This window comes from Sphingomonas phyllosphaerae (assembly GCF_036946485.1).
In the GTDB taxonomy this organism is placed as follows: domain Bacteria; phylum Pseudomonadota; class Alphaproteobacteria; order Sphingomonadales; family Sphingomonadaceae; genus Sphingomonas; species Sphingomonas phyllosphaerae_E.
Window position 1 is genome coordinate 57,187 of the sequence record NZ_JAQIJA010000006.1, and the last position, 57,671, is coordinate 114,857.

General features: G+C 64.8%; 47 protein-coding genes and 4 pseudogenes (2 of these 51 only partly in view). 28 read left to right on the plus strand and 23 right to left on the minus strand.

Annotated features, from left to right (window positions below; genetic code table 11):
• From PGN16_RS16150 to PGN16_RS16190, 9 genes are all read left to right on the plus strand, one after another.
• Positions 1–247 carry the 3' end of a thiamine pyrophosphate-binding protein gene (locus PGN16_RS16150; RefSeq protein WP_335310402.1) on the plus strand. 1,478 nt of this gene lie to the left of the window's left edge, so only the last 247 of its 1,725 coding nucleotides appear in the window; the start codon falls outside the window, past its left edge; the stop codon is at positions 245–247.
• Positions 244–1,296, plus strand: a complete 1,053-nt coding sequence (locus PGN16_RS16155; RefSeq protein WP_058756346.1) for a zinc-binding dehydrogenase — start codon at positions 244–246, stop codon at positions 1,294–1,296. The genes PGN16_RS16150 and PGN16_RS16155 overlap by 4 nt, the downstream gene beginning before the upstream one ends.
• Positions 1,297–1,320: 24 nt before the next feature.
• A complete protein-coding gene (locus PGN16_RS16160) occupies positions 1,321–2,751 on the plus strand; it encodes an aldehyde dehydrogenase family protein (protein WP_335310403.1) in 1,431 nt (476 codons plus the stop codon).
• 1 nt (position 2,752) lies between these two features.
• Positions 2,753–4,231 carry a class I adenylate-forming enzyme family protein gene (locus PGN16_RS16165; protein ID WP_335310404.1) on the plus strand — a complete coding sequence of 493 codons (1,479 nt, stop codon included), beginning with the start codon at positions 2,753–2,755 and terminating at the stop codon, positions 4,229–4,231.
• Positions 4,232–4,355: 124 nt separating this feature from the next.
• The gene (locus PGN16_RS16170) at positions 4,356–6,647 is read left to right on the plus strand and encodes a TonB-dependent receptor (RefSeq protein ID WP_335310405.1); all 2,292 of its coding nucleotides are present in this window, start codon (positions 4,356–4,358) and stop codon (positions 6,645–6,647) included.
• A 272-nt stretch (positions 6,648–6,919) separates the two neighbouring features.
• On the plus strand, positions 6,920–7,879 hold the full coding sequence (locus PGN16_RS16175; protein WP_335310406.1) for an IS481 family transposase: 960 nt from the start codon (positions 6,920–6,922) through the stop codon (positions 7,877–7,879).
• 537 nt (positions 7,880–8,416) lie between these two features.
• Positions 8,417–9,796: a hypothetical protein gene (locus PGN16_RS16180; RefSeq protein WP_443019667.1), complete on the plus strand. Its 1,380-nt coding sequence runs from the start codon at positions 8,417–8,419 to the stop codon at positions 9,794–9,796.
• An 87-nt stretch (positions 9,797–9,883) separates the two neighbouring features.
• Positions 9,884–12,742: a TonB-dependent receptor domain-containing protein gene (locus PGN16_RS16185; protein ID WP_335310408.1), complete on the plus strand. Its 2,859-nt coding sequence runs from the start codon at positions 9,884–9,886 to the stop codon at positions 12,740–12,742.
• Between the two features lie 106 nt (positions 12,743–12,848).
• Positions 12,849–13,571, plus strand: a complete 723-nt coding sequence (locus tag PGN16_RS16190; RefSeq protein ID WP_335310409.1) for an IS6 family transposase — start codon at positions 12,849–12,851, stop codon at positions 13,569–13,571.
• A gap of 183 nt (positions 13,572–13,754) precedes the next feature.
• Here PGN16_RS16190 and PGN16_RS20280 read toward each other — a convergent pair.
• From PGN16_RS20280 to PGN16_RS16205, 3 genes and pseudogenes are all read right to left on the minus strand, one after another.
• Positions 13,755–13,865 (minus strand): annotated as a pseudogene (locus PGN16_RS20280) (PEPxxWA-CTERM sorting domain-containing protein); the annotation flags it as partial.
• Between the two features lie 482 nt (positions 13,866–14,347).
• Positions 14,348–16,168, minus strand: a complete 1,821-nt coding sequence (locus tag PGN16_RS16200) for a DUF6055 domain-containing protein (RefSeq protein ID WP_335310411.1) — start codon at positions 16,166–16,168, stop codon at positions 14,348–14,350.
• 103 nt (positions 16,169–16,271) lie between these two features.
• Positions 16,272–19,139 carry a TonB-dependent receptor gene (locus PGN16_RS16205; protein WP_335310412.1) on the minus strand — a complete coding sequence of 956 codons (2,868 nt, stop codon included), beginning with the start codon at positions 19,137–19,139 and terminating at the stop codon, positions 16,272–16,274.
• Positions 19,140–19,542: 403 nt separating this feature from the next.
• On the opposite strand from PGN16_RS16205, the gene PGN16_RS16210 reads away from it, so the two are divergent.
• A complete protein-coding gene (locus tag PGN16_RS16210) occupies positions 19,543–20,259 on the plus strand; it encodes an IS6 family transposase (RefSeq protein ID WP_335310413.1) in 717 nt (238 codons plus the stop codon).
• Here PGN16_RS16210 and PGN16_RS20285 read toward each other — a convergent pair.
• From PGN16_RS20285 to PGN16_RS16225, 4 genes are all read right to left on the minus strand, one after another.
• A complete protein-coding gene (locus PGN16_RS20285; protein ID WP_443019668.1) occupies positions 20,189–20,626 on the minus strand; it encodes an HNH endonuclease in 438 nt (145 codons plus the stop codon). The genes PGN16_RS16210 and PGN16_RS20285 overlap by 71 nt on opposite strands.
• A gap of 722 nt (positions 20,627–21,348) precedes the next feature.
• Complete coding sequence (locus tag PGN16_RS16215; RefSeq protein WP_335310414.1) at positions 21,349–23,841, minus strand: ABC transporter permease; 2,493 nt, start codon at positions 23,839–23,841, stop codon at positions 21,349–21,351.
• A 10-nt stretch (positions 23,842–23,851) separates the two neighbouring features.
• Positions 23,852–24,532 (minus strand): ABC transporter ATP-binding protein, encoded by a 681-nt coding sequence (locus tag PGN16_RS16220; protein ID WP_335310415.1) that lies wholly within the window; start codon positions 24,530–24,532, stop codon positions 23,852–23,854.
• A gap of 14 nt (positions 24,533–24,546) precedes the next feature.
• Complete coding sequence (locus PGN16_RS16225; protein ID WP_335310416.1) at positions 24,547–25,584, minus strand: efflux RND transporter periplasmic adaptor subunit; 1,038 nt, start codon at positions 25,582–25,584, stop codon at positions 24,547–24,549.
• A 1-nt stretch (position 25,585) separates the two neighbouring features.
• Here PGN16_RS16225 and PGN16_RS16230 point away from each other — a divergent pair, with 1 nt between their 5' ends.
• Positions 25,586–25,858: a hypothetical protein gene (locus PGN16_RS16230; RefSeq protein ID WP_335310417.1), complete on the plus strand. Its 273-nt coding sequence runs from the start codon at positions 25,586–25,588 to the stop codon at positions 25,856–25,858.
• A 119-nt stretch (positions 25,859–25,977) separates the two neighbouring features.
• Here PGN16_RS16230 and PGN16_RS16235 read toward each other — a convergent pair whose 3' ends face one another.
• Entirely contained in the window at positions 25,978–26,118 is a 141-nt protein-coding gene (locus PGN16_RS16235; RefSeq protein ID WP_335310418.1) for a hypothetical protein, read from the minus strand.
• Positions 26,119–26,350: 232 nt separating this feature from the next.
• Between PGN16_RS16235 and PGN16_RS16240 the strand changes: the two genes are divergently transcribed.
• From PGN16_RS16240 to PGN16_RS16250, 3 genes are read left to right on the plus strand one after another with little or no spacing between them, the layout of a single operon-like run.
• Positions 26,351–27,754 (plus strand): sigma-54-dependent transcriptional regulator, encoded by a 1,404-nt coding sequence (locus PGN16_RS16240; protein WP_335310419.1) that lies wholly within the window; start codon positions 26,351–26,353, stop codon positions 27,752–27,754.
• Positions 27,744–28,631 carry a hypothetical protein gene (locus tag PGN16_RS16245; protein ID WP_335310420.1) on the plus strand — a complete coding sequence of 296 codons (888 nt, stop codon included), beginning with the start codon at positions 27,744–27,746 and terminating at the stop codon, positions 28,629–28,631. The genes PGN16_RS16240 and PGN16_RS16245 overlap by 11 nt, the downstream gene beginning before the upstream one ends.
• Positions 28,603–29,052 (plus strand): sensor histidine kinase, encoded by a 450-nt coding sequence (locus PGN16_RS16250; protein WP_335310421.1) that lies wholly within the window; start codon positions 28,603–28,605, stop codon positions 29,050–29,052. The genes PGN16_RS16245 and PGN16_RS16250 overlap by 29 nt, the downstream gene beginning before the upstream one ends.
• 283 nt (positions 29,053–29,335) lie before the next feature.
• Here PGN16_RS16250 and PGN16_RS16255 read toward each other — a convergent pair whose 3' ends face one another.
• The 8 genes from PGN16_RS16255 to PGN16_RS16290 form a co-directional block, all read right to left on the minus strand.
• Positions 29,336–29,623 carry a DUF3325 domain-containing protein gene (locus tag PGN16_RS16255; RefSeq protein ID WP_335310422.1) on the minus strand — a complete coding sequence of 96 codons (288 nt, stop codon included), beginning with the start codon at positions 29,621–29,623 and terminating at the stop codon, positions 29,336–29,338.
• Entirely contained in the window at positions 29,620–31,221 is a 1,602-nt protein-coding gene (locus PGN16_RS16260) for a PepSY-associated TM helix domain-containing protein (protein ID WP_335310423.1), read from the minus strand. Before PGN16_RS16260 ends, PGN16_RS16255 begins: the two co-directional genes overlap by 4 nt.
• A complete protein-coding gene (locus PGN16_RS16265; RefSeq protein WP_335310424.1) occupies positions 31,218–31,532 on the minus strand; it encodes a hypothetical protein in 315 nt (104 codons plus the stop codon). Before PGN16_RS16265 ends, PGN16_RS16260 begins: the two co-directional genes overlap by 4 nt.
• On the minus strand, positions 31,529–33,898 hold the full coding sequence (locus PGN16_RS16270; RefSeq protein ID WP_335310425.1) for a TonB-dependent siderophore receptor: 2,370 nt from the start codon (positions 33,896–33,898) through the stop codon (positions 31,529–31,531). The genes PGN16_RS16265 and PGN16_RS16270 overlap by 4 nt, the downstream gene beginning before the upstream one ends.
• A gap of 341 nt (positions 33,899–34,239) precedes the next feature.
• On the minus strand, positions 34,240–35,139 hold the full coding sequence (locus tag PGN16_RS16275; protein WP_335310426.1) for an FAD:protein FMN transferase: 900 nt from the start codon (positions 35,137–35,139) through the stop codon (positions 34,240–34,242).
• Positions 35,140–35,210: 71 nt separating this feature from the next.
• Complete coding sequence (locus tag PGN16_RS16280; RefSeq protein WP_335310427.1) at positions 35,211–36,056, minus strand: DUF4198 domain-containing protein; 846 nt, start codon at positions 36,054–36,056, stop codon at positions 35,211–35,213.
• 22 nt (positions 36,057–36,078) lie between these two features.
• Positions 36,079–36,567, minus strand: coding sequence for a DUF2271 domain-containing protein (locus PGN16_RS16285; protein WP_335310428.1), 489 nt, complete (start codon positions 36,565–36,567; stop codon positions 36,079–36,081).
• A gap of 16 nt (positions 36,568–36,583) precedes the next feature.
• Positions 36,584–37,240 (minus strand): PepSY-associated TM helix domain-containing protein, encoded by a 657-nt coding sequence (locus PGN16_RS16290; RefSeq protein ID WP_335310429.1) that lies wholly within the window; start codon positions 37,238–37,240, stop codon positions 36,584–36,586.
• 247 nt (positions 37,241–37,487) lie between these two features.
• Here PGN16_RS16290 and PGN16_RS16295 point away from each other — a divergent pair, with 247 nt between their 5' ends.
• A complete protein-coding gene (locus PGN16_RS16295) occupies positions 37,488–39,623 on the plus strand; it encodes a TonB-dependent receptor domain-containing protein (RefSeq protein ID WP_443019669.1) in 2,136 nt (711 codons plus the stop codon).
• A 47-nt stretch (positions 39,624–39,670) separates the two neighbouring features.
• Here PGN16_RS16295 and PGN16_RS16300 read toward each other — a convergent pair whose 3' ends face one another.
• Positions 39,671–40,387, minus strand: coding sequence for a DUF4198 domain-containing protein (locus PGN16_RS16300; protein WP_335310430.1), 717 nt, complete (start codon positions 40,385–40,387; stop codon positions 39,671–39,673).
• 155 nt (positions 40,388–40,542) lie between these two features.
• Here PGN16_RS16300 and PGN16_RS16305 point away from each other — a divergent pair, with 155 nt between their 5' ends.
• The 8 genes and pseudogenes from PGN16_RS16305 to PGN16_RS16340 all read left to right on the plus strand — a co-directional run bounded on the left by PGN16_RS16305 (position 40,543) and on the right by PGN16_RS16340 (position 50,025).
• Positions 40,543–42,852, plus strand: coding sequence for a TonB-dependent hemoglobin/transferrin/lactoferrin family receptor (locus PGN16_RS16305; protein WP_335310431.1), 2,310 nt, complete (start codon positions 40,543–40,545; stop codon positions 42,850–42,852).
• Between the two features lie 11 nt (positions 42,853–42,863).
• Positions 42,864–43,841: a DUF6607 family protein gene (locus PGN16_RS16310; protein ID WP_335310432.1), complete on the plus strand. Its 978-nt coding sequence runs from the start codon at positions 42,864–42,866 to the stop codon at positions 43,839–43,841.
• A gap of 173 nt (positions 43,842–44,014) precedes the next feature.
• Positions 44,015–44,614 carry a hypothetical protein gene (locus PGN16_RS16315; RefSeq protein WP_335310433.1) on the plus strand — a complete coding sequence of 200 codons (600 nt, stop codon included), beginning with the start codon at positions 44,015–44,017 and terminating at the stop codon, positions 44,612–44,614.
• 692 nt (positions 44,615–45,306) lie between these two features.
• A pseudogene (locus tag PGN16_RS16320) lies at positions 45,307–46,128 on the plus strand (IS481 family transposase); the annotation flags it as partial.
• Between the two features lie 2 nt (positions 46,129–46,130).
• Positions 46,131–46,985: pseudogene (locus PGN16_RS16325) on the plus strand (IS3 family transposase); the annotation flags it as partial.
• An 18-nt stretch (positions 46,986–47,003) separates the two neighbouring features.
• Positions 47,004–47,908, plus strand: a pseudogene (locus PGN16_RS16330) (IS3 family transposase); the annotation flags it as partial.
• An 810-nt stretch (positions 47,909–48,718) separates the two neighbouring features.
• Positions 48,719–49,123 (plus strand): hypothetical protein, encoded by a 405-nt coding sequence (locus PGN16_RS16335; RefSeq protein ID WP_335310434.1) that lies wholly within the window; start codon positions 48,719–48,721, stop codon positions 49,121–49,123.
• A 752-nt stretch (positions 49,124–49,875) separates the two neighbouring features.
• The gene (locus tag PGN16_RS16340) at positions 49,876–50,025 is read left to right on the plus strand and encodes a hypothetical protein (protein ID WP_335310435.1); all 150 of its coding nucleotides are present in this window, start codon (positions 49,876–49,878) and stop codon (positions 50,023–50,025) included.
• Between the two features lie 59 nt (positions 50,026–50,084).
• Here PGN16_RS16340 and PGN16_RS16345 read toward each other — a convergent pair whose 3' ends face one another.
• A complete protein-coding gene (locus PGN16_RS16345; protein WP_335310436.1) occupies positions 50,085–50,396 on the minus strand; it encodes a hypothetical protein in 312 nt (103 codons plus the stop codon).
• 355 nt (positions 50,397–50,751) lie between these two features.
• On the opposite strand from PGN16_RS16345, the gene PGN16_RS16350 reads away from it, so the two are divergent.
• Both PGN16_RS16350 and PGN16_RS16355 read left to right on the plus strand, forming a co-directional pair.
• Positions 50,752–51,645 carry a hypothetical protein gene (locus tag PGN16_RS16350; protein WP_335310437.1) on the plus strand — a complete coding sequence of 298 codons (894 nt, stop codon included), beginning with the start codon at positions 50,752–50,754 and terminating at the stop codon, positions 51,643–51,645.
• Between the two features lie 295 nt (positions 51,646–51,940).
• Entirely contained in the window at positions 51,941–52,657 is a 717-nt protein-coding gene (locus PGN16_RS16355; RefSeq protein ID WP_335310438.1) for an IS6 family transposase, read from the plus strand.
• On the opposite strand, the gene PGN16_RS16360 is transcribed toward PGN16_RS16355, so the two are convergent.
• The 3 genes from PGN16_RS16360 to PGN16_RS16370 all read right to left on the minus strand — a co-directional run bounded on the left by PGN16_RS16360 (position 52,650) and on the right by PGN16_RS16370 (position 54,394).
• Complete coding sequence (locus PGN16_RS16360) at positions 52,650–52,997, minus strand: hypothetical protein (protein ID WP_335310439.1); 348 nt, start codon at positions 52,995–52,997, stop codon at positions 52,650–52,652. The two genes, PGN16_RS16355 and PGN16_RS16360, sit on opposite strands and share 8 nt — an antisense overlap.
• Positions 52,998–53,006: 9 nt before the next feature.
• On the minus strand, positions 53,007–53,270 hold the full coding sequence (locus tag PGN16_RS16365) for a hypothetical protein (protein ID WP_335310440.1): 264 nt from the start codon (positions 53,268–53,270) through the stop codon (positions 53,007–53,009).
• 155 nt (positions 53,271–53,425) lie between these two features.
• The gene (locus PGN16_RS16370) at positions 53,426–54,394 is read right to left on the minus strand and encodes a magnesium and cobalt transport protein CorA (RefSeq protein WP_335310441.1); all 969 of its coding nucleotides are present in this window, start codon (positions 54,392–54,394) and stop codon (positions 53,426–53,428) included.
• Positions 54,395–54,657: 263 nt separating this feature from the next.
• Between PGN16_RS16370 and PGN16_RS16375 the strand changes: the two genes are divergently transcribed.
• On the plus strand, positions 54,658–54,816 hold the full coding sequence (locus PGN16_RS16375; protein WP_335310442.1) for a hypothetical protein: 159 nt from the start codon (positions 54,658–54,660) through the stop codon (positions 54,814–54,816).
• Positions 54,817–54,829: 13 nt separating this feature from the next.
• Here PGN16_RS16375 and PGN16_RS16380 read toward each other — a convergent pair whose 3' ends face one another.
• On the minus strand, positions 54,830–55,372 hold the full coding sequence (locus tag PGN16_RS16380) for a hypothetical protein (protein ID WP_335310443.1): 543 nt from the start codon (positions 55,370–55,372) through the stop codon (positions 54,830–54,832).
• Positions 55,373–55,905: 533 nt separating this feature from the next.
• Between PGN16_RS16380 and PGN16_RS16385 the strand changes: the two genes are divergently transcribed.
• On the plus strand, positions 55,906–56,931 hold the full coding sequence (locus tag PGN16_RS16385; protein WP_335310444.1) for an SPL family radical SAM protein: 1,026 nt from the start codon (positions 55,906–55,908) through the stop codon (positions 56,929–56,931).
• Positions 56,928–57,413, plus strand: a complete 486-nt coding sequence (locus PGN16_RS16390) for a metallophosphoesterase family protein (protein WP_335310445.1) — start codon at positions 56,928–56,930, stop codon at positions 57,411–57,413. Before PGN16_RS16385 ends, PGN16_RS16390 begins: the two co-directional genes overlap by 4 nt.
• A 63-nt stretch (positions 57,414–57,476) precedes the next feature.
• Here PGN16_RS16390 and PGN16_RS16395 read toward each other — a convergent pair whose 3' ends face one another.
• Positions 57,477–57,671: the 3' portion of an aldo/keto reductase gene (locus PGN16_RS16395; RefSeq protein ID WP_335310973.1), read on the minus strand. The gene runs 9 nt beyond the window's last position; the window shows 195 of its 204 coding nt (coding positions 10–204); the start codon falls outside the window, past its right edge — the gene reads right to left on this strand; the stop codon is at positions 57,477–57,479.

The window sequence follows — 57,671 nt, forward strand, 5'->3', positions numbered from 1 at the left end:
CTGCATCTCGGTGCTGGGCGACATCAAGTATCACGAGATCGCACAGGGGTTCGGCTGTTACGGCGAGCGGGTGACGACGCTGGACGAGATCGGGCCGGCGATCGCGCGCGCGTTCGCCTCCGGCAAGCCGGGCTGCATCGACGTCACGGTCGACGCCGACCTCGTGCTGCCGATGACTGCCGCGATGCTGGGCGAGGCCGCGCCGGGCGAGGTGATGGTGCCCTATTACGAGAACTTCAAACTGTGAGGGCGGCGGTCCTGCATGGCGGGCGGATCACGCTGGAGGACGTCGCCGAACCGGTGCCTGCGCCCGGCCTGGTGCTTGCCGCGCCGCTGGCGTGCGGGGTGTGCGGGAGCGACCTGCACGCGCGCGATCACGCACCGCATTTGTGCGACCTGCTCCACCGTGCCGGCTTCCGCGGCTTCATGGACCCGGCGCAGCCGGTGGTGATGGGGCATGAATTCTGCGCCGAACTGCTCGAACCCGCAGCGGGGCTGCCGCGCGGGGCGCGGGTCGTGTCGCAGCCGTTTCTGGTCGATGCGCAGGGTGTCGCGCTGATCGGTTTCTCCAACCGCTACAATGGTGCGTTCGCGGAGCGGATGGTGTTGCAGGAGGATGCGCTGCTCGGCGTTCCCGACCACGTTCCGACCGATATCGCGGCGCTGACCGAGCCGCTGGCGGTCGCGGTCCATGCCGTGGCGGAGGCGGGCGTCGACGAACGGTGCGTGTTCGCGGTGCATGGCTGCGGCCCGGTCGGGCTGTTCGTGATCGCGCGGTTGCGGGCGCTGGGGCTGGGGCCGGTGCTGGCGGTCGATCTGGTCGCGTCGCGGCGCGCGATGGCGGAGCGGATGGGCGCGGACGCGGTGCTGTCGCCCGATGGCGATGCGGTGACGCGCTGGTGGGCGGCGCAGGGCCTCCACGCCGGATTGTCGGACAGCGTGGCGCGCGGCACGGGCGGGCGGCGCGCGGTGATCTTCGAGTGCGTCGGCAGGCCGGGAATGCTCGCCGCGCTGGCGGAAGGCGCGCCGATCGGCGCGACGATCGCAGTGGCGGGCGTGTGCATGCAGAGCGACGCCATCGAGCCGGCACTGCTGATCCAGAAGTCGATCCAGTTACGGTTCGTCTTTGCCTATTCCGCCGACGAGTTCCGCGCGGCGTTCGACATGATCGTCGCCGATCCCGCCGCGCTGGCGCCGATGGTGACCGGCGCGGTGACGATCGCCGCGGTCGATACCGCCTTCGCCGCGCTGACCGCGGGTGGCGAACAGATCAAGATGATGGTCCGCCCGGCCTGAGCCGGCGACCGCGAGGAGAGAGAGATGCGCGAAGCGTTGCAATTCTACATCGATGGCCGCTGGGTAGCGCCGCATGGGTCGACGGTGATCGACGTGATCGACCCCGCCGACGCCGGGGTGGCGGGGCGCGTCGCGATTGGTGATGCCGCCGACGTCGACGTGGCGGTCGCCGCCGCGCGGCGCGCGTTCGATGGCTTCTCGCGCACCAGCGTCACGGAGCGCGCCGAGCTGCTCGATGCGATCATCGCGGCCTATCAGAAGCGCGCGGGCGATTTCGCCGATGCGGTGACCGCGGAGATGGGCGCGCCCGCGTGGCTGGCGAGTGCGGCGCAGGTGCCGATCGGGCTGGCGCATCTTCAGGTCGCGCGGCAGCTGCTCGATGATTATGCTTTCTCCGAGCAGCGCGGTGCGACGCTGCTGGTCAAGGAACCGGTCGGCGTTTGCGGGTTCATCACGCCGTGGAACTGGCCGCTGAACCAGATCGCGTGCAAGGTCGCGCCGGCGCTGGCGGTCGGGTGCACGATGGTGCTGAAGCCATCGGAGGTCGCGCCGTTCACCGGGCATATCTTTGCCGAGGTGCTGGCGGAGGCAGGGGTGCCCGCCGGGGTCTTCAACCTCGTCCATGGCGACGGGCCGGGAGTCGGAGCGGCGCTGTCGTCGCATCCCGAGGTCGACATGGTGTCCTTCACCGGCTCGACCCGCGCCGGGGTGGAGGTGGCGCGCGCCGCCGCGCCGACCGTCAAGCGCGTGCATCAGGAGCTGGGCGGCAAGTCCGCCAATATCGTACTGCCCTCCGCCGATCTGGAACAGGCGGTGACCGGCGGGGTCGGTGCGATGATGGTCAATTCCGGCCAGTCGTGCAACGCGCCGTCGCGGATGCTGGTCCCAGCCGCCGCGATGCCGCGCGCGAAGGAGATCGCGGCGGAAGCGGCGGCGACGCACAACGTCGGCGCGCCGTCCAGCAATGCGAAACTCGGCCCGGTGGTCAGCGGCGTGCAATGGGACAAGATCCAGCGGCTGATCCAGGCGGGCATCGACGAGGGCGCAACATTGGTGGCGGGCGGCCCCGGCCGGCCCGAGGGGCTGGAGCAGGGCTTCTACGTCCGCCCGACCGTGTTCGCCGACGTCACCAACGACATGGAGATCGCCCGCGAGGAAATCTTCGGACCGGTGCTGACGATCCTCGGCTATGACGATGTGGAACAGGCGATCGGGATCGCCAACGACACGCCCTACGGCCTGGCGGCCTATGTGCAGGGGGAGCAGCAGGAGGCGCAGGCGGTCGCGGCGCGGCTGCGCGCGGGGCAGGTGTATCTCAACTATCCCGAGCTGGACATGACCGCGCCGTTCGGCGGCTACAAGCAATCGGGCAACGGCCGCGAATGGGGCGCGCATGCCTTTGGCGAGTTCCTGGAGGTGAAGGCGGTGATGGGCGTCGCGGCTGCGGATCGCTGAGATGACGGCGACGCTGCCCGGCCTGCTGGCGGCGGCGGTCGCCGTCGATCCGCAGGCGCCCGCGATCCTGTACCGCGACGAACGGCTGTCGTTTGCCGATCTCGACCGGCGCAGCGCCGCCTTCGCGGGTGCGTTGCAACGGGCGGGGGTGGGGGCGGGCGAGCGGATGTTCCTGTGCCTGCAGAACGTGCCCGAGTTCGTCGTCGCGCTGCTCGGCGCGGCGCGGGCGGGGGTGGTGACGGTGCCGCTTAACCCGATGTATCGGCGACCGGAGATCGAGAAGCTCGCCGCCGATTGCACCCCGCGCGCGATCGTCGCGGAGGTCGATCATGCGCGCGACGTGCTGGGCGATGCGCTGCCGGGGTTGCATCGCTTCACCGTCGGCGAGGGCGGGACGTTTCCCGCTGATGGCGAGGCGGGGGCGGATGTGCCGGCCGATCCGCTGATGCTGGTCTATACCTCCGGCACGACCGGGCGACCGAAGGGGGCGGTGATAGACCACGGCCACCTGCTTGCGGGGGCGTCCTTCTACCGCGAGGCCGCAGCGCTGCGCCCCGGTGAGCCGATCCTTGCCGCGGCGCCGCTGTTCCATGTCACCGGCCTCAGCGGCCATATCGGTGCAGCGCTCGCCGCGCGTGCGCCGCTGATCCTGTGCTACCGCTTTCAGCCCGAGAATGTGCTCGACGCGATCGAGCGGCATCGCCCGGTCTTCACCGTCGCGGCGATCACTGCGCTGGCCGCGCTGATCGACTCGCCCGCGTTCGCGCCGGCGCGGGCGGCGAGTTTGCGGACGATCTTCTCCGGTGGTGCGCCGGTCGCGCCCGCGCTGCGTGAGCGTGTTCGGGCGGCGACCGGGGTGATGCTGCGCAACGTCTATGGCCTGACCGAGACGGTCGCGCCGGTGGTCGCCGCGCCGGCCGATCCGCCGACGCCGGTCGATCGCGCGACCGGGGCGCTGTCGGTGGGCAAGGCGGTGGCGGGGGTAACACTGCGGGTGGTCGACGACGCCGGCGATGACGCGGCACCGGGCGAGGCGGGCGAGATCGTCGTGGCGGGGCCGAGCGTCGTCTCCCGATATTGGCGCGCGCCCGAAGCGACCGCCGAGGCGATGCGGCCCGACGGCTTCCGTACCGGCGATGTCGGGGTGCTGACGGACGGCTGGCTGTTCCTCGTCGATCGCAAGAAGGACATGATCGTCGCGTCGGGCTTCAAGGTGTGGCCGCGCGAGGTGGAGGATGTGCTGTACGCGCATCCGGCGATCCGCGAGGCGGCGGTCGTCGGCGTGCCCGATCCCTATCGCGGCGAGACGGTGAAGGCGGTGGTCAGCCTGCGCCCCGGCATGTCGCTGAACGAGGGCGAACTGGTCGCCTTCTGTCGCGAGCGGCTGGCGGCGTACAAGGTGCCGCGGCTGGTGGCATTCGTGGCGGCGCTGCCCAAGACCGCCACGGGCAAGATCCTGCGCCGCGAGCTGCGCGACTGACGCGGGCCACGACGCGGGCCACGACGCGGTTACGGATATCCGCTTATCGACGCCAACCGGGCCGCCCCATAGCCTCACCCCATCAGAGCCGAACGATCGGCCATATGCAGGAGAGGGCGGTATGATGTCGCGTTATTATCTGGGTGCGGCGGCGCTGGCGATACTGGCGCACGGCGGACACGCGCAGGCGCAGGTCGCCGCCACCACCGACACGCCCCCCGCCGACGCGGCGACTGGGCAGGCGCCCGACGACAGGGCCACGCAACAGGCCGGCGACATCATCGTCACCGCGCAACGTCGTTCGGAATCGCTGCTGAAGGTGCCGGTGGCGGTCACCGCGATCTCGCAGGACGATCTCGCCCGGCGCGGCATCGCCAACACCGCGCAGCTGACCGGCACCGTCCCGTCGCTTCAGGTCAACAGCCCGTATGGCGACTCGCAACCGAACTTCACGATCCGCGGGATCGGCGTCGCCAACGAACACAATCCCAATCAGGCTTCGCCGGTCGGCGTCTATTTCGACGACGCCTATATCGCGGCGCGCGCGGCGCACGGGCTGCAACTCTACGATCTTCAGCGGATCGAGGTGCTGCGCGGGCCGCAGGGGACGCTTTACGGGCGCAACACCACCGGCGGCGCGATCAACTTCATCTCGCGGCGTCCCGACCTCGAAGGATCGAGCGGCAATATTCAGGTCGGCTACGCCAATTACGACACCTTCACCGCGCAAGGGGCGGTGGAGACGACGCTGGCGAAGGACGTCGCCGGCCTGCGCCTGTCGTTCAACTATGCGAAGGGCGACGGCTATATCCGTAACATCGCGAGCGGCCAGCCCGACCTCAATTCGACGGACACGCTTGCGGGCCGCGCGATCCTGCGCGTGAAGCCGACCGAGCGGCTCGATATCGTCATCAAGGGCACTTACGGACGCACCAACCCGACGCAGGCGGCGGTGTTCAACCGCGGTACCGGGGCGGACGGGTTCAACCCGGTGCTGAACACCAGCCGCGCGGAGAAGGGGCTCGGCTTCTTCGAGGTCGACAGCCAGCGTGTAGGCCGCAGCTATATCAAGGCCTATGGCACCGAGGCGCTGATCAAATACACGCTGTCGGATGCGGTCGAGCTGACCTCGCTGACGTCATACGACCATCTGACGCAGAAGTTCACGCAGGAGGGCACCGGGCTGGAATCCCCGACGTTCCGCCAGCCGCTGGACACGCTGTACGGCAACGTCTTCGACATGTTCAATCAGGAGCTCCGCGTCGCCTATTCCAACGACCGCACGAACGTGCAGGCGGGGGTTTACTACGGTTACGACATGGACGCGTCGGACAGCTATTACTGGTTGCTCGACGGTGCCGCGATGATCCGTCAGCGCTACGACCAGATCCGGCGGTCCTATGCGGCGTTCGCGCAAGGCGACCAGAAGTTCGGCTCGCATGTGTCGGTGACGTTGGGGCTGCGCTACACCAAGGATCAGGGGCGGTATCAGGATTATGCGGCCTATGCGGTGCCGCAGCGCGCCTTTACCGGGACGCGCGACACCAGCGTGTTCGCGCCCGCGAGTGGCACGTTCTTCCTCGGCGGCTATGATACGGGGAGCGCGCGGATCACGTCGGGACCGACGCTGAAGCTGGACAGCGACGCGCTGACCGGGCGTGCGGCGATCAACTATAGCTTCGATAGCGGCCAGATCCTCTATGCCAGCTACAGCCGCGGTTACCGTGCGGCGGCGTTCTGCGGGCAGTGCTTCACCGGGCCGATCAACACGACCAAGCCGGAGCAGGTCGACGCGTACGAGATCGGCGCGAAGGGTCGGACGCTGAACGATCTGCTGTCGCTGTCCGTGTCCGCGTTCCTGATGAAATACCGCAACCAGCAGATCAACGAGCAGATCGGCGCGGAGACGATCCTGCGCAACGTCGACAAGAGCAAGATGCAGGGCGTCGAGATCGAGGCGAACCTGGCGCCGAGCAGCGACCTGCGGATCAATGCCTCCGCCTCGTTCCTCGACGCGCGTTATCAGGAACTGCGGCTGTCGGCGGGCGACCTGACGGGACGGCGGCTGCCGTATGCGCCCCGCTTCTCCGCAACCGGATCGGTCGACTGGACGCTGGCGCGCACGGGGGCGGGCCGGTTCCTGTTCACGCCGTCGTTTGTCTACACCGGGCTGGTATATTTTACGCCCTACAACCGCGTAGCCGGCAACGGGAACCTGCGGCAGGACGCCAATACGAAAGTCAACGCGCAGCTCAGCTACGAAACGGAGCGCTACACGGTGCGTGGCTGGGTGACGAACCTGACCAACGCGAAGACATTCGCCGACGGCCTCGACCTGCGCGCCTCGTTCGGCTTCGACTATCTGATCCAGAGCGCACCACGCACCTATGGAGCAAGTGTCGCCTTTCGTTTCTGAGGGGCGGCCTCGACAGACGCCACGTCCCTCGATTTCGCGACAGCCGATGATGTCGGGCGAAACATCAAAGCTCGACAATTGGGGATATGTGACATCGTCCGGTGCGGGGCCGGGCAACCGCCGTCCGGTTCTGACGCCGATCCGTTAACTACCGTTTCAAACGCGTTCACCAGTGTCAGAAGTTCGCGTCCGATCGTCTACGTGGCGGTAACTAGGTGTTTGATCCCACGGTTTGATGGTGCGATCCTTTCGTTCGAATGGAAGGATGCCGTATGGGACAGGTACGTCACGGGTGCGCCACGACTACGCACGCTGTCCGAGCAGCAATACAGCGATCGCAAGCTTCGCTCGCGACGCTGAGCCGTGAGCTGGGGATCAACCCCAAGACGGTGGCGAAGTGGCGTAAGAGGGCAACCGTCGAGGATCTGAAGACCGGGCCGAAGGCCCCTCATTCAACGACCCTGACCGAGGCGGAGGAGGCAATGGTGGTGGCGTTCCGTCGCCACACACTGCTGCCGCTCGACGACTGCCTCTACGCATTGCAGCCGTCGCTACCGCACCTGACCCGGTCAGCGCTGCACCGTTGCCTTCAGCGGCACGGCATCTCACGGCTACCGGATGTCGAGGGCGACAAGCCCAAGCGTCAGCGCTTCAAGCGTTATCCGATTGGTTTCTTCCACATTGATATCGCCGAGGTGCAGACTGCCGAAGGCAAGCTCTATCTGTTCGTTGGCATAGACCGCACCAGCAAGTTCGCGGTCACCCAGCTGGTCGACAAGGCCGATAGGCGTACAGCATGGGAGTTCCTCGAACACCTGCTGAAGACCGTGCCGTACCGGATACACACGATCCTGACCGATAATGGCATTCAGTTCGCCGAGCAGCCGCGCAACCGGAACACCGCCTGGTCGCGCCAGATGCGCTTCGACATGATCTGCGAGGCAAACGGCATCGAGCATCGCCTCACCAAGCCGAACCATCCTTGGACCAACGGACAAGTCGAGCGGATGAACCGCACCATCAAGGAGGCGACCGTCAAACGCTTCCACTACGAGAGCCACGACCAGCTCCGGACGCACCTCGCCGACTTCATGGCCGCCTACAACTTTGCCCGCCGGCTCAAGACGCTCAGCGGCCTCACACCCTACGAATATATCGCCAAGATCTGGACGTCAGAGCTAGACCGGTTCATCGTCGACCCGATCCACCAGATGCCGGGACTGAACACGTAGCAGGCAAACGACGTCTGACCTCGGGAAATACCAAGCAAGCTCGCGGTACTGACAGCGAAGCCCGTAAAACTCGAATGACCGGAAGTCCCAGCCCCGCGCCGCTCGGGAGCAAGCCGGTACATTGGTTTGTCGGCATCCAGCCCTGCATCCCGCGCCGGCGATCGCGCAACGAGCCGGTCAGATACGACAAGCACCGCTACCGGCGCCGCGAACCGGCTCATTGACAATTATTTGGTATACGATCAGCTTCGCTTGATGAGCAAAGCTATTCGCCGTACAATGACGATCGTGATCGCATTGGCTTTCGCTTTCGCTACGCCCGCGATCGCTCGACCGCGCACGCCTCTCGCCCGCGTCGTCGCTGAATGGCGCGCCATGATTGTGCGAATGACCGCCACGCGCGTTCCTGACTTTTCTCCCGCTGCGCAAAAAATTGGGGGACAACGGCTGGCGATCGTCCGCGCCAAGCTGGCGGCAATTGACCGGCGGAGTCTGACGCCTGCCGAACAAATCGATGAAGACCTGATCGAAGCCGAGATGAGCGGACTCGACTTCCAGCTGCGCGTGCTCCGCCCGTGGGCACGTGATCCAGGCTATTACGCGACCGTCTGGTCCGAACAGAGCGACGTACCGGCGCATGAGGGGCCGAACGCTCCGGTGATTGACTTGTGGCGATACGCGTATCCGCTGTCCGCGCACGACTCGACACGGCTGTCGAAGCAACTCGCGGCGATTCCCGCGCTTCTTGACGCGGCGCGCGTCAATCTCGCCGGCAGCCAGGCGCATGATCTGTTTGCGTATGGCGCGCGCGCTTTTCACGATCAGGCGGACGTACTAGCGCAGCTCGAAGCCGGGACACTCGAGCTGCGGTCGCTCGAAGGTCGCCGTCGCGCTGATCTGTCAGGGGAGCGCCAGCGTCTACGCCCGGTGATCCGCGCCGCGCGGGTGGCCACCGAGAGGTTCGCCGCCTGGATCGAGGCAGAAGCGCCGCGGCGCACTGGTCCGTCGGGGATCGGACGCGCCGATTACGACTGGGCCGCGCGCCACGTCTATCTCTCTCCCTATGACTGGGCAGCGCAAGAGATCTTGCTCAAGCGCGAATTGTCGCGTGCCTGGGCGGGGCTTGCGTTGGAGGAAGTGCGCAATCGGACGCTGCCGCCGCTGGCGATGCCGCAGAGCGCAAACGCGTTCAATCAGGCGTCACTAGCCAAAGCCGAACGCTTCACGCAATTCCTGATCGATCGTGGCATGGTACCCGATCGTCCCTGGTATCGCGCCGCCATACCGGCTCAACTGGTAAAATGGCGCCCTCCCACGGAGCGCGACTTCTTCGGCCATGTCGTCGCGCAGGACCCACTGCCGCTCTACAGCCATTTCTATCACTGGATCGAGCTGGCGCGGATGGCGCACGAACCGCATCCTGATCCGGTCCGTCAGGGACCGTTGCCCTTCAACATCTGGCAGGATCGCTCCGAAGGTGTCGCCACCGCGATGGAGGAACTGGCGATGCAGGCCGGGCTCTACGACGATCTTCCGCGCGGGCGCGAACTGGTGTGGATCATGCTCGCCAACCGAGCCGCGCGCGGCCTCGCCTCGCTCTACGTACAGGACAATCGCATGACGCTGGCGGAGGCGGGGCGTTTCCACGCGCGCTGGACGCCGCGCGGCTGGTCCGACCCCGATAGCCGCCTCGTCGGCTTCGAGCAGCTCCTTTACCTGCGGCAGCCGGGTTACGGTGCGAGCTACATCGTCGGCAAGATCCAGCTCGACGACCTGCTTGCCCGCCAGTCCGAACGCGCCAGCCGCGCCGGCCGCCCGTTCGACGCCGCCGCCACGCTCGCCGCCCTTGCGCAACCGGGCATCATGCCGTTGTCGCTGGTCGAACGCGCGTTGGATGCCGAGGAACACGCCAACTAAGATTCGGGAAAGGCGGCCCGTAAAGAGGTGCGCCCCCGATAACCGCAGCAGGAACAGGGAAAACGAACGACGAAGGGGACAGTCGACATGATCAGGAAAAGTCACAACGTGCGGCGGCACGCCATTATCGGCGTCGCGTGGTGCGCCATGCTGGCCGCGCTTCCGGCTGGTGCACAGACCGCCGCGGATCCGGCCAATGATCCGGGCGAGGGCGAGACGGTCGTCGTCACCGGTTCGCGCATCCGCCAGAACCCGCTCGCGCAAGCTGCGCCGATCACGTCGATCGAAGGCGCCGATATCGCGCGGACCGGGCTGTCGTCTATTGCCGATGTGTTGCAACGCCTGCCCGGCGCGGCGGGTGGCCTCAATTCGCGCTTCAATCGCTCGGGCAACAACGGAAACCCGCCCGATGGCGGTGGCGTGGGGGCTGGATCGTCGGAGATCGACCTGCGCTATCTCGGCAGCCGCCGGACGCTGGTGCTGGTCGATGGTTTGCGCTTCATCAATGGCAGCGCGGCCAGCGGCGTGCCCGGTGCGGTCGATCTCAATGCGATTCCCGACAGCATGATCGAGCGCGTCGAGGTGCTGCGCGACGGTGCATCGACCATCTACGGGTCCGATGCGATCGCCGGCGTCGTCAATATCATCACCAAGAAACGTCAGAACGGCTTCGTCGCCTCGGCTCAGGGCGGCGCCTATCCGCAGGGTGACGGCGTCACGCAGAATTATCAGCTCAGCTGGGGCCATCGCGACGAGGAAGCGGGCATCTCGTTCGTGGCCGGCGCGAATTACATCAAGCAGGGTTCGGTGTTCGCGGGCGACCGCAGTCACTACGCCTTTCCAGATCCCGGCGCGACCGCCTGCACGACCAGTTGCAGCTCAGGCACCCCCAATGGCCGCTTCCTTATCAACAATCCGGTCACCGGCGCGGGGATGAACCTCACGCTGAAGTCGAACCCGCTGACCCGCCCACGCTTCGATCCCGCCGATCCGACGGGCGCGAGTAGCGATTTCAAGGCGTTCACGGTCGCCGATCGTTTCAACTTCCGCCCCTATAATTATCTGCTCACCCCGCAGGAACGGTTCGGCGCCTTCGTTAACTTCCAAGGCGATCTCGGAGAGAACGTCCGGCTGACGACGCGGATGATCTACAATCGTCGCACGTCGGACAATCAGGCGGCCCCGCTGCCGCTGTTCGTCGGCCCCGACGCGGGCAACGGCAATCTGCTCGACACGATTTCGATCGATGCCACCAACCCGTACAATCCTTTTGGCGTGACACTGGCGACGGGTAATGCCGGATTGCCGCGCAATTACGACTTTATCGGACGGCGCTTTGTCGAGAATGGCCCGCGGCATTACAGCCAGAAGGTCGAGACAATGTACGTCGGATCGACCCTCGACGGGAAGGTCCAGGTCGGCAACGGGACATGGTATTGGGACGCCAACGTCATCTATGCGGCAAACACGGCCAAGCAGGTGGTGCAGGGCAACGTCAACGCCGCCAATCTTGCGCGCGCGCTCGGTCCGGTCGCCGACTGCACCGGGGCATGCGTGCCGTTCAACATCTTCGGCGGCGAAGGCTCGATCACGCAGGCGATGATCGATTACGTCACCTTCCGGCAGCGCGACCGCAGCGAGCAGTCGATGGTGGACGCCACCTTCAACGTCACCGGTACGCTCTTTGAATTGCCGGCGGGGCCGCTTGGGCTGGCGGCCGGTTACGAATATCGTCGCCAGTCCGGCTCGTTCACCCCCGATCCGATCGTTGCCGCAGGGCTCGGCTCTGACATTCCCGCGCAGGCGACGCAGGGCAGCTTGGACGTCAACGAAGTTTACGGCGAGCTGAGCATCCCCGTGCTCAAGGATGTGCCGTTCTTCCAGTTACTCGAAGGATCGTTCGCGGCGCGCTATTCGGATTATTCGACCAGCGGCAGCCGCACGACGATGAAGGCGGGCGTAAGCTGGAAGCCAATCGACGACCTGCGCCTGCGCGGCACATGGGCCCAAGGTTTCCGTGCCCCTTCCATTGGCGAGCTGTTCGGCACCCCGTCGCGCTTCGACGGCGGCGTGATCGATCCGTGTTCCGCAGACGCGAGCGGCACGTCGGCGACGGTGCGGCAGAATTGTACCGCACAGGGCGTTCCTGCCGGCTATGTGCAGACCAATCAGCAGTTGCCGATCCTCACCGGCGGTAATCGCGCGCTGAAGGCGGAAACCTCGGAAAGCTGGATCGTCGGCGGCGTTTACAGCCCGTCGTGGGCCAGCGGCGTCGGTCGCCTGTCGCTCGAAGTCGATTATTACACGATCAAGGTCGACAATGCGATCTCGTCGATCGGCGCCGACGTTCTGCTCGCGAATTGCACGCAGACCAATGACCCGATCGCATGCGGTGCGATCACGCGTTCCACGTCGGGCGCGATCACGCAGATCCGCGGGCTGCTCCAGAACATCGCCTCGCTCAAGAGCGAAGGTCTGGACGCGATCCTGACGTGGCGCTCTCCCTCGGTCGGGGCGGGGACGTTTGGCTTGCTATGGTCGAACAACTTCCTGTTCGAGTATTCGACCACGCTGCCGACCGCGACGGGTAGCCAGACCGTACGCCGTCAGGGGACGGAGCGCGGCGATCAGGCGTATCCGCGCTTCAAGAGCAATGCGACGATTGACTGGTCCAGTCCGTCGTTCATGGCGTCGATCACCGGCCGCTATATCGGGCGGGTGATCGAGCCGGCGTATGACGACAACGTCATGCGTCCGACGCTCTATCTCGACGCGCAAATCGGCTGGACGCCGGGTATGTGGGACGATCGCATGACGCTGACGCTGGGCGTCAACAATATCCTCGGCAAGCGCGCGCCTGACTGCCTTAGCTGTGGCGGGTTCGATCCGACCACTTACGATCTGCCCGATCAGTTCGGCTATGCGCGGATCGCGGTGAAGTTCTGACAATTACGAGCGGGTGATCGCAAGATCACCCGCTCACTGCCCATCTCTGAGGAGGGCTCCGTCAAATCAACGTGGCAGCGCCACGGGTGCCTGATACGATCCTCATATGCCCCGCAAGTCCAGAGCCAAGCCCCATTCCCCTTTCCTCCGCTTCAACTCGTCGCCTGAGGTGATCCGGCTGGTGGTGCTGATGTACGTCCGCTTCCCACTGTCGCTGCGGAACGTAGAGGACCTGCTGTTCGAGCGCGGGATCGACATCTGCCATGAGACGGTCAGGCTGTGGTGGAACAGGTTCGGCCCGTTGTTCGCCGGTGACATTCGCCGCCAGCGCGTGAGCCGGATGCGCGGCTTTCGTCACTGGCGCTGGCACCTGGACGAAATGTACGTGAAGTTGAACGGCGAGATGGTCTATCTGTGGCGGGCGGTAGATCACGAGGGTGAGGTGCTGGAAAGCTACGTCACCAGAACCCGCGACAAGGCAGCGGCGCTCGCGTTCATGAAGAAGGCGTTGAAGCGCCACGGCTCACCGGAAGCGATCACCACCGATGGTCTGCACAGCTACCGCGCCGCCATGAACGAACTCGGCAATGCCGAGAAGCAGGAAGTTGGCCGCTGGGCGAACAACCGTGTGGAAAATAGCCACCTGCCATTCCGACGACGAGAGCGGGCGATGCAGCGGTTCCGGCAAATGAAGACGCTGCAGAAGTTCGCATCCGTCCACGCCAACGTCCACAACCACTTCAGCCTGGAACGCCACCTCACCGATCGACAAACCTACCGGGAACGACGATCCGCCGCCTTGGCCGAATGGCAGGCACTCGTCAGCTGAACGTCGCCGTCAAAGACCGAGGTGCATCGTGTAGGGAGCGGTTCGCATTAGACTGACAGCACCGGTCCACGCGCTCACCGACGTCATCGGCCGTCCCTATGCGCTGATGCTGACGCCTGGCAACGTCAGTGATGTGAACGACTCCGACCGCTGCGCCGCTTGGCGTGAGCGATCACGTGCCCGCAACGAACGCTTCCGGTTCCGCGTAGCAACGCCGACCAATGCGAGGCCCACAATCATCATGGCCCAAGTGCCCGGTTCGGGGACCGCCGCGATTGAGACGCCAGATAGCGCGATGTTCGTCCCTGCGCCAAGCATCAGCAATCCACCAGACGTCGAAAACGGCTGTGTCTGCGCGTCAGTATAGAAACGATTGCCAATGCTGTAGTCGAAGCGCACGAGACCCTTGGTCGCATCAGGATCAACGATGCCGGCAAGGTGTGACAGCGGCGCGATGAAGAACATCGCCGCTTCGGTCACCTGATGATACTTGCCGTCCAGCGTCACAGACAGCGAGGTCAGGCGGTACTGATACTCGTCGAACACCTCGTCCGGCGTGCTGCTTTCCGAAGTGCCGGTAAATGTAAGAGTGCGACCGTTGAATGACCGGCCATCAAAGCTGCCGTCGAAATCGCCGACTATGCTCAGATTGATGACGGCCGCCGCAGCAGGTGTGCCGAACGTGAGAAGCGCGATCAGCGTTGCGACCAGCATTGTGATGCGGGGCATACGAGTTGTCCTGTCGATGAAGGGATGAGTGTGGGCGCAGAGGTGCTTCAAGCGCACGGGCGACCGCTGTCCTTGTTACCGGCAAGCGTGAAGTTGGTGGTCCATGCACCGGGCTGGCTCGACGGATCGCAGGCTTCGGCAGATCCGGTGCGTGGTGTCGCGCCCTCAATCTTGACCCGATATGGATAGCGCGTTCCGCGTACTGGCTGATTGTTTTCCTGCCAGCCAAGCGTTTCATAGGTATAAGGTGTCGCCGTCACGGCGAGGTACAGCTTCGATCCGGCGGGCGGCAACATGGTGACAGTTGCGCTGGTTTTGCCGACGACGGCGGTTAGTGGCGCGTAGCTCGGCGTGCCATTCGCGTCGACGCCGACGAGCGTGAAGCGCCATGCGGCCTGATTGGTGATGGTGCCGCCGGTAAGGATCACCTTCACCTGCTGCCCGGACGGGGTCAGCGGAACGATGTGCGTGCCCCATTGCAGCAGCGGCCTCTGGGCAGGTGGCGCGAAGATCGTCGGATCGGTGCTTGTCGCGACGGGGGCAAGCGGCGTGTAGAAGTGGGGGAGCCATGTAGTGGTACGGGTCGCGCGCAACTGGTCGAGCATGGCGCGCTGGTTGAAGAAGTCCATTGCAACGAGGCGCGCACCGTACCAGCCCGCATCGTCGGCAAACGAGGCAAAACCGTTCGGATAGATGCCGACAGCCTTCGCGAGCCGGACGAACGCCGGTAGGTAATCTTCTTGTGTCGCGCCGTCGGCATTCCGTAGGTTGCGCTGCCAGGTACCGAGCACAAGCGAGCGCGTGGCGTCCTTCTCGTATAGGTAGGTCATGATCGGCGTGGCCCCGTAGCGCGCGGGTGAGAAAAGAAAACCGTTCTCCAACTGGTTCAGGTAATCCGCCGAAGACGCATTGAACGCCGGGTTTACCGCGAATGCGTTCCACTCGGCGCCGGTTTCCCAGATCATCCCGGCGTCGCCCTTGTCACGGAAGCCGCCCGTGTAGAATTGGATCATGTGACCGAATTCGTGCGTCAGGACGTTCGATCCCTTGGCCACGGCCCACGCCGATACGCCCATGGTCTCAGCAGCGCTCGCCCCGCACCCTTCAAGATCGTCGTACCCTTCGATGGGCCGTCCCGTACCGCACAGGAAGACGTCGAGCTTGTGACGCGTCGAGGCCGCCGCATACGGCATCGGCGCTTCCACTATGTCGCGATTGATGAGCCATTGTTTCTCAAGCCACTCACCTGTTTCGCGTACCACTTGGTCGATCGAGCGGCCCTGCTGTGCGATGGTCCGGTAGAATTCCCCTTCCGTTTTCTTGCCGTACCAGATCGCGAAATGTTGCGTGGTGCGGACTGCCAGGGTGCCGGCGCTGATCAGCTCTGGTGAGGTCTCGCCATCGCGGTACTTAATGTCGTAATTCGCGGCGTCCGGTGCAGACGGCCGACGCGCCTGTTCGGCGTTGATGATCGCGCGATCGGCATCGATGAACGACTCGGCGCGGAACTGACGGCGGCATCCATCTGCCAACTCCAGGATCACCGTCTGTCGCGCCTCGCCGTAATCCTCGCTATATGCCTGTACTAGCCGTGCCGAGAACGGCGCTCCGGTGACCGTGCCGGGCGTCTCGAGTGGCCGTTCCGCCTCCTGCGTCGCGCGGGGCGTCCAGGTGCGCAGGTCGGCACGCCCCCACGGATTGCGTGCGGAGCGGCTTTGGCAACTAAGCGTAGCCGATTGCGTAGGCGCCCGTGTGTAGGATTGAAGGTCGGCCGTTGCGCTCGGCGCTTGTGTATCGTTGCCGCCCTCGCCGCAACCGGCCAGCGAGGCGAACAACACCGTTACGCTCACGAGTGTGCGTACCTTCATGTTTCAATCTCCCTATAAGATCGTGGTGGCTGCTCTTGGACAGCTCTCGTTGGCTAGTTATGGAATGGCAAATGGGTCGGCACCGTGCAGCCGCTACGATCGGTTAATATCTGACGCGGATGCTGACCTGGACGGTGCGGGCCATCTGGCGGAGCCCGACCGGCAAATCCGGATACAACGCGTAGCGGAAGCGATCATTGTTCCGCAGCAGATTGGTGCCCTCAATGCTTAGCGTTACGAACGGAAATGGTGTATAGTTGAAGGCAGCATCTAGGCGCTGCGTCGGCAGCCCTTCCTGTACCCAGCCGGGATTGACCACGTCGACGTTGGTGCGCACCTCGGAACGCCAGTTGTAAGCGACGCGCGCGCTGATCTTTTTGCTGTCATAGAACAGGATCGCGTTAGTAGTGTAGCGCGGTGTAAACGACGCGGGCGTGCTCGTGAACTCGGTCCGTTCCTCGTTGGGCACCTCCAAGGTCGCAGTGGGGATGAAGGTGCCGTTCAGGCTGACGCCAAAGTTCTTCAGCAGCCCCGGCAGAAAGAAGAACGGCGTGGTGACCGCGCCTTCGAGTCCGAATACCTCGCCCGGACCGGCGTTCCGCTCCTTGAACACGCGCCGGACCTGTCCGCCGAGCTGCGCGACGGGCTCGAGTGCTGCGGTGTAGTAAATGAAGCCGCTCTGCTTCTTGTAGAATGCCCCCAGTGAGACGGCGGTGCCCGCACGCGGATACCACTCCAAAACCGCATTGTAGTTGTTGTCGCGGAACGGCTTCAGGTCCGGATTGCCGGCGAAGATGTTGTCGTTGGGATTGCTCTGGTTGACGACGATAAAGCTGCGCAGCGCGTAGAAGTTGGGGCGTTGAATGTTCAGGTTGTAGGTTGTTCGTAGCTGAAGCTTCTGGGTGAAGTGCCATGTTAACCCGGCCGAGGGCATGATGTCGATGAAATTGCCTGGCGTCGATTCCTCCTCCAGCACCTCGCGGCAGCAGGAACCCGGAATTTGATTGCCGGCATCGTCGAGCAGTGGGAGGAGGTTGTAGCGCGTGCCGCCGGACAGGCCCCACGTATTGACGTAGCGAGCACCGGCGAAGCCATCGACCGGGAAGCCGACGTTGAACGCGAAGTTGCCCATCGCATAGAAGGCAAAGGTGTTTTCCTTGAAAACGCCGATCTGCCCGCGATCCGAGAACGGCCGGTCCGGGGTGTAGAAGTCCGCGAGGCTGGCGCTGGCGCCCGGACCGCCCTTGTTCGGGTTGAGCGCAATCACCTGCGGGCGGACCTGGTTCCAACGATCGTAGAGCAGATCGGAGTTGATCGTCGCCCACGAAAGATTGTCGACCCCGCGTATTGCAGGGGTGGCGATCCGGCTATCGACGCCCTGTAAGGCACTGAGCGCCGGGCGGTTGCCGTCGCTCCAGATCGCATCGCGATAGCCGTAGCCACTGGCGTCGTCGCGCTTCTGGAAACGCGAGCCGATCTTCAAGGTACGGAAGAACCCGTCCTTGTCGACGTCGATCTCGGCATCAAGGCTGCTGATGTATAGGTCACTCCGGAACTTGTTGTACCGATCGGTGAACCGATCCACGACGAGCTGCGACGGATCGGTCTCATCGACGCCGACGAAGTCGAAGCGCGGTCCCCCGCCCGGGATCGACGGCGAGGCGAAGTCGACGGTAGCCTGCTTGGCGTTGAGGAACCGCAGATAGCTGTCGACCGCGAATTCGTCGCGGCGGTTGCGCTGATATTGTGCGGTGAAGTCGAGCCGGACACCCTCAGGTGCCCAATGTGCCTCGAAGTTTCCGATATAGGTATCGTCCGTGCCGCGGTTCTGATTGGCTAACACGCCGCCGGGGAGCCCCGATTGGGGGCCGAGCGTCTCCGGCAGCGAGCCCGGCACGTCCGGGTTAGCGGGGCGGGGCACGCGGGTGAGCGTGTAGGAGCGGATCGCGCCCGACGGCAATACCTGTACGTTCGATGGGATCGGGTCCCCCTCACGCGTCTGCAGGTCGAGGCCATCGTAGCGCGACTGGAAGCGTGCGCCGAAATACTGCCCCTCCAGCACCAGCGACAGTTCGCTGGTCGGCTTCCATTGCAGTGCGGCGGACAACGCGCGCTGGGTCCGCTTGCCCGTATCGACGCCATACTGGATGCGGTAGGGCGCGATCGCGGTGTCACGGATCGCAGCCGGCAGTGCCGCCTGCGCCGCACCGAAGAACGTCGACGGCGACTCGTTGATGATCGACGATTCGTTCCAGAACGTCTTCGTGTACGACGCGTTGACCAGGAACCCGATGTCGCCGATGCCGCTTTCAAAATTGCCGCCGATCAGCAGGCTGCCGTAAGGCGAGATCTTGTCGGTTCGATCATCGTACAGGCCACGGAGGCTGCCCGCCGCAGTGATGCCGCGCTTGAGGTCGAGGGGGCGCCGCAACTCGACGTTGACCGTCCCGCCGACGCCGCCTTCGGCCTGTGACGGGTCACGGCTTTTGTAGACGTCGATCGACTTGATCAGCTCGGCGGGAATGTCGGACAGCGACAGCGCGCGCCCGTCGCCGACCGCCACGTCGTTGCCGTTGACCGTCGTCTGGACGCCTTCGAGCCCACGGATCGTCACGCTGCCGCCCTGGCCCTGGCTGCGGGTGATGTTCACGCCGGGGACGCGCGCCACTGCCTCGGGCACGTTGTTGTCCGGAAGTTTGCCCGCGTCCTCCGCGACGACCGAATCTACTACGTTTCGTGAGTTGCGCTTGCGATCGACGGCATCTTCGATGCTTTTGCGCACGCCGACAACTACGACGTCGCTGTTGGCGACGGGTTGCTTGATCTCGGCTTCGGCGCCGTCGTCCTTCGTCGCCGGCGGCTGTACGGCGAGCTCCTGTCCTGCAGTTGTCTGCGCGGTGGCGCCAGTATCGGTGGCAATTATGAGCGCTGCCGACGCTACTCCCCGAAGCAGCACAGATCTGATTCGCATCTTCTTCCCCCTCTTATTTCGTATACAGTATGAGTAAAGAAAAGCAGGTCAAGAAATAAGTTGTGCGAACTACAAGTGTGAGCGCTCACATCTAGCAAAATTCTGCGTTGTAATAGTCGTACTAATGCATGGGACGACATCGTGACGCGAACGAGATCGAGGAAAAGCCGGTATGAGGAGCTTGGCCATGTACCGTCCTTCAGCGATGGGTTGTTGCTGATGAGCGTTCCGCAGTCTGACCAACCAAAGAGAGGTAGGCTTTGGTACGGGTCCGCTATTCTGGCCATCGCGCTCTCGTCCATCGCCCTCGTCGGGGCCTCGGTGCCGGAACATGGCCATGCCGGGCACCGTCAAACCAAATGTACCGGCTGGTAATCGGGTTAGGGTGGGGTAGGGCGGGGTCATGCCCCGCCCGCGCAAGCCTCCCTCGCCGTTTCGCTACTTCAACTCGTCGCCAGAGGTGATCCGGCTGGTAGTGCTGATGTACGTGCGCTTTCCGCTGAGCCTGCGGAACGTCGAGGACCTGCTGTTCGAGCGCGGCATCGACATCTGCCACGAGACGGTCAGGCTGTGGTGGAACAGGTTCGGTCCGCTGTTCGCCGGTGACATCCGGCGCCAGCGGGTGAGCCGGATGCGTGGGTTTCGTCACTGGCGCTGGCACATGGACGAGATGTACGTGAAGCTGAATGGCGAGATGGTCTACCTCTGGCGAGCGGTCGATCACGAGGGTGAGGTGCTGGAAAGCTACGTCACCCGCACCCGCGACAAGACAGCAGCGCTCGCGTTCATGAAGAAGGCGCTGAAGCGACACGGCTCGCCCGAGGCGATCACGACTGATGGTCTGCGCAGCTACCGTGCCGCCATGAACGAGCTTGGCAACGCCGAAAAGCAGGAGGTAGGCCGCTGGGCGAACAACCGAGCGGAAAACAGCCATCTGCCGTTCCGAAGGCGGGAGAGGGCGATGCAGCGCTTCCGGCAGATGAAGACGCTGCAGAAGTTCGCATCTGTCCACGCCAACGTCCACAATCACTTCAGCCTGGAACGCCACCTCATCGATCGACAAACCTACCGGGAGCGACGCTCCGCCGCACTGGCGGAGTGGCGGACGCTTGTCGGCTAAACGTCGCCGTCAAAGACCGAGATGCATCGTGTGGAGAGCGGTTCGCATTAGACTGACAGCACCCGTCCGCGCGGAGCTTTTGCAGAAAGTCGGCCGAGTAGCGATGCGGTTCGGCATCGACGAGGCGGTGATGCGACGCGCAGAGAAGAATGAGGTTCGCCGTGCCCGGCCCCGTCGGGCGAGCCGGATCGTACCGTGGCCCTCCGGCGGAAACCGCGCGGATGTGCGCGACATCGAGATAGCTGCGGTGCTCGCAGCCCGGAAAGGCGCAGTAGTTGCCTGCCTGCTCCAAAATCGCGCGGGTGGGCGCCTGCTCCCGCGTTCCGGCACGTAGGAGCGGGCCTTTACTTGAATTCTCAATCGTCATCCATATTGTATAGCCCGGCTTCAACGAAGATAAACGCCAAGGTAAGCAACCGCCCCGAATGTTAGCAAGGCGGCTCGGCTCGCCCAGGACCTGCCAGAGCACCCACGGCCGGGCTCGATCGGCCCATGAGATCAGAGGGGCACGCGCTGAACGTCGGCATTTGATAAGACCCGTCGTTCGCCACGTCTCCGTTAAACGGCAGAAATGTCCCAGATGTCGTCATTCCACGGTTGCCGCTCGAGACGCCGACCGGACCTGAACGAATGTCTGAAGTTGGGAGGCGGGAAGGGGATCCCGAACGTCTGCAACTGGGTCTTCGAACTTTGTATCAGGCAGCTCGCATACTGGATAAAAGAATGCCCGCTTTCACCCTCTGTTGGGTCACAGCGTCAACTCAGTTAGCTCAACGCCGTGCGGTCACCGCGACTAACCGGATACTCCGGTCGGGGCCGAGGACAGGCACGACCGGAACGATGTCCACGCTTACAGATCGATCCCCGCCGCTATGGCCTCCAGACGGTGAATTCGCACGCGTAGGTCTGCCACGGCGATAAGATCGGTACTCGTCTTCTGCTCACGGACTAGTTCGTTAGGCGGGCACCGGGCTTGGCAGTTGCGACCCCCGTACCACCCCGCCGCAAAAGACACAGCCAGAGCGAATGTAACGATATTGCCGCCGATGACGATGATAACGGGTGCAAGCTCCATGAGTGCGTACCTCTCTATTCGTAGCGAAGTGCAGTGATCGGCTTGGCGCGTGCGACTCGCGTCGCGTGGCCGGCGACCGTCACGATCGCGATTACAAGCGCCAGCGCGCCGGCCAGAATAAACGGCAGCGGCGTCAGCGCGATGCGGTCGTCGAACCCGTTCAGCCAGTTGCGCATCGCCCAATAGCCGAGTGGCCACGCGATGATGTTGGCGATCAGCACGGGCTTGGAGAACTGCCACACCAGCAACCGCACTATGTCACGCGTTCGGGCGCCCAGAACCTTGCGGATGCCGATCTCCTTGGTGCGGCGCTCGGCCGTGAAGGCCGCGAGCCCGAACAGGCCGAGACAACCGATCAGCACCGCCAGCAGCGCGAAGCCGGCGAACATCGTGCCGAGCGCTTGGTCGGCCTGATAGAGCTCGGCTGCCGCGTCGTCGGCGAACTGCGCCTCGAACGGTACGTTCGGCACCACCCGCTTCCACGCCAAGCCGACCCGCGTCATCACGGCCGCCGGGTCAGGATCGGCAAAGCGCACCGTCAGGAAGCTCAGATTGGCGTCGGTATGGTAAAACGCCGTGGCATCGAGCGGTTCGCGTACGCCGCGGAAGCGCGGGTCCGCCACCACGCCGACGATCGTCGCAGGCTGAGCAATATCGTTGAAGCCGCTTATGCCCAGACCCACCGTCTTGCCGATTGCGGCCGCTGGGGAAGCGACGCCCAGCTTGGGGAGCGCGGAGGCGGTAACGACAATGGTCATCCCCCGCTCGAACAGCCTCTGGCTGGCCTCGGGATCGTCGATCATCGTCGCATCGTCGAGCGCGCGGCTCCGCGATAGCGTGCGGCCGGCGAGCAGGCGCATCCCCATCGTCTCGAAAAAACCATAGCCCACGCGATAGACGCCGATGCTGTCCGCAGGCCGCCCCGGCTGCACCAGGCTGGTCGAGGATCGCATCGGTGTGTTCATCGCGATCGACGTCAGCGCGACCTGCTCGACGCCCTTCACCCGGCCGATCTCCTGCTCGAGCGCGGCGATCGATGGTGTCACCTGCGCGCGGGTCATGTTGGCGACCTGGATGATGCCCTCGCGGCGGAAACCCGGATCGGCCGACACCGTATGGCGCATCTGGGCAAAGACGATCGCGGTCGCGGCGATCAGGCCGATTGAGATCGCGAACTGGCAGACGACCAGCGCGTTGCGCAACCGGCCCGATCCGGGGGTGTCGGCGGCCGAGCGGTTGGCCTTCAGCACCTGCGCCGGCTGGAACCGCGTCAAGTAGAAAGCCGGGTAGAGCCCACCGACCAGCCCGACCAGCAAGGTCAGCCCGATCGCCGGCCACAGAATGCCGTCCGCGCCTACATAGTGCAGTGGGATACCGGCATCCAAGAACTGGCGTAGCCAGGGCAAACCCAGCTCGACCAGGCCGAGTCCGACCACGGTCGCCATCGTCGCGACGATCAGCGATTCGACCAGAAATTGCGTGACCAGCTGCCGCCGCGACGCGCCCAGCACCTTGCGTAGCGCCACTTCGCGCGCGCGCTGCGAGGCGCGGGCGGTGGCCAGATTGGTGAAATTCACGCACGCCATGAACAGGATCAGCACGGCCAGGATCGAAAAGGTCGTGATCGTCGTCCACGACATGCCGTTGCCGGCCGGACCGCAACACGCGCCGCTCAGGTGGATGTCGGGCAGCGCGATCAGTCGGAACTTGGCGTTTTCGGCCTGGCGCACAAGCTTGCCGTCGACCGTCTCCTTAGGCGCATTGCGGTCGGCCCAGGCCTGCATCTGCGCGTTGATCGGCGCGATGTCGGTGCCGGGGCGCAGGCGGACGTAATTGTAGCCGTTGGTCCAGCCCCAGTTGGCGTCTTCACCCGGCGACAGGCGATCGGCGGTGAACAGCGCGAAGATGGACGCCTGGTTGTGCGAGTTTCGCGGCGCATCGGCGACGACGGCAGTCACCCGGTAGCTGATCTGCTGGTCGCGCTTCAGCACGGTCAGCGTCCGCCCGACCGCATCGGTGGTGCCGAACAGGGTCTTCGCGCGCGTGGCATCAACGACCAGACTGTTCGCGTCGCGCAGCGCGGTCGCGGCCTCACCGCGGAGGAAGCGTTGCGGGAAGACCGTGAAATAGGCCGGACCGACCAGACTCACCTCGGTGCGTAGCGGCTGGCCGCGTTCCAGCGCGATCATCGATGTGTTCTGTAGATAGGTCGCCGCCACGACCTGCGGAAAGTCCTTCACCATCGCCGGGCCGGTCGCATAGGGCGTGCTCTGCTGCGTCGCGTCCTCGCCGTTGCGCAGGGCGACGAACGTCTCCTGAAGCTGATAGACGTCGCTGCCGCTGGGCACCGCGCGGTCGTAGGACAGCTGGTCGCGAACGAAGAGCATGATCAGCATGGCGGCGGCCAGGCCCAGCGCCAGGCCAAACACGGTAATCACCGCATAGGTGCGGTTCTTCAGCAGCGCACGTGCGCCGGTGGTCAGATAGTTGCGCCACATGGCGGACATCTCCCCTGGATCAGGCTGCGCGGCGGGTCTGGACGAGGACGCGGCCGTCGAGCATCTCGACGGTACGCCCGGCATAGGCGGCATGCGCGGGCGAGTGGGTGACCATCGCGATCGTCGCGCCTTCCTCGTTCAGCGTGCGCAGCATCCGCATGACTTCCTCGCCGTGCGCGGTATCGAGGTTGCCGGTCGGTTCGTCGGCGAGGATCAGCTTGGGCTCGCCGACGACCGCGCGGGCGACCGCGACGCGCTGCTGTTGGCCACCCGACAGCTGGCTGGGCCGGTGCCGTGCGCGATGGGCGATGCCGACCTTGTCCATCACCGCATCAACCCGCTCACGCCGCTTAGCTGCCGGGATGGAGTGGTAGAGCAGCGCAAGCTCGATATTCTCGCGCACGGTCAGCTCGTCGACCAGGTTGAAGTTCTGGAAGATGAAGCCGATCGCCGATTTGCGGATGTCGGACAGCGCCGCTTCGCCCAGCGTCGCGACTTCCTGCCCGTCGAACAGGTACGAACCTGAGGTCGGGCTGTCGAGCATCCCGATGATGTTGAGCAGCGTCGACTTGCCACAGCCCGACGGGCCCATAATCGCGACGAATTCGCCGCGCGCGATGTCGAGGTCGACGCCGTCGAGCGCGGAGGTCTCCACCGTGTCGGTGCGGTAGACGCGTGAGAGATCGGTCATGCAAAGCATCGGCGAAAACCCTTTTAGTCGGCGGAAAGATCGAGCCGCGTCTTGTCGACGAGCCCGGTATAGGGAGAAGTGATGACGCGTTCACCGCGGTCGAGCCCATCGAGAACCTCGATGAAATCGCTGTTGCGGCGGCCGAGACGTACGGAGCGCTTCTCGGCCGAGCGGCCATCGGACGCGACCACGAAGACCCAGGCGCCGCCTGTATCGTTATAGTAGGCGCCGTTGGGAATGAGGCGCGCCGGCGACGGGTCGCTGAGCGTCAGCTTCGCCTGCATCGTCTGCCCGCGCTGTAGCGCCGACGGCTCGCCGTTGGTGAAGACCAGATCGATCTCAAACGTGCCGTTCTTCACCTGCGGATAGATTTTGGCGACCTTCATCGCGAAGCTCTTGCTGTTCCACTCGATCGTGGCGGTCTGGCCGATCGCGACGCGGCCGAGATAATATTCGTCGACCGCGGCGACCAGCTTGGACCGGCCGACGCTGTCGATCTGGCCGATCCGAGCGCCGCGCGCCATCGACTGGCCGAGCTGGACCTGAAACGCGGTGAGCTGGCCGGAGACCGGCGCGCGAAGGTTCAGCGCGTCAAGACTGCCGCGCGCGATGTCGAGGCTGGCGTTGAGCGACTGGGCGGAGCTACGCAGCTGCGTGAGCTGGCTGCTCTGCAACCGCTCGTTGGTCGCCTGCGCGGTGCGCAGCACCGTTTCGCGCCGGCGCTGATAGGCATAGTCGTCGGCGGTGTCCTTGAAGGTGCGGCCCGCAACGAAGCCCTTGGCGGCGAGCGGCGCCTGCACCTCGTACAGGCGGCGCGCCTTGGTTGCGGCAAGATCGGCCTCGATCCGGTCGCGCTCGTTCTGGTTGCGGGTCTGAGCCAGCGCCAGTTCCTGGCTGCGCATCGAATTGATCTGCTGGGTCACTTCGGTCTGACGCGCGAGAACCGACAGTTGCAGATCGGCGTTCGACAGCACCGCCAGCAGCTGGCCTTTCATCACGGTCGCGCCGTCCTCGACCAGGATGCGGTCGACGCGGCCGCCCTCTACAGCGTCCAGGAACACGGTGACGAGCGGGGGTCACGCGGGCACGCAGCGGCAGGAAATCCTCGAACCGCCCGTCGGTGACGGGGGAGATGGTAAGGCGGGACGCCGCGATCCGGCGGCTGTCGGCGGCTGGGGCCGCGACGTAGATACCGGCCAGGGCCAGCGCGACGACCACCACCAGCGCAGCGATCTTTATCGAGCGCGGCAGGCCGCGACGGGCGACGACACGATCCATGCCGTGCCCGCTGACCGCGCGGGGTGCGTCGTCCATCGTCATCGCTCCGTCCATTGATCGGCCTCCCATCCAGCGGGTCGCAAGCCCCGTGCCAGTTGTGCGCAGGAGCGGGGGTGTGCGCTTGGGGCGCGCTGACTGTGCGGGTCCGCACAGTAGGCCGTGCGCCTCCGCACGCTTCAGCGCGCAGCGATCGCGGTGACGGCGGGTGCAGAAGCCTGTGCGGGGACGGGAAGGACCGTCACATAGACGAGGAGCAGCCCGCTCGAGACGATCGCTGAGGTCATATAGGCAGTGCGGGCGAGCAGGGTGGCGAGCATGATGGAAATCCTTTCGACCGGCGGGATGCCGACGTCCTTTCCTTCAGCAGCGATCGTGCCAGTTTAAAAAACATAGCGATTACATGTACCTGCCGGATTGGCGCTGGCGGACCGCCGCCCACTGCGTTCGCGACCGCACGGGCCGCCGTGCGATGCCGCACATCTTGCGCCGTCGAAGCTGGCACGATTTCTGTTTAGTAGCATCCGAACGACGTTCCTGAGCGGAGCCGCAATGCCCTCGTCCCGACCCTATGCCCTGGCGCTCGTCATCGACGACGACCCAGATATCCTCGTCGCCGCACAGATGCTGCTGCACGACCTGTTCGACGAGGTGGTCACTGCCGCCTCGCCCGACGCGGCGATGGCCAGCGTCGCGCGGTCGCCCGACGTGATCCTGCTCGACGGAAATTTCGCGCGCGGCGCGACCAACGCTGCGGAAGGGTTCCGCTGTCTGGACGCGATCCTGGAGGTCGATCCCGACGCGGCGGTCGTGCTCATCACCGCGCACAGTGGTGTGCAGGTGGCCGTAGAGGCGATGAAGCGCGGCGCGACCGATTTCGTGTCCAAGCCCTGGAGCCACGACCGGCTGCTGACGACCGTGCGGACTGCCGCCAATCTGCGCCAGTCGCGCCGTCAGGCCGGTCGCGGCGAGGGTATGCGGACGGAAGGCGCCGCCGCTGCGCCGACCGCCGCCGCACTGGCGTTGCTGGGCGACAGTCCAGCGATGCGCCGCGTCCAGTCGTTGATCGCGCGCGCGGGACCGACCCAGGCCAATGTCATGATCCTGGGCGAGAACGGCACCGGCAAGGAGCTCGTCGCCCGCGCGATCCACGCCGCCTCGCGCCGCGCCGCCGCGCCGCTTGTGACGGTCGATCTGGGCGCGGTGGCCGAGACGCTGTTCGACAGCGAGTTGTTCGGCCATGTGAAGGGTGCCTTCACCGACGCGCGCGGCGACAGCATCGGGCGGCTGCGCGCGGCGGCTGGCGGCACGCTGTTCCTCGACGAGGTCGGCAATCTGCCGCTCCACCTCCAGCCCAAGCTGCTGACCGCGTTGGAGCAGCGTCGCGTGACTCCGGTCGGATCGAGCCGGTCGGAGGTGATCGACGTCCGCGTGATCGCCGCCACCAACCTCGATCACGCACGGCTCGCCGACGACCGCGTGTTCCGCCAGGACCTGTTGTTCCGCCTGAATACGGTGGAAATCGAATTGCCGCCGCTGCGCGAGCGGCGCGAGGACATTCCCGCGCTGCTCGCGCATTATCTGCGCCACTATGAACAGCGCTATGCGGCACCCGAGCGCTTGCTGCCTTCCGAGGTGCTGGCGGTACTGGTCGCGCACGACTGGCCGGGCAACGTCCGCGCGTTGCGCCACGCTGCGGAACGCGCGGTGATCCTGGCCCCCGGCGACGCCTATCAGATCGACGATTTCCCGTTGGGGCGCGGCGGGGCGGCAACACCGATGGTCGCCGCCCCGCCGCCGACGCAGGCGTCGTCCGGGCTCAACCTCGAACGACTGGAACGCGAGACGGTGGAGGCGGCGCTGCGCAAGCACAGCTATAATATCTCCCACGCCGCGACCGAACTCGGCCTGTCGCGCTTCGCCCTCTATCGCCGGATGGAGAAGCATGGCCTCTGACCGTCATCTGCCTGGCCTGCTGGCGCATCTGGCCGCGATCGCAGTTGCCTGGGGCGGGGTGTCGTGGGTTTGGGCACGGCCCGACAGCTTGATCCTACTGCTGATCCTGGCCCTCGTGCTGATCGGGCTGGTCGTATCGCTACTGCGGTTTCTCGGTCGCCACGACCGCGACCTGATGCGCTTCGTCGAGGCGGTCGGGCATGGCGACCTGTCGCAACGCTTCGGCCCCGGCCCGGTCGCCGAGGCGCTCGACCGTGCCACCGCGCGCCTGCGCGACGAGCGGCAACTGGCGGGTGAGGATGTCCGCTTCCAGCGCGCCCTGGTCGAGAAGACGCCGGTGCCGCTGATCACCGTCGATGGCGAGGGCATGGTGCGGCTGCTGAACCAGGCCGCGCGGGCGCTGTTCCGGGACGGTGACGGACAACGGATCACGGCGCTGGCGGGCGCGGACTCGCCACTGGCGCTCGCCTGCGATCCGGCGACGGGCAGGCTGGGGCGCACGTTGCTGTCGTTCGACACGCCGACTGGCCACCACCGTGCGATCGTGACCATTACCGACGTCATCCGACCGCAGGCGCCCGTCCGCTTGGTCGCCATCGCCCCAATCGGTGGCGAGCTTGATGCCGCCGAAGTCGCAGCGCAGGCGGATCTGGTGCGCGTGCTGACGCACGAGATCATGAATTCGATGACTCCCATCACGTCGCTTGCCCAATCGGCGTCGACGCTGATGGGGCGGATCGCCGCACCCGACGATGCCGTCCGCAATGCCCGGCGCGCGATCGACATCGTCGCCGACCGGGCGGGGGGGGCTGCTCGGCTTCGTCGCCAGCTATCGCCGCTATGCGACATTGCCGCTGGTCGCGCGTCGCCGTTTTGATGCCGCCGCCTGGGCACAATCGGTTATCGACCTGTTCCGTGAGGCGAGCTTCGGGGGGTTGGTCGAGGTCGAACTGGCGGTGCGGCCCGAGGGGCTGCTGATCAACGCTGATCCCGAATTGCTTCTGCAGGCGGTGCTGAATCTGCTCAAGAACGCCGCCGAAGCCGGTGCCGACCGGGCGGCGCTGGGGATCGAGGAGATCGCAGACCGCGTCGTGATCCTGGTTCAGGACAACGGACCAGGCATCGCCGAAGACGTGCGCGCTGACATGTTCCTGCCCTTCTTCACCAGCAAGCCGACCGGGACCGGCATCGGCCTGTCGCTCGCACGGCAGGTTGCGGTGGCGCATGGCGGTACGATCACCGCTGCAAATGCCCCGGTAGGTGGCGCGATCCTGCGGCTGGAGCTGTGGCGCGATTGAGCAGAATGGCTGGCACAAAGACCTCACACACCGGCGCCTTTAATGGCGGGGCGACCGGAATCGACATCCGTGTGGAAAGGTCACACAGGATCGAATGGCGCTCGACGTGCCGATTGGCTGCTACTCGCCGATGCAGATCGCGGGTGAACGAGCGTCCGCTTCTGGGATGTCGATAGGACGGACCGAACGTCCACTTGTGGGTCGCGCCGGACCAAAACAACGCCAGGTATGTTGGAGATAGGCTTGAAACCATAGCCTATCCGCATGGCGATCCCGCATACCCTCACTTGCCTGTTGCAGATGTTCGCCGGGGAATGAAGTTGAGCGCGACGAACACAATGCCTGCCGCCAGCATTACCACTCCGCACCACAGCACAGGACCAAACACCCAGCCACGTGCCGCCACGGCGCTACCCAAAGCAACGGCCAGAGCGACCCATGCGCCTGCGCGCCATCCGGCTTTGGTCGCGGATGCAAGCCGCCGCCCCGTCAAGCGCTGTTGGTGGTCATCGGTGGCGAAGCCGAGGCACCCGAACGCCAGCACCGCTAGGATAAGGGTCAGCCATGTCATGCCACTGCCTCCAACTTAGACAGAGCATCTGCTCTTGTACGGGCAAGGCGACCCGCGCGGACGGGCGGGCGGTAACGCGCCACACGACGGGCGAGCCAGAGGAATGCGACAGCGAAGACGATCATGGTGAGATCGACGCTCAGGGGCAGCAGGTCGCCCGCGCTGATCGAGCTGACGGCATTCCACCGTGTGCCGAACACGTTGTAGATCGGCAGCGCGGCCAAAAGCATGCCGGTCGCCCCGAACAGGATTGGCCAGACCGCGGAAGGTCGCCTCAGCAGCGACAGGATCACCGCGCCGCCCCAGGCGATGAATAGGACATGGACTTCCCATTGTGACCTTCCGGGCAGAGCTGCCGGCAGCAACCGGTTCGCCCAGAACAGCCCTGCGATGCCGAGCGGGAATCCGCCGATAACCGCGACGTTGAGGCGCTCGACCATGCGGAAGCCGAGATGCGGGCGGGCGGGATCAGGAAGCTTCTCGCGACGCTTTACCGTCCATAGCACCAATCCGCTGGCCACCATCAGTGTCCCCGCGACGCCGCAGAGGAAGTAGATCCAGCGTAGCAGGAGGTCGGCGAACCGGCCCGCATGCAGTCCGATCATCACGCCGGCGGTCGCCGCTGCCCCGCCGGGCGGTGGCGATCGCCAGACGGGCGTGGCATTGGTTCCATCATAGGTGATCGACGGTGCCCGCGTATTGAGCAGCGAGGCTGGCGTGCGATGGAGGGTGACGCGCGCGGCGGCATCGCCGGGCTGGCTCACCTGGATGGCGCCGATCGGACCGCCGAGCCGACGTTCCGCATCTGTGGCGATCGCCGACAACGGTAGGATCGGTACCGGCTGCCCCGTGCGCTCCACCACCGGCGCTTCGGGAAACAGGTCGGCGAATATCGTGGTTTCGTCGGCATAATTGGCGACGGTCGCCCAAGGCATCAGCAAGGCCATCAGGGTGACGATGCCGGTATAGGTTATCATCAGGTGGAAGGGCAGGGCGAGCACCGCGGTGGCATTGTGTCCGTCGAGCCAGGACCGCTGGCCCTTGCGCCGGCGCAACGTGAAGAAATCGCGGAAGATCTTCTTGTGTGTGACGATGCCTGTGAGGATCGCGACCAGCATCATCACCGCGGCGACGCCGACCAGCCATCGCGACCAGACGACCGGAAGATAATAGAGATCGAAGTGGAAGCGGTAGAAGAACTCGCCCCCGCGGGTGTCGCGAGCGTGCGTCGGCATGCCGTCGGCGCCGATCAGCGCCTGATTGTCGCGCCGGCCGCGTCCCCCGCCGCGGCGGCCGCCATGCTCGCCCTTCTTCGGCTGCGGCTGCCAGGAGACCTGAGCCCCGGGCATGGCAGGACTGGGCATGGTGATGAACCAACTCTTCGCGTCGGGCGCCTTCTTCGCTAGGAAGCGTTGCGCCCCGTCGAGGACCCGCATCGGCTGTTCGATGCGCGCCAGTTCGGGCCGCATGTAGCGGTTGAGCGCCTCGCGCCAGAAGGCGAGGGTCCCCGTCACGAACACCAGGAACAGGACCCAGCCGAGCAACAGGCCCGACCAGGTATGCAGCGTCGACTGCGACTGCCGAAGGCCTTTGCTCATACCCGCCCCGCCGTCGCGATCGACCAATAGACGATCCCGCCGGCGACGAGGCCGGTGCAACCGAGGACCCAGGTCGCCCGCCAGCCGCTGCGCGCGCCATAAGCGTACATCGCGAACAGCGCGCATAGCAGCAGGGCGACCAGCGTACCGGTTACCGTCGCCTCCGACCGGGGCATCGGCAACACCCGTGCCAGCGCCGCCGCCCACAGGCTGGCGACGGCGTAGCCGAGCGGCACGGCGGCGATCAGGCGCAGGGTATTGTCGCCACGCCGTCGCCACAGCACGGCCCTACCGGTTGCCGGCGGGATCATGGGTAGGCGAACCGCAGCGTCGCGAACACCGTTCGCGGCGTGCCATAATAATTGCCGCGGCCGGTAGAAGAGATGCGCGCGTAATAGGTCTTGTCGAGAACATTGGCGACGTTGACCGAAAGCGACAGTTGCTCGCTGACCTTATAGCCAGCGCGCAGGTCGACGACCGCATAGGCCGGCTGGCGGACCACCGACGAGATCGACCGCCCGTTGGGCGTGGCGGCGGTGACCGGCACGACGATCGACGGGGTGCCGCCGGAGGTTTCGCTGAACCAAGTGACGCCACCGCCGACGCTTGCACCTTGCAGCGCCCCGTCGCGGACGGTGTAGTTGGTGAACGCCTTGATCATGTGCTTGGGGATGATCGGCGTCAGCGACAGGCCCTCATACTGGGGCTGCGTGTCCTCGAGATATTTGGTGCGGGTAAAGGTGTAGCCGCCGTTGACGCGCCATCCCGGCAGGATCTCGCCTGTCGCCTCCGCCTCAATACCGCGGGCACGGACCTTGCCGACCTGGAGGTAGACGGTGGTCAGTTCCGGCGGATTGAAGATGCGATTGGTCTGCTCGATCTGGTAGACGGCCGCCGACAGCAGCAGCCGATCGTTCATCAGCGCCAGCTTGCTGCCGATCTCATACTGGCCACCGATCAGCGGTTGGACCTTGCCGCCATCGTCGCGGACGCGGTTGGCGGGCGCGGCCTGCGGCGTGAAGCTGTCGGCATAGCTGCCATAGATGTTCAGATTCGGCGTCACGTCCCAGACGATGCCCGCATAGGGCGTGAACCGGTTGTCGATATTCTGCGGCTGGCCCCGCGCGGGGGTCGGGAGCAGCGTGTCGATCGTCTGCTCCCACCAGGTCAGGCGACCGCCTCCGACTAGCGTAAGGCCGGCGACCGGTTGCAGGCGCAGCTGGCCGTACATGCCATATTGTTCGATGACGGTGTTGGTGCCGCCGTAGCTCTGGAGAACGCAATTGGCCGGCGCGGGGGTGACGGGTGTCGTCTGGTTGGGGCAGATCGCGTTCGTCCCCTGCACCGGGTAATAAGGCGAGGCGGCATACGGGTTGAGCGGCGGTTCCGTCGGCGACACGGGATTGAAGACGTTGATCCGCGCATAGCCGCTGAGGCGGGTATAATAGCTGTCGTAATCCTGCGCCTGGTAATCGGCGCCTAGGATCAGCGTCTGGTCCCGTCCGAACAGCGGAAAGCTGCCGACCCCGTTGACGTCGAACGACCGCGTCTTGGAAAAGCTGTCGCCGCGATAAGCGATCTGCGTCGTCGTGCCGTTGTTGGCGAGCGCCGGCGTCACCGCATTCGCAGCCGTGGTGATCGCCGCATTCCCGACATAGCTGTAGATGTCGATGCGATCGACGCCGGTGAACAGGCCCGTTGCACGCAGCGTCCAGCGGTCGCTGATCCGGTGCGCGATTTCGGCGAAGCCCGTCCAGGTCTTCGATTCGAACCGGTTCCAATCGGCACCCAGATACGTCGAACGGCGGACGTCGAGCAGTCGGCCTTCGTTGCCCGCGCTATCGCCGGCATAGCCCGGCAGCCCCGACTGGATCGACGGACGGAAACGGTCGTAGGAGCCACCGACGGTGACCGTGGTGTGATCGCCGATCTCGACGCTGCCCACGGCGAATGCGTTGACGCGGTTGCGATGGGCGTAGTCGAAGAACTGATCCTGGTCCTGCGCCATCACGCCCATGCGGACGCCGGCCCGGTCGCCGAGGGGGGCGGACATATCGAGTTCGAGCCGAAGGTTGTCGTAGCTGCCGTAGCCGGCGGAGCCTTGCAGTTTGAATGCGTCAAGCGGCCGCTTGCGGACGAGATTGATGCTACCAGAGGGATTGCCCGAGCCGCTGAACAGTCCGGCAGGGCCCCGCAGAACCTCGATGCGGTCATAGGCGAAGAGGTCCGGCACCACGCCGGGGAAGTTGAAGGACAGCGTCGGGACGCCATCGACGAGATAGTTGGAGATAGCGAACCCGCGCGAGAAATAGGACGGGTCTTCGCTGCCGATGCCGTTGACGGTGATGCCGTTGGTCGCGGTCAGCGCGTCTTCCAGCGTGAACAGGTTCTGCGCCTCGATCTGTTCGCGTTCGATCACGGTGACGGTGTTGGCGACGTCCTTCAATGGCGTGACCGTCTTGCCGACCTCGCGGCCATAGCTCTTGCCGACGACGACGATTTCGCTCTGGTTGTGCTCGTCGCGCTCGCCGGTCCGGACCTCATCGGTCGCCACCGGTTCGGCATCGACCGGATGAGCGGCTGCGCCCACAGGCTCGTCCTTGCCCATCGCGAATGCACACGTAGGCGCCATCGCCACCACGGCCGTGGTGGCGAGCAGCATCGTCGAAAAACGCACTGTCACTTCCCCTTTGATTCCAGAGTCAGCTAACAGGATCGCGACTGCAAGTCACTAGCAATAATGTGTCGTTGCGTTGCGGTACGCTTGCTGATCCATGAGGCGAGCCACGATCACCATCAATGATCGCCGGCCTAAGGCGCAAAGCGCCACCCCAAAATTCCTCCTCTCCGCCAGGCAAACGATGCCTAGGCAACCATCACAGCGGACGGTGCGAATTGGCCCAAAACGAATTTGGCAGACTGGCAATTTTCGCCGCCGCCAAAATGAACGAATGGCTGAATGTGGGAGCGGGAAAGTCAGCCGCGAATGACCGCATTTGGGTCGTTTCACCCCTTGGATCATTCAAGCATCTCGAGCAATGTAGGGGTGAGCAACTCGTTGACCATGCCCCTTTTGCGCACGACGATCCTTGCGGCCACCCCCAAGGTGTTGATGAGGCTGTCGTCGGGGTAGGCGACGGTGATCGCGGTGGCGAGCGCGTCCGCCAGCGCTGCCGAGGTGGAAATAACGCTGACGGAGGTCACCCCATTGGTGACCGGATAGCCGTTGCGCGGATCGATCGTATGCTCGCCGCGCCGGTAGTCGCCGGAAGTCGCCACGGCACAGCGGTGCAGGGCCAGCCGGAGCCAGGGCGCATCGAGCGATGGCGGTTGCTCCAGATCGACCCACCATGGATCGCCATCGGGCTTGAGGCCACGCCCAACCAACTCGCCGCCGATCTCGACGAGGCAGTTGTCGATACCGTGGAGCGCCAGCAGGTCCGCGATCGCGTCGACGGCATAGCCCTTCGCGATGCCCGACAGGTCGAGTGCCAAGCCGCCCGGCTGGCGCAGGCACGCACGCGCATCGTCCCATTTCAGCTGCCTCCAGCCGGACTCGGTCAGGGCCTCATGGACCCGAGCAGCATCGGGGGCGGGGCGGGGCCCCGGGGGGCCGAAGCCCCACTCGTCCACCAGCCGACCGATCGCCGGATCGAACGCACCGCCGCTGGCATAGGCGACCCGGAGCGAAAGACGGATAACCGCCGCCAGATCGTGCGGCAGCGCGACGATCGTGCCGGGGGCGGCCGTGTTGAACCGGCATAGCGCCGAGCTGCTGTCCCAATGGCTCAACTGGCCGACGAGCTCGTCCAGTCGCGCCTCGATCGCGGTTTGCAGCGCCGCGATATCCCAACCCGGCGGGATCGCGCACCGGACAGACCAGCTGGTGCCCATGGTCGGCCCGCCGAGCGTCGTCACCCGTGCCCAGCGATCACGGGTCGCCAGCGTCGCGGCGTCCGGTAGGACGGGCAGGGCGATCCGCGGCGGCGTCAGGGCGTCATCACCTCCAGCGTGGTCGTGTAGCTCATGCGGCGCGCCGTCGCGCGCGGTGCGCTGGCCTTGCCGTCCTCATGGCTGGCGTTGAGCCAGTACATGCCCGCCTGCGGCCATTCCACGGCCAGGATCCCGTCCGCGCCGGTCGTCAGCTCGCGCGCGCCCTCGGCGTTGCGATAGCGCTTGCCGCCGGGTACCACCGTCACCTTCAGGCCCGGCGCGGGTCGCCCGTCGACGAGGAAGCGGAAGCGGGCGGTGTCGCCCGCCACCAGCTCGTCGGGATGAGTGACGTAATCGATCTCCAGCCCCTTGCCGGACGGCTTCAGGACCGTGCGCGTCGGCTCCCCGGCGGTGACGAAGATCTCGTTGCGGTTGTTCGTTTCGGTCAGCTTCACGTCGGTCGCGTCCGCCGGAATGTCGGCGACGGTCAACGGCGGGCGGCGGACGCCATCCGGCCCCGGCGGCCCGCCGCGCCCGCCCACGCGCTTCTCCTCGCCGTTCACCTTGAAGCTGCCGATCAGCCCCGACATTTCGGTGCCGATCTTCCACGTGCCCGGCTTGTCCAGCTTAACATCCATGACCGAGCGGTAGCGACCGGTGGCGCCGTTCTGTACCTGCCCCGGCGCGCCATCGGGTTGCCACACCTTCACCTGCTCCCACCGACCGGGCTGATGATCGGCATAGAACAAGTCGTTCGATGCCGCGAAGTCGATCGAGACCCAACCGTCGGCGCCGGAGAAGACGGTCCCGGACGGCAACAGCCACAGGCGGTGCGCGAACACGCCCGCGGGAAGGGAGAGCAAGGCAGCGGCGGCGAGCAGCCGCGGGGCAAAACGGGACATGGTCGACTCCTTCGGACGGGATTCAGCGCGCGGCCACGGTGACAGCACCGAGTTCGTGCGAGCCGCCGGCGCGCGCGGCCCGGGCGGGCACCGCCAATGGCACCTGCACCAGCTCGCGCCCGCCGGTTTCGCGCGCCGCCTCGACGTTCAGCGTATATTGGCCGGGGCGCAGATCGGCGGGCAGCGGGATGTGGTAGGTGCCCGGCGCGCGGGTCGCCCCGCTGACGCCGTCGGCCGGCAGACTCAGGCTGCGGCCACCCTTTCGCCACCATGCGCGCAGATCGGCCAGCCATTTGGTGCCCGGCTCGGCCCCCGCCTTGCGCACGTCGTACCACAGCGCGAGCGTCCGCGCCGGGCCGCCCGTGGTCGGCTCGACCCAGATCGCGACATAGGGGCGGTGATATTCGGCAACCGCCAACCGCGGGATCGTGATGTCGATCGTCCCGGCAGCGGACGCAGGACCGGCAGCGACGGTCGCGCCGCCGAGCACAGCAAGGGAAAGGATGCGCATCGAAAAGCTCCCGTGGTCAGTGGATTAGGAAAATGGCGACGAGGACGGGCAGCGCGACGCCGGCGGCGACCAGCGGCCATGTCGTGGGTCGACGCCGCGCATGGAGTTGCAGCAGCAGCAGCCCGGTGACGGAAAACAGCACGCAGGCGATCGCGACGACGTCGATGAACCAGAACCATGCCGCCCCGGCATTGCGGCCCTTATGCAGATCGTTGAGATAGCTGATCCAGCCGCGATCGGTGGTCTCCGCGCGGATCGTGCCGCTTGCGCGATCGATGCTGACCCAGGCGTCGCCGCCGGGACGAGGCAGCGCGACATAGGCCTCGCTGTCCGACCATTCGACGGCGCGACCCGCGACATCAACGCCGACGCGCGCGCGCACGGCGGTGGCGACGGATGCCGGCAACGCGGCGTCAGCGCGCGCGGCGGGCGCAAGCATCCCGATCAGCGACGCGGGCAGCTTCCCCGTCGCCTCCGCGATGACCGGGTCCGCGGAGATGGAGCCGGCGTGGTTCAGCGTCACGCCGGTGATCGCAAACAACAGCATCGCTGCCAGCGCGACGGCCGCGCTGACCCAGTGCCAGGCAATGATCTGCCTGGCCCACCATGCGCGACGGTTCGGCGCTCGCTTGCGCGATGTCGCGGCGGCGAGCCGCCCCGCGTCGGTCTTCACATTTCCGTCCGGCATGTACCCCTCGCGAGCACCAGTACTGCGACCCAGTCGCAGTAGCAAGGGGCACTTTAAGCAAGGACAGAGTTGCGGGCCCGAGGGTAAATTGCGAGCGAAAATAAGGGGCTAGCTAGGCCGGCAACTTTTGCCCGTTTGCGACATCTTTTTGCCGAAGGTGATCGCGTTTGACGAACATCGCCCGACGCCGCAACAGCCCGCAAATGCTAGTCAATCGCATCAAGGGGTAGAGATGCGCGTGAATGTGAAGGCGGGTGGGTGGGCGATCGGGTCGACCTTGGCCTTGTCGCTTGTGTTGGGCACCGGCACGGCGATGGCGCAGGTCCAGGTCGGAAGCAGCGACAACCGCGACGCCGACGCGCCGGGAAGCGAGGTGGTCGTGACCGCCGCGGGCTACGAACAACGGATCATCGAGGCGCCGGCCAGTATCACCGTGCTCGACCGCGCGAACCTGGAGGAAAAGCGCTTCGGCAGTCTGGCCGAGGCGTTGCAGGACGTGCAGGGGATCGACGTCGGCGGGGAGGCCGGCAAGACCGGCGGACTCAACATCTCGATCCGCGGCATGCCGAGCGACTATACGCTCGTCCTGCTCGACGGCCGCCGTCAGAACGCACCGGGCGGTGTTACGCCCAACGGGTTCGGCGAGACATCGACCAGCTTCCTGCCACCCTTCTCCGCGATCGACCGGATCGAGGTGGTGCGCGGCCCGATGTCGACGCTGTACGGATCGGACGCGATGGGCGGCGTCATCAACATCATCACCCGCAAGGTCGGCGACCGCTGGGTCGGCACCGCGACTGCCGAAAGCACTGTCCAGGGCGACGAGCGGTTCGGGAACATCCAATCGGTCAACGGCTTCGCGCAGGGCCCGCTCGTGCGCGACCTGCTAGGGCTGACGCTGCGAGGCAGCGTGTTCCACCGCGAGGGTTCGGACATTCCGATCCCGGGCGATCCGGCGCTGACGCTCGGCCGCAACCCCGTGCGCTCCGACATCTACAATTACGGCGGCCGCCTGTCGCTGACCCCGCATGCCGACCACGACCTGTGGATCGAATTCGATCGCAACGAGCAAGCCTATGACAACAGCGACGGGCAGCTCGGCACGCTGGGATCGGGCGGCTATGCGCCCGAGCAGCGCTTCAATCGCTCCAACTACGTCATCGCGCATAGCTGGCGGACCAGCCTCGGCACGCTCGATACGACGCTGACGCGCAATGAAACCGAGACGATCGGACGGCTGATCCCGAACGGCACGCCGGGCAAGGCACCGGGCAGCCCGCGCACGCTGGAAGCGCGCAACGATATCGTCGACACCCGCTTCGCCGGCAAGCAGGGTGCGGTCGCGTTCACGCTGGGCGGGCAATATTGGCGCGCGCGCATGGTGGAGGGGGTGGCACCCGAACCGTTCGCCTTCACGCAATGGGCCGGGTTCGCCGAAGCCACGCTGACGATCCGCGACGGCTTCAATCTAACGGGCGGCGTACGCTACGACGACCATTCGACCTTCGGCAGCAAATGGTCGCCACGTGCCTATGCAGTCTGGAACATCAACGATGCGTTGACCCTGAAGGGCGGGGTCAGCCGTGGCTTCAAGACCCCACGCGTCGAACAGATCGCCGAGGGCATCATCGGGTTCGGCGGTCAGGGGCGCATCCCGCTGCTCGGCACGCCGAACCTCGTGCCCGAAGTGAGCACCAGCTACGAAGGCGGGATCTATTATGACGCGAACGGCTTCGTCAGCGGCAACGTGACGCTGTTCAACAACGACTTCACCGACAAGATCGCCGCCGGTCCGGGCATCCCCAATTGCCGGTTCGCGGGCAACCCCGACCGGCCGGGCTGTCTGGACGTCGGCCCGTTCCCGGCGGTCGATCTCTTCAGTCAATCGATCAATATCGACAAGGCGCGCACCCGCGGGATCGAGGCGGCCAGCCGCTTCGCGCTGGGCCGCGCCGTGTCGCTGGTGCTCAACTACACTTATACAGAGACGGAGCAGTTGAGCGGCGCCGGGCGCGGGGAGCCGCTGGTCGGCGTGCCGCGCCACATGGCCAACGGCAATCTTCGCTGGCGTTTGTCGGAGCGCGCGAACCTGTGGACACGCGCCGAGATTCGTTCGAGCCGTTATCGCGGCGACAACGACCAGCAACGCGCGCTCGGCGATTTCCGCGCCTACCAGCTATTCCACGTCGGCGGCTCGTATCAGGTAACGCCGACGTTCCGTCTGTCGGCGGCGGTCTACAACGTCCTGGATACGGATTACGCGGTCTACGAACCGTATCGCAGCGGGGCGAACACCGTCTTCACCCCCGCCTATGCGATCAATCAGGAGGGGCGCAGGCTTTGGCTGGCGGCCAACGTCGACTTCTAGGCGGCGATGCCCGGGGCTTCGGACCGGCCGGACGGATACGCATGTCGTCATCCGACCTCGAGGGCCAGCGTCGTCGTGTAGCTGGCGTAGCCTCCCGAGGTATTCGGGGTAGCGGGGCGATGGCGTACCAGCACCAGGTAACGCCCCGGGTCGGGCGGCGTGACCACCACGGTGCCGGCGGCGTCGCTGGTCACCTGACCGACCTGCTTGCGCCCGTCGTACAGGCCGGCCTCGCGGAACATCGTCACCGTCCGGCCGACGAGCGGCTTGCCATCATAGAGGATCTCGAAGCGCGCGACATCACGTGCGGACAGCGCGGTCGGATCGGTCAGGGGGCGGATCTCCAGCGCTTTCCCGCGTGGCGTGAACGCGCCCTTCGCGCCGGGGCGGCCCCGCACGACATAGCTGTCGGCCAGGGTCATGCTGCGCACGTCGACCAGCGTCACACCCGTCGGCGGAGCGGCGCCTTCGCCGACCATCACCCAGTCATCGCCCTTGCGGTACATCTTGCCCGATCGCCCGGCACGCTGCCCGGACGACAGCCGGTAAATGCCGTCCGACGGTAGCGATGCCTGCGCGATCGTCCGGTCGCCGGCAAGTGCCGGTGCGGCGAGGCGGGTGGTCCGACCGTCCGGTGCCGTGATCTCGAACGGTGCATCGCGCATCGCGATCTCGGGTCGGAACGCATCCTCGGTGAAGGACGCCTCCAGCGTGATCTGCGTACGGCTGCCGGCGTCGAATAGTGCCGGCAACACGTAGGGCATGTGCGCCGATGCGCGGGTTGCAATCGACATGCCGACGAACAGCATGACCGCTGCGCCCGCTCCGCACATCAATCGGTTCCTCATCATCATCATCTCCAACCTTGCTAACGCTAGTGACTCGCATTACTGGACGGGCACAAGAAGGGGAAGCGGTAATGACATCTGCATTTCTGCTGCGCGGCGCTGCCGTCGCGGCATTGGGTTCCTGCGTCATGCCCATTGCTGCGGCTGCGGGACCGACGGTTCAGCCGGCGGCGGATCGCGTCGATCGGGGTGATGCCGCGACGGAGGATACGGGCGAGGCCCAGGTTGTCACCGTGACGGCGACGCGCGGCGAGAAGTCGGTCGACGACGTGCCGCAGACGGTGTCGGTGGTGGACGCGGTGGCCATCGCCGATCGGCTGATGACGGACGTCAAGGATCTGGTCCGCTACGAACCCGGTGTTGCCGTGCGGCGTGCGCCGGCGCGGTTCACGGCTGCCGGCGCATCGACCGGCCGCGATCGCGACAGCGGCTTCAATATCCGCGGTCTGGAGGGCAATCGCGTCCTCATCACCGTCGACGGCGTGCGCGTGCCCGATGCCTTCAGCTTCGGCGCGCAGTCGGTCGGGCGCGGCGACTATGTCGACCTCGATCTGCTGAAGTCGGTCGAGATCCTGCGCGGTCCGGCGTCCGCGCTGTACGGCAGCGATGGCGTGGCTGGTGCGGTCAGCTTCATCACCAAGGATCCGCAGGACTTCCTGCGTGGCGACCGGCTGGTCGGCGGCGGCGCGCGGCTCGGCTACGATGCATCCGACGACAGCTGGACCAAGGGCTTCGTCGTCGCCGGGCGACAGGGCGACCTGCAGGCGATGGTCGCCTATACCCGCCGCGATGGTCACGAACTGGAGAACAAGGGGGCGAACGACAGCGCCAACACCGATCGCACCACGCCGAACCCGCAGGACATCGCCTCCAATGCGCTGCTGGGACGGCTGGTCTGGTCGCCCGGTGACGCCAGCCGGATACGCCTGACCTACGAACGCTTCGATTCGGCGGTCGCGACGAACGTGCTGAGCGCGATCGCCAAGGCGCCGGCTACGGGCAGCCTTGCTGCCACGGCGGTGCTCGGCCTTCAGGCGCGCGATACGACGGTCCGCGATCGCGGCACGATCGATTATCGCTATGTCGGCGATGGTATCGTGAGCGGCGTGCGCGCCGCGGCCTTCTACCAGAAGAGCGGCACCGTGCAGACCGGCTGGGAAGACCGGGTCGGCACCGACCGCATCCGCCTCAACCGCTTCGACAACGAGGTGCATGGCGGCACCTTGCAGTTGGAGAGCCGCGTCGCGACCGGCGTGGTCACGCACCTGTTCGCCTATGGCGCCGACTATTCCCGGACGCGGCAGACCGGCGTGCGCGACGGGACGGTGCCGCCCGCCGGCGAAACCTACCCGACGCGGGCGTTTCCCACCACCGATTACGAGCTGTTCGGGGTGTTCGCGCAGGACGAGGTCAGGGTCGCGGACGGGCTGCTCACGCTGTTCCCGGCGATCCGCTACGATCATTACAAGCTCGATCCGAAGCGCGATCCGCTGTTCACGACCTTCGTGCCGCGCGGCCAGCGCGGTTCGCGCGTCACGCCGCGCATCGGCGCCGTCGCCAGGTTGACGGACGGCGTCCGGCTGTTCGCCAATTACGGTCAGGGATTCAAGCCGCCCGAGCCGAACCAGATCAACAACGGCTTCGCCAACGTCGTCGCGAACTATCGGTCGATCCCCAATCCCGACCTGAAGCCGGAGACGAGCAACAGCATCGAGGGCGGCATCCGCCTGAGCGGCGCGCGCTGGTCGCTGAGCGGTACGGCCTTCAGCAGCCGGTTCCGCAACTTCATCGATCAGGTGCAGGTTTCCGGGGCGTTCACCGCGGCCAACCCGGCGGTCTATCGATATATCAACCGCGGCCGCGTGAAGATCGAGGGGCTGGAGGCAAAGGGCGAGGCGCGGCTGCCGGTCGGCATCGGGGTGCGGGCCGCCGCTTCCTACGCCCGCGGCAGGATGTGGACCGATGGCGTCGCGGGCGCGCAGCCGCTGGACAGCGTCGAGCCGGTCAAGGTCGTCGCGGGCTTGTTCTACCAGCCGGACGACGGGCCGTTCCGCGCCGAATTCGTCGCGACGCATTCCGCGGGCAAGGATCCGTCCTACACCAACAACAGCTGCAACGTCGCCGCGCGACCGGCGACAGCGACCATGCCGGCAGTACCCGGTACATCGTGCTTCACGCCCGACGGCTTCTGGGTGTTCGACGCCACCGCCTCGCTGCGCATCCACGACGCGGCGACGATCCGGGTGGGCGTCTTCAACATCACCGACAAACGCTATTTCTGGTGGAGCGACGTGCGGGGGCTCACCTCCACGTCGGTCGTCCGCGACGCCTATTCGCAGCCGGGGCGCAATGCCGGCGCCTCCCTGTCTCTCGCCTTTTGAGGTCCACCCCCATGAACCGCTCGTACATGCTCTTCGTCCTCACCGGTCTCGCCGCGTCGATCGCGGCGCCCGTCGCGGCACAGGTTACCCCCGCTGCGATCGTGCGCCATGGCGACCAGGCGCGCGATCACGCCGCCATCATGAAGATGGCGGGAACCTTCAAGGTCACCTTCGACATGCGCGAGACGACACCGCTGGTCGCCGGCTACACGCCCTATCCGGCCAAGGTCAGCGGCGGGCACGAAGTGGTGCGCGCGATCGTCGACACGCCCGATCATGTCGTCCTCCAGCATCTGCTCGTGGTGGACGATGGCAACGGCAAGACGATGGTCGTCAAGCACTGGCGACAGGATTGGAGCTACCAGCCGTCGACGGTGCTGGTCTATGTCGGTCCGGGACGCTGGGTGTCGCGTAACGTGCCGGTGGCGGAGCGCCGGGGCGCCTGGTCGCAGACGGTGTGGCAGACCGACGATTCGCCGCGATACGGCGGGGTCGGCCGGTGGCGCTACGATGACGGCGCCACGCGCTGGACCAGCGACGAAACCCGCCGCCCGCTGGCGCGCCGCGACGCCACGCGATCGCCGCCCTACGACCATTATGTCGGGACCAATCGCCACGTCCTGACGCCGGCCGGCTGGGTGCACGAGCAGGACAATGCCAAGATCGGGGTACGGGACGGACGCCCGGCGACCTTCGTCCACGAATATGTCGTCAACACCTACGTTCCCGCCAGCGACTTTCCGATCAAGGCCGCCGAAGATTATTGGTCGAAAACTAGGGATTATTGGGCGGCGGTCCGCACCGAGTGGGATGCTGCGATCGGCCGGCAATCCGGTCTTGCGCTCGGCGAGGTCGCCGATGTCGGTTCGTCGACCGCGCATGAGCTGATGCTGCTGGCGGACGATATCATCTCGGGTCAGGCGACGCCGGCAGCGGCAGCGGCGGAGGCACGTGGATTGATCCAGAAGGGCGCCCGGCCGGCGCGCTGACGCACGGCGCCAGCGTCTTCGCCGATGGTCTACTCGTGAGATGAACCAACGTCTGCTATCGGAAAGCTGATAGAGCGAGCTGAACGGCCGGTTATGGGTCGTGGCGGCAGAAGGGGCAGGGCGGCCGCTCTCGCCCAATTGCGGACGCCCGGGCAGATGATCATAGTTAGGGCATGGAGACTAAACGAGGCGGTGTGACACTGCGCGAGTTGCAGCAGCAGCAAGATTCTGACCCAGCTTATCAAGCGGTGCGCCGCGCAAGAGATAGTGAGCTTGCCGAGATTGCCGAGCTCCGGAAGCGGGAACAGCAACCGCTTCTGAACGACCTATCGGCGGCTGGAATAATGGTCGCTTCGGTGTCTGAACTATGCAGCCTTCCCGACCCAGACGCGTGCATATATCCGATCCTGCTAGACCATCTAACCAAGCCAACCCCCCCGTGGCTGCTTGAATGGATCGGCCGCGCGTTCGGGCGCAAAACAGCGCGGTCCTTAGTTTGGGATACCCTCATCAATCTCGTCAAAGCCCACTCCCTCGAAGAGCGCGCTTCCGTTGGCGTGATGGCGGCGATCTCTGACATGGCCCAGCCGCGGGACATTGAGGTGTTAATCGATTTGCTCTCTGATCACTCCATCGGTCCCAGCCGAGTATTCCTCGTCAGCAATCTGATGCGGTCGAAAAGGCCCGTAGCTCGAGCCGCCTTATTGCAGCTCCAGGACGATCCTGACCTCACGATCGAGATAAAAGCGCGCCTTGCTCACAGCCGAAGCTAACGTCGGCTTTCCACCACGTCCCGACGGTTGGCGCGGGCATCGGAAGCGGCGCGGCCGCAAACGCCCAGTTCCGGACATGCCTAAGATTGGCTCACGTGATATCCCATGTGCCATGCGAGCAGCTCTCGATGCACATATTGACGCCCTAACGATCAGGAACGGGCTTTTGTAGCCAGCGTGCGCGAGGATGGTTGCCACGCGCCGGCATGAAGCGGAATGGTTCGTTCCGACCGCGGTTTAGATTGACCAGGCCCGTACAAAACCCCCAGAATGAAGCTACGTTTACGCGGAGCTTCCGCAAAGGCGACGGGGTCTACTATCTTGATTTTACGACGAACCCGCACCTCAGTGGTAGCAAGCTTTATAGCTGTGGCTGGGTCACCTGGGTGGTTGGAGAGCAGGCATCCCGATCTGAAGGTTGGTCAGGGCCGAGCACCTGCTTCGGTGCAGGCTGTACGTTCCGATGATAAAGCTGCTCAATATCGACTAGCTGAACTGTACAAACGGGGTGAGGGTCTGCCCCAGGACGCCCATCGCGCGGAGAAGCGTCTTCGTGCGGCTGCTACCGATGAAGGTGGCGCTAAGACAATCTTTGTACCGCAACCTGGTGGTGCGATTGTGGCTATTAGATTAGGGTGTTTGATCCCAGGGTTTGATGGTGCGATCCTTTCGTTGGAATGGAAGGAGGCCGTATGGGACAGGTACGTCATGGGTGCGCCACGACCACGCACGCCGTCCGAGCAGCAATACAGCGATCGCAAGCTTCGCTCGCGACGTTGAGCCGTGAGCTGGGGATCAATCCCAAGACCGTGGCCAAATGGCGGAAGCGGGCCACGGTAGAGGATCTAAAAACCGGGCCGAAGGCCCCCCATTCCACCACCTTGTCTGAGGCCGAAGAGGCGATGATTGTGGCGTTCCGCCGGCACACGCTGCTGCCGCTCGACGACTGTCTCTATGCGTTGCAGCCGTCGCTCCCGCACCTGACGCGCTCAGCGTTGCATCGTTGCCTGCAGCGGCATGGGATCTCCCGCCTGCCGGACGTCGAAGGCGACAAACCGAAGCGGCAACGCTTCAAGCGTTATCCGATTGGTTTCTTCCACATCGATATCGCCGAGGTGCAGACTGCCGAAGGCAAGCTCTACCTGTTTGTTGGCATTGACCGCACCAGCAAGTTCGCCGTCACGCAACTGGTCGACAAGGCCGATCGCCGGACAGCGTGGGAGTTCCTCGAACACCTGCTGAAAGCCGTACCCTACCGCATCCACACGATCCTGACTGATAACGGCATTCAGTTCGCCGAGCAGCCACGCAACCGCAACACCGCCTGGTCCCGCCAGATGCGCTTCGACATGATCTGCGAGGCCAACGACATCGAGCACCGGCTCACCAAGCCGAACCATCCATGGACCAACGGGCAGGTCGAACGGATGAACCGCACCATCAAGGAGACGACCGTCAAACGCTTCCACTACGAAAGCCACGACCAGCTGCGGACGCATCTCGCCGATTTCATGGGCGACGGCGCGAGATCGTCGCGCACGTCCAGGCGTCCCATGGCGTCAGCGAGCGGCGTAGCTGCCTCGCGCTCGGCGTCGACCGCTCGTCGGTGCGGTACGTGTCGCACAAGCCTGACCAGGCACCGCTGCGGTTGCGCATCCACGATCTGGCGGCGACACGGGTGCGCTACGGCTATTTCCGGATCTACATCCTGCTGCGCAGGGAAGGCTGGCTGGTGAACCACAAGCGCGTCTATCGGCTCTACCGGGAAGATGGGCTGAGCCTCCGGCTCAAACGTCCTCGGCGCAACGTCAGCGCTGCGAACCGCGAACGCCAGCCCGCAGCGTCGGCGCCTAACGAGATGTGGTCGATGGACTTCGTCTCGGATGCCTTGTTCGATGGCCGACGGCTGCGGGCGCTGACGGTGGTCGATGCCTTCACCCGTGAAGCGCTGGCGATCGATGTCGACCAGGGCATCAAGGGTGAACAGGTCGTGGCGGCAATGACGCGGATTTCGGCGACACGTGGTGCGCCCAAGACCATCCGGGTCGACAATGGTCCGGAGTTCATCTCGAAAGCACTAGATCGATGGGCGTACGAGAATGGCGTCACGCTCGACTTCTCGCGGCCGGGCAAACCGACCGACAACGCCTTTGTGGAGTCGTTCAACGGCCGCCTGCGTGACGAATGCCTGAACAGCCACTGGTTCCTGTCACTGGCGGACGCAAGAACCAAGATCGAGGCCTGGCGGCGGGACTATAACGAGAGCCGTCCTCACACGGCGCTTGGCTGGCTGACGCCAGCCGAATATGCTGCATCCGCCGGGGTTAACCCCGGCGGATGCAGTCCGGAAGCTCGCATCACACCCGGATGAGAAACTGGGGGACCGTCAGACAAGCATATCCTGCAGGACGTGCTCGCAAAAAAGCTCTGACGCCTGGGCGACGGCGCGAGATCGTCGCGCACGTCCAGGCGTCCCATGGCGTCAGCGAGCGGCGTAGCTGCCTCGCGCTCGGCGTCGACCGCTCGTCGGTGCGGTACGTGTCGCACAAGCCTGACCAGGCACCGCTGCGGTTGCGCATCCACGATCTGGCGGCGACACGGGTGCGCTACGGCTATTTCCGGATCTACATCCTGCTGCGCAGGGAAGGCTGGCTGGTGAACCACAAGCGCGTCTATCGGCTCTACCGGGAAGATGGGCTGAGCCTCCGGCTCAAACGTCCTCGGCGCAACGTCAGCGCTGCGAACCGCGAACGCCAGCCCGCAGCGTCGGCGCCTAACGAGATGTGGTCGATGGACTTCGTCTCGGATGCCTTGTTCGATGGCCGACGGCTGCGGGCGCTGACGGTGGTCGATGCCTTCACCCGTGAAGCGCTGGCGATCGATGTCGACCAGGGCATCAAGGGTGAACAGGTCGTGGCGGCAATGACGCGGATTTCGGCGACACGTGGTGCGCCCAAGACCATCCGGGTCGACAATGGTCCGGAGTTCATCTCGAAAGCACTAGATCGATGGGCGTACGAGAATGGCGTCACGCTCGACTTCTCGCGGCCGGGCAAACCGACCGACAACGCCTTTGTGGAGTCGTTCAACGGCCGCCTGCGTGACGAATGCCTGAACAGCCACTGGTTCCTGTCACTGGCGGACGCAAGAACCAAGATCGAGGCCTGGCGGCGGGACTATAACGAGAGCCGTCCTCACACGGCGCTTGGCTGGCTGACGCCAGCCGAATATGCTGCATCCGCCGGGGTTAACCCCGGCGGATGCAGTCCGGAAGCTCGCATCACACCCGGATGAGAAACTGGGGGACCGTCATGCAGTCCGGAAGCTCGCATCACACCCGGATGAGAAACTGGGGGACCGTCATGCAGTCCGGAAGCTCGCATCACACCCGGATGAGAAACTGGGGGACCGTCAATGGTGAAGGCAGGCTCCTGCTCAGAGTGGATCAACCGCAGGATCGTATTCTGGGAAAGAAGCATCGCCTTAAATTGGACAGTGATCCCGCTTTTTACGGGTTTAGTTGTCAGCTGCTTCACCATTAGCGAGTGGGCCGGAGTCGGCGAGGCGGCTCTTCATGCACAAGCGCGAACAATCGAAGGACACTTGCAAACCTCGGGAAAACGAGATCGGTACTTACGCTTAGTTTCGCCATCAGGTGAGCGCGTTAATGTGAGTTGCGGCGCCTATTACAACGCAGGATCGTGCGTACTACCTTCGGTTTTACCCAAGGTTCGCAGTGTCGACGTTTTCGAATTCGCCGGCACGAACGTGATACTGGCAGCACGCGATAGTTCAGGAAAGGTTCTGCTATCGCCGGCCCAACGCGTGGGTCAACTACGCGGCTTGGCCGAGAATGCGCGATCCGACAGTTGGCTAGGAAAATTTGTGCTGGGTGTCTTGCTTGGCCTGATTGTAGCGATAGGCCGACATTTGTTTTTCATTCGTCGGCGGCTTCGCGGATGGACCGGCTGATCAGCGCGTTTTTTGGCGGACCTTCCGCTAACCACCACGTCGCGAAGTCCGCGACCGGGGGCGGACACCCAAGAGCGGCCGGGCGGCAGTCGCCCACTTGCGGACACTCCGCTCGGCTGACACGCTACGCCGATGCCTACCCTGTTTGTGGAAGCGGACGAGCCGCTGCTCGTCTTTCCATCGGTTGAAATAGCGCAACGCTACCTCGAAGCGAGTGACGTGCGGAACGGCGTCTACTCTCGCGCTTTCGGGCCATCGGGCGAGCAGTTTACGGTAACAGCCGCCGACGACCTGGTGGTCATTCAGTCGTTGCATGCGCCACCCGATTCGTCTGGATTAGAAAATCTGTTGAGGCGCGGACTTGCGGAGGTCGGCGAACTAGCACCGACGTCGGCAACCCTAGCTGAGTTAGTCGCCGCAGCGGAAGTGTTCTGGGTTGAACGCGATCCTCTTGGAGAGCGCTTCTCCAAGGCGATCCCAAGGTGGGGCTGTTTCGTAGTTGCGGTCAGCCTTGTGGCCCTGTGGGCATTTCTGTGACGCTAACCGGACCGGCGAATTTCCCACAAGCGGCAGGTCCGCTTACGCCCAAAAGCGGCCGCCGGGAGCGAAGTCGCTTGTTCGATAGCAGGCGTTCGGTCAGCTTGGTTCTTCGTGAGGCGGAGAGCTTAGATGCATGCGGTGATAGTTGCGGGTGTAGTCGCCCTTGTGACCGCCGGATGGTCTCTCCTCAATCGGAGGCGGGCCCCGCTCCGGGCATCAGGTGACGATGGTACCATCTCACCTGGCAAGGTCAGCGCTGCTCTCGTTACCTCGCTGGGCGTGGGAGCGCTCTGGGCAGGTGCGCATACCGCCGCGGCCGGCGATCTGAAAGGGGGGTTATCTTGGGCGGCTGCAGGCGCCCTGTTGATCGTCTTCATGGCCCCATCTCTAACCCACAGACATGACATGAACTGGACCGACGAAGGCGTGCAGGGACCATCGCGACTGTTTGGGCCAAGCCTTTGGCTGAGCAGGACCTCGATTGCGTGGCATGACATCGGCGCTGTCGGCGCGACGATCACGAGCTATTGGTTCATCCAGTCGATTGACGGTCGGAGGATCTACTGGAGTTATCTATACCCCGGTTATGGCTCTTTCACGAGGTGCCTTAGGAAGAAGCGACCTGACCTGAGCATACCATCAGACCTCGGTTGATCGGCGAGCCCGGACGATTGTGCGCAAGCTTGGCCGGAAACGCTCAGTCGCAGTCGCCTCGACTTGCCGCCAAGCTATCTTCGTAGAGGTGCCGGATGACGGATGACTGGATTACCGCAGGTATTGGCGCATGGCTCGGCAACAGGCGGTTTCGGGCATGGTTCAAGCGTCATCCGTCGGCCGCTTGGATCTTCTTCGTCTGCGGCACTGTTGCCGCCATTTCAGTGCTGATCGTCCTACAATGAGCGACCGCTTTCCACCACCAACCACCATTTCTCCCTCGCGTACTGCAAACAATTGCCTGTCAGGTGATCCACTCGCGATGGTGTTCCATCATGCTTTGGGAGGCCCACTCCTCAAGTGTATCGAAAAGGCTAGTCGCCGACCACGCCGGATCGGGCTCTTCGCCCCGCGCCCAAGTCAGATGAACCTCGGCCAATCTGCCGTCAGAAAGCTTGAGGAGCGCCTCATCACGGTCAAAGCGTCGCGCCACAAGCTCACCCGAAAGGCCTTTTAAGATGTGCCGGGGGCAGACCTCACGGACAAGCTGACGCTCCCAAGTGGCTTGATACTTGGCCTTTTTCTGCTCAGGCAAATCCAAATCTGCGATTGCCACCTACGGCTCGAGCCACTCCATAAGTCCGCCTTTTGGAGAAGCGGTTCGTCAGAGTCTATGTCCGCATTCCACCAGAGGCGGCTTTTCAACTCTCACGGCGCAAAACTCTGAATTCAGGGATCACTGCCATACCGACGCTGTAGGGTGACGGTGAAGGAGGTACCAGCCGAGGCTTGCCCCGAAGGAGACGAACAGAGGCGGAGGTATCCTCCGCCGCGGTCGCATTGGCAAAGTGATCAGTAGCGCTCCGATGCGTGATCCATATCAGCCTTGCGCGCGTCCGAAGGCCCTCTACTCTGGTACATTAATGTGTGGGGGACGTATGAAATCACGTTGGATCATCAAGGCATTCGTAATGCTGGCCTTGCCGGCGGGTGGGCTGGCGCAGCAGGCATTTCCATGCGCGATCCTTGGAAAAACTGAGGCGCGGATCTTCGAGGGTTTCGAACCTGCGAGTGAACCAAAAGGTAACTTGAAGCCCATCAAGGTGCGAAAGGGTGCTGTGCTCGGCGAGGAGAAGCGAGCAATCAGGACTGGATGGATGATGATCGACCCGCCGTCCTCCAGCACCAAGTCGTCGCTCAGCCCGATGGCGTTTGCGCCTTACATGATCGGAAGCCAAACGCACCTCTGTACCTCGATGTTTCGCTCAGAAGTGTTCGGCCAAACTGAAGATCAGAACAACTATCTACTCCGCTGCGTGCTTGATGCCGATAAGGATGGCCGGTATGACCATTTTCATCGCTACGCAGAGTTAGTTTCGACAAATTTGCGCACTGGCAAGTCGGAGAAGGGCAAGGGCGTCGAACAGTCCGACAATGCCTTACCTCAAGCCTTCCGTCTCGTCACTTTGGCAGACGGCGCTGCAATTCCCAACGCTGCTTTTGAGCCACGAGTCGTGCAGCGCCTTGCAATTCAGATGGTCAGCAAAGACGAGATGATCGTTGGACTGGCGTCAGATGTCTCGATTCTGCCAGACGCCTTTGACGCGCGTCGAAACGAAGCGGCCCAACGTATAACGATCCCGTTGCGCGATGGGGCCGAGGGCAAAATCGGTGGATGGGAGGTCACTGTTCAACAAGCAGGTGGCGGATGGACGGCAACGGCGCACGCCAATCCCTCGATCCCTCCGGCTACATTCACCTGTGACGGTGCCGTTGTCGTCACGGGAGATGCGTACACAGTGGTCGGCCCAGGCGGCTCTAGAACGCTGAGCTTGACGCAGGCTTTAGCAGCCGCAGCACAGTAGGTATTATCAGAGGTAGTCGGAGGGGGGGGCGGCGCATTGGCGCCGCGAGGCCTGCTTTCGCTGGTCAGGCATCGCGAAGACGCACTCCCGCACCGCCTGCCAACGACGCTTCCCCTTGCGCGATTAACGTCGAGCCGGCCTCCTTCGATCACTGTGAGGGCTGAACGGACCTTGGCCGCGCTTGATCCCTGTCAGCTGACATGGGGCCCGCACGCAGTCGCGCCCGCTATGACAGCGTAGGGCTTCGTCAAACCAAATGCACCTGCTGGTAACCGGAGGAGGGTAGGGCAGGGACATGCCCCGCCCGCGCAAGCCAGCCTCGCCGTTCCGCTACTTTAACTCGTCGCCCGAGGTGATCCGGCTGGTGGTGCTGATGTACGTGCGATTTCCGCTCAGCCTGCGGAACGTTGAGGATCTGCTGTTCGAGCGCGGGATCGACATCTGCCATGAGACGGTGCGGCTGTGGTGGAACAGGTTTGGACCGCTGTTCGCCGGTGACATTCGCCGCCAGCGGGTGAGCCGGATGCGCGGCTTTCGTCACTGGCGCTGGCACCTGGACGAGATGTACGTGAAGCTGAACGGTGAGATGGTCTACCTGTGGCGAGCAGTGGATCATGAGGGTGAGGTGCTGGAAAGCTACGTGACCCGCACCCGCAACAAGGCAGCCGCACTCGCGTTCATGAAGAAGGCGCTGAAGCGCCACGGCTCGCCCGAGGCGATCACCACCGATGGTCTGCGCAGCTACCGTGCCGCAATGAACGACCTCGGTAACGCCGAGAAGCAGGAGGTGGGTCGCTGGGCGAACAACCGGGTGGAGAACAGCCACCTGCCATTCCGACGACGAGAGCGGGCGATGCAGCGCTTCCGGCAGATGAAGACGCTGCAGAAGTTCGCTTCCGTCCACGCCAACATTCACAACCACTTCAGCCTGGAACGCCACCTCATCGATCGACAGACCTTCCGTGAACGACGCTCCGCCGCGCTGGCGGAGTGGCAGGCGCTCGTCAGATGACCGTGGCCGTCAAAGACCCAAATGCATCGTGTGGAGAGCGGTTCGCATTAGACTGACAGCACCCCGGTGAGCCATCGATGCCGCGGCCCTCGATCGCCGTGAAGCCGAGCGCCCTGGCGTGCCGCACAGCCTCGATCAGCAAGGTGCCGCAGGCGCAGTCTGCGTCGACGATGCGGACGGAATGACGCCCTCGCTCGTGCAGAGCAGCAAGCGCGGCGCAGAGGTCAGTCCAGCGCGCATCATTGTGTGCGGCACGACTGCCCAGGATCGTGGCCGGGGTGACCGGTGATGCGGACGACAGACGATCGGCCGTGACGAACGGCTTCAGTTTCAGTGTCATGGGAAATCCTCAGGCGGCGCGGCGTAGCGCGTGCTCGGCCGGGCTCACCGGCTCGAAGGAGATGAGCGGAACCAGCGGTGCCGAAACAATCTCAAGGCTCGCGTGGTAGATCTGCCGCTCCGCTTCGGCGAAGCTGAGCGCTGCGCCGCGTGAGACGAAACGGCCTTCCATCTTTCTTCCGCTATCCTGCACGAGCCAGTGGCCCGCCTTGTCCTGACCGACGTAGATGATCGTCCCGCGTTCGTCGGGCTCCGGGTTGGGTTCGGACGACATATCGCCTTTGCGACCTTCGATGACCGAGCGTCCAGCGCCCGCTCATTGGAGGTACGAGGCCCCGCATAGTGTTTCGAGATCGATTCCGGGAAAGTGCATAGTGCGCGCGTAGGCTTGGCAACGGCTCGTCGCATTCAGGCTAATGTGCGTGTGAGCTACAACCAACGCGCCTTGCGGAAGCGCCAGTAGAGCGCCGAACAGATCGTCAGGATCACGCCGATTGTTATAGGGTAACCGTATCGGCTCCGCAGCTCGGGCATGTGCTCGAAGTTCATCCCGTAAATGCCGGCGATGGCCGTTGGCACTGCCAGGATCGCTGCCCAGGCTGCAAGCTGGCGTGTGATCGTGCCGGTGCGCTGCTGCTCGATAAGATTGCTGAACTCGAACACCGATGACAGCAGATCACGCAAGCCGCTCGCCATCGTCTCGACCCTGCGGACGTGATCCAGCACATCGCGGAAGTACAGCCGAGCCTCGGCATCGACGCACGGCAATTCGTTCTTGGATAGCTTGCGGGCAACCTCCTCCATAGGCACCAGAATGCGATCGAAGCGCATCAGCTCACGTCGCAGCGAAAAGATGCGAGCGATCTCGGCGCGATCGAGGAAGGTGTCGAGCATCCGCTGCTCCATGCTCGCGACTTCCTCCTCGAGGGCGGTCATCAGCGGCAGATAGCCGTCGACGATGAAGTCGAGGATGGCATGGAGGACATAGTCGCCACCCTTTCCCAGCAGGTCGGGTGCGGCCTCCAGATGCTCGCGCAGCGGCTTGTAGGATCTTGTCGAGCCCTGCCGTACGGTGATGATATGGCTGTGTCCAAGGAAGGCGGCCGTCTGCCCGTAGACGATGTGCCCGTCGCACAGATGGGCGGTCCGGCCGATGACGAACAGCTGATCGCCGTAGACGTCGACCTTCGGCAGCTGCCCGTCCTTCAGCGCATCCTCGACCGCAAGCGGGTGAAGATTGTAGAGGCGCTGCAGCGTTTCGATCTCGTCGGCACACGGATCGGTCAGCCCGATCCAGACGAACTCCGATCGGTCGCAGGGGCAATCAACCCGTTCGTCGATCGCGATCTCGCGAACACGGCGGCCATGGCGGTACAGATAGGCGGCGATGACAGGCATGGGTTTCCTGATCAGCGCCGAGGAGCTGATGTCCAGTCGATGAGGGTCCGTTCTGAATTCCGAGCATCGGATCTGGCCACCAATCGGGCATGCCGCGACAGTCCCATCTGGTGCCGCGCCTGCATCATCGAAGCGCCATGCCGCGTATCGAACGCCCGGCCCTGTGGTGCGATCGGAGCCCCTAGGCGCGATCGGAACGCGCTTCGGGCACGCTGCTCCGCACTTCGGAGGCGAGAAGGCGCCGGCTTGAACAGCATGGCGCCATGGACCAGAAGCAGCATGCCGGTGCTGGCGAGGATGAACGTCAGCAGGGCAAGACCGAACTCGGCGGTCTGCGCAGGACCATGCCGCGCCGCCTCGGACACGCTGCGATGGACCAGCGTCGATCCGCCGGAACACCCAAGCAGTACGACACCAAGTAACCGCGGTGGGAGCTTACCCACGGGCCATGCTGCCTTTCAGCGTCCGATCGCAGACCAGGCTAAGCCGGCCCTCAATCCGGCGGGGAGTTCCTGCCGACATCGCGACCGAGATCGATGTTCGTCCACGCCGCTCCGCTTCGGCAAAACGCTGCGCTGGCTGTGCCGATGAGAAGCGGCCAAGGAGCATTCCGGCGCTCTCACGGACGGTCCAGTCACCATCAATGTCACGGCCTACGACCAGCATGGCCGGTTCCGGGATGTCCATCGCGATGCTACCTTCTGACGGAGGGAAGACGTTCAGGTCGGGGCGCCCCCGCCAGCGGGCGCTCACCTCGATTTCATCGAAAAGATGATGACCCAGAAGGGTAAGCGCGCTGCCGGCACTCGCGGCCACGAAGCCGACCGCGGCAATCCCGTAGGCAAGGACGCCGGCCTTCTGCGGTGGCACGTGCATGGCGACGAGCCGCGAAATTGCGGTGTAACTCACCCAGCAAAGAAGAAGTCCGGTGGCGCGCAGAACGATGTCGGCGCGCCGCGACCGATGCCACGCTACCATGCCACAACCCTCAATGTGGCAAACCAGTTATCGCCCTCGACATAGCATTTCGAGGTCGATTTCAGCTAATTACATAGCACCCGCATAGTGCTGAAATTATGCCCGCGCCACCGCATCGCAGGCTGCTGAGCGTGATGTGGCCCGGAGAAGATCGCCGATGTGCCAAGAAGGCAGAGCATCGTGCCGGAATATGTCCGTGATCCGCGCGGGCAAGCCGAGGCCGAGCACCTGCTCCGATGCACCATGAATAAACGGCAGAAATTGGTAAGCTGAAGAGAGGCAGCGAATGACCGGTTCTGGGTCTTAGGCCATCGCGCATGGAGCCGGAAATATCATAGCCCTGACACGCACGGTTAAAGGCAATTCGTCGGGCGCCGTCAGGACCTTACGCCGTATGTGGCCGTTGCGGTGTCCGCCATGTCGATCAATCGGACCGTCGCGGCGTGCCGTTCGTTGGCTTGGCCATGGCGACGATATCGACAGCAACGGCGACGGCCCGACCGAAGGCAGCATGGCGCCCGCGGCGGTTGCTGGTGACGCGCTCTGCGTTCCATTTCGCGCATGGCCGCGGAATCGTCGCGCGCGCCGAGGCGCAGGGCGTAGAGGTCGTCGCGCTCGCCGGCGATCGCCTCTCACTGGGGCTAACCGACGATCCGCGGCGCGCCTACGCGGAGGCGAAATCGACGCTAGCGGTGGTGGTCGCGCCACCGTCGAAACGGCGGTTGCAGCCGATCGCGCCCAGCGCCGACTGGCGGGTCGACCTTGCCGAAGGGTGCCCTGCGCATTGCAGCTATTGCTATCTCGCAGGGTCGCTGAAGGGGCCGCCGATCACCCGCGTCTACGCCAATCTCGACGAGATACTGGACGGGCTGCCGGCGTATCTGGGACAGGGCAGCATCACCTCGCGTAGCGAGGCGCGCGCGCACGAAGGCACGACGTTCGAGGCGTCCTGCTACACCGATCCGCTGGGTCTGGAGGCGATCACCGGATCGCTGTCGGCGGCGATCGCCTGGTTCGGCCGCTGGGAGGCGGCGGCGCAGTTGCGCTTCACCACGAAGTTCGCTGACGTCGGACCGCTGCTCGGCCTCGACCACCAGAAGCGCACGCGGATGCGGGCGTCGATCAATCCGGCGATGTTCGCCCGATTCGAGGGCGGTACGTCGCCCGGTGCCGCCCGGCTCGCGGCCTTGGCGGAAATGGCGCGTGCGGGATATCCGATCGGGCTGACGATCGCGCCGATCATCGCCGCCGAGGGCTGGGGCGAGGCCTATGGTGCTCTGCTTGTTGATGCAGCGACGGCGCTGGCCGGCATCGCGGGTGTCGACCTGACGATCGAACTCATCACGCATCGCTTTACACCCGGATCGAAGGCGGTGCTGGAGAGCTGGTATCCCGGCTCCGCGCTCGACATGGGTGCGGACAACCGGACGACAAAGCGCACCAAGTTCGGGACTGAAAAGCAGGTCTATGATGCGCCGACGATGCGATCACTTCGCCTGTTTTTCGAGGAAAGGATCGTGGCGCTGCTACCGGCGGCGCGCATCCTCTATTGGACATGACCGTCTTCTTCACCGCCGACACGCATTTCGGCGATCACCGCACGATCAACATCCACAAGCGGCCCTTCGCCAGCGTGGCCGAGATGGATGCCGAACTGATCGGTCGCTGGAACGCCGTCGTGGGCGTAGAGGATGTCGTCTGGCATCTGGGTGATGTCGCCCGGCGGCCGGCTGATGTCGCGGCGCTGCTCGCCCAGCTCAACGGAACCAAGCATCTGCTGCGGGGCAACAACGATCCCGACGCCACCGGCACCGCACCGGGCTGGGCGAGCGTCGGCGACTATGCCGAGATCGAGGTCGAAGGCCGTCCGCTCGTCCTGGGGCACTACGCCTTCCGCAGTTGGAACCGCCAGCACAAGGGCGCGCTCAACCTGCACGGCCACAGCCACGGCCGCCTGACACCGATGCCGCGCCAGTTTGACGTCGGCGTCGACGTGCGCGGTTTTCGGCCGGTGACGCTGGCGCAGCTCCTTGCGAAGTGAACAACCGTGCCGGCGGAGTGATAAGCCCCGCAACCAGCTTCGGTCGATCCGGCTGCGGGGCGGTTACGAGAAGCCGACCACCGCGTGCGGTACGTACGGCGTCTCCAGTCGGGCGATCTCGTCGTCCGACATGGCCAGGTCGAGCACCGCGATGGCGTCTAGGTGCCCCGGCTTGGACGCGCCGACGATCGGCGCAGACACTTCGGGCTTGGCCAGCACCCATGCGAGCGCAACCTGCGCACGAGACGCGTGAGGTAG

Excerpts from the sequence above, each read along its gene's own strand:
- PGN16_RS16280 (WP_335310427.1), bottom strand. The coding sequence starts at position 36,056 with ATGTCCCGTTTTGCCCCGCGGCTGCTCGCCGCCGCTGCCTTGCTCTCC.
- PGN16_RS16390 (WP_335310445.1), top strand. The coding sequence starts at position 56,928 with ATGACCGTCTTCTTCACCGCCGACACGCATTTCGGCGATCACCGCACG.
- PGN16_RS16175 (WP_335310406.1), top strand. The coding sequence starts at position 6,920 with ATGGGACAGGTACGTCACGGGTGCGCCACGACTACGCACGCTGTCCGA.
- PGN16_RS16370 (WP_335310441.1), bottom strand. The coding sequence starts at position 54,394 with ATGCCTGTCATCGCCGCCTATCTGTACCGCCATGGCCGCCGTGTTCGC.
- PGN16_RS16315 (WP_335310433.1), top strand. The coding sequence starts at position 44,015 with ATGGAGACTAAACGAGGCGGTGTGACACTGCGCGAGTTGCAGCAGCAG.
- PGN16_RS16180 (WP_443019667.1), top strand. The coding sequence starts at position 8,417 with ATGAGCGGACTCGACTTCCAGCTGCGCGTGCTCCGCCCGTGGGCACGT.
- PGN16_RS16350 (WP_335310437.1), top strand. The coding sequence starts at position 50,752 with ATGCTGGCCTTGCCGGCGGGTGGGCTGGCGCAGCAGGCATTTCCATGC.
- PGN16_RS16240 (WP_335310419.1), top strand. The coding sequence starts at position 26,351 with ATGCCCTCGTCCCGACCCTATGCCCTGGCGCTCGTCATCGACGACGAC.
- PGN16_RS16310 (WP_335310432.1), top strand. The coding sequence starts at position 42,864 with ATGAACCGCTCGTACATGCTCTTCGTCCTCACCGGTCTCGCCGCGTCG.
- PGN16_RS16365 (WP_335310440.1), bottom strand. The coding sequence starts at position 53,270 with ATGTCGTCCGAACCCAACCCGGAGCCCGACGAACGCGGGACGATCATC.
- PGN16_RS16255 (WP_335310422.1), bottom strand. The coding sequence starts at position 29,623 with ATGACATGGCTGACCCTTATCCTAGCGGTGCTGGCGTTCGGGTGCCTC.
- PGN16_RS16205 (WP_335310412.1), bottom strand. The coding sequence starts at position 19,139 with ATGCGAATCAGATCTGTGCTGCTTCGGGGAGTAGCGTCGGCAGCGCTC.
- PGN16_RS16295 (WP_443019669.1), top strand. The coding sequence starts at position 37,488 with ATGCGCGTGAATGTGAAGGCGGGTGGGTGGGCGATCGGGTCGACCTTG.
- PGN16_RS20285 (WP_443019668.1), bottom strand. The coding sequence starts at position 20,626 with ATGACGATTGAGAATTCAAGTAAAGGCCCGCTCCTACGTGCCGGAACG.
- PGN16_RS16245 (WP_335310420.1), top strand. The coding sequence starts at position 27,744 with ATGGCCTCTGACCGTCATCTGCCTGGCCTGCTGGCGCATCTGGCCGCG.
- PGN16_RS16355 (WP_335310438.1), top strand. The coding sequence starts at position 51,941 with ATGCCCCGCCCGCGCAAGCCAGCCTCGCCGTTCCGCTACTTTAACTCG.
- PGN16_RS16185 (WP_335310408.1), top strand. The coding sequence starts at position 9,884 with ATGATCAGGAAAAGTCACAACGTGCGGCGGCACGCCATTATCGGCGTC.
- PGN16_RS16335 (WP_335310434.1), top strand. The coding sequence starts at position 48,719 with ATGCCTACCCTGTTTGTGGAAGCGGACGAGCCGCTGCTCGTCTTTCCA.
- PGN16_RS16220 (WP_335310415.1), bottom strand. The coding sequence starts at position 24,532 with ATGCTTTGCATGACCGATCTCTCACGCGTCTACCGCACCGACACGGTG.
- PGN16_RS16265 (WP_335310424.1), bottom strand. The coding sequence starts at position 31,532 with ATGATCCCGCCGGCAACCGGTAGGGCCGTGCTGTGGCGACGGCGTGGC.
- PGN16_RS16300 (WP_335310430.1), bottom strand. The coding sequence starts at position 40,387 with ATGCCCTACGTGTTGCCGGCACTATTCGACGCCGGCAGCCGTACGCAG.
- PGN16_RS16375 (WP_335310442.1), top strand. The coding sequence starts at position 54,658 with ATGGACCAGAAGCAGCATGCCGGTGCTGGCGAGGATGAACGTCAGCAG.
- PGN16_RS16360 (WP_335310439.1), bottom strand. The coding sequence starts at position 52,997 with ATGACACTGAAACTGAAGCCGTTCGTCACGGCCGATCGTCTGTCGTCC.
- PGN16_RS16215 (WP_335310414.1), bottom strand. The coding sequence starts at position 23,841 with ATGTCCGCCATGTGGCGCAACTATCTGACCACCGGCGCACGTGCGCTG.
- PGN16_RS16165 (WP_335310404.1), top strand. The coding sequence starts at position 2,753 with ATGACGGCGACGCTGCCCGGCCTGCTGGCGGCGGCGGTCGCCGTCGAT.
- PGN16_RS16190 (WP_335310409.1), top strand. The coding sequence starts at position 12,849 with ATGCCCCGCAAGTCCAGAGCCAAGCCCCATTCCCCTTTCCTCCGCTTC.
- PGN16_RS16260 (WP_335310423.1), bottom strand. The coding sequence starts at position 31,221 with ATGAGCAAAGGCCTTCGGCAGTCGCAGTCGACGCTGCATACCTGGTCG.
- PGN16_RS16305 (WP_335310431.1), top strand. The coding sequence starts at position 40,543 with ATGACATCTGCATTTCTGCTGCGCGGCGCTGCCGTCGCGGCATTGGGT.
- PGN16_RS16160 (WP_335310403.1), top strand. The coding sequence starts at position 1,321 with ATGCGCGAAGCGTTGCAATTCTACATCGATGGCCGCTGGGTAGCGCCG.
- PGN16_RS16380 (WP_335310443.1), bottom strand. The coding sequence starts at position 55,372 with ATGGTAGCGTGGCATCGGTCGCGGCGCGCCGACATCGTTCTGCGCGCC.
- PGN16_RS16170 (WP_335310405.1), top strand. The coding sequence starts at position 4,356 with ATGTCGCGTTATTATCTGGGTGCGGCGGCGCTGGCGATACTGGCGCAC.
- PGN16_RS16285 (WP_335310428.1), bottom strand. The coding sequence starts at position 36,567 with ATGCGCATCCTTTCCCTTGCTGTGCTCGGCGGCGCGACCGTCGCTGCC.
- PGN16_RS16340 (WP_335310435.1), top strand. The coding sequence starts at position 49,876 with ATGACGGATGACTGGATTACCGCAGGTATTGGCGCATGGCTCGGCAAC.
- PGN16_RS16235 (WP_335310418.1), bottom strand. The coding sequence starts at position 26,118 with ATGCTCGCCACCCTGCTCGCCCGCACTGCCTATATGACCTCAGCGATC.
- PGN16_RS16200 (WP_335310411.1), bottom strand. The coding sequence starts at position 16,168 with ATGAAGGTACGCACACTCGTGAGCGTAACGGTGTTGTTCGCCTCGCTG.
- PGN16_RS16210 (WP_335310413.1), top strand. The coding sequence starts at position 19,543 with ATGCCCCGCCCGCGCAAGCCTCCCTCGCCGTTTCGCTACTTCAACTCG.